Origin of the sequence: Kitasatospora sp. NPDC059646, assembly GCF_042734615.1 — a bacterium.
GTDB lineage: Bacteria > Actinomycetota > Actinomycetes > Streptomycetales > Streptomycetaceae > Kitasatospora.
In genome coordinates, this window is the sequence record NZ_JBHWDS010000003.1 from 1 (window position 1) to 54,269 (window position 54,269).

A 54,269-nucleotide genomic window follows, 5' to 3' on the forward strand; every position below is an offset into this window, starting at 1 on the left:
GGCTCCCAGTAGACGACTGGGTTGATAGGCCGGATATGGAAGCCCTGTGAGGGGTGGAGTTGACCGGTACTAATAGGCCGAGGGCTTGTCCTCAGTCGCTCGCGTCCACTGTGTTGTTCTGAAACAACGACCCACTCCGGTGGATAGTTTCATAGTGTTTCGGTGGTCATAGCGTGAGGGAAACGCCCGGTTACATTCCGAACCCGGAAGCTAAGCCTCACAGCGCCGATGGTACTGCAGGGGGGACCCTGTGGGAGAGTAGGACGCCGCCGAACAATTATTCTGGGAAAGCCCTCCGCCTCACGGCGGGGGGCTTTCTCGCGTTCACGGGCAGGAATTCGCCGGCGAGCCCCGCATGCAGTGCACACGGGGCTCCGGCGGCTCAGTTCTCCTCGTCGTTCCCGCGCCGGCGAAGCACCCGCCCGGCGAGGCCGTTCGACAGTTTGCCGGTCACCGCCTTGGCCCGGTCGAAGGTCTCGGTGCCGAGTCGCTTGGCGGCGTCGACGCCCTCGGCCCCCGTTTCGAGCACCTTGTTCCGGGCCTCCGTGGCCGCGTCCACCCAGCGGCGGGCGTCCAATGACTGCTGGTCGTGCTCGATGCCGAGCCGGCCGCGGAAGGCGACGACGGCGGTGGCGACCTGGTTGCCCGAACTCACCACGGCGGGGGAGGCGGTCGGGTGGAGCAGGACCTTGGTGTTGGCGGTACCGACGGCCGCGTCGACGCGGGCCAGCAGGCGTTCGGTGCAGCGGGCGATGAGCTCGGTGCGGTTCTGCCGGGCAGTGCGGATGGCGAGGCGGTGCAGGTCCAGCTCGTCCGGCGAGGTGTCCAGGACGCGGTCGAGCTCCAGGACGGCGATGGCGTCCTGGAGTTGGAAGCAGCGGGCCAGGACGGCGAGCCACTCCCGGACGGTGGACTCGGCATCCTTGGAGGCTTTGGCGAGGTCGCCGATCCTGGTCTTCTGCTCCATCTTCTCGGCGAGCGCGTCGAGTTGGCGCAGTGCGTAGGCCTGGGTGCGGGCGATGGTGACGGAGGTGAGCGAGACCTTGGCCCAGGTGACCTCGGAGACCCGGCCGACCTGTTCCCGGACGGCCAGACCCTCCTCGATGACGAAGCCGGCACCGATCATGTCGGCCACCACCGCGTCCTTCTGGGCGCGGAGCACGTCGTCGACCTTCTCGTCGATGGTGGCGAGGTAGTCGGTGATCTCGTCCATGGTCTGCTGCATGGCGAGTTGCGCCATGAGCCCGGCGGCGCCGGCCAGGACGGCGGGGTTGGAGAGCAACGAGCCCGGTGTCCGCACCAGTTCGAGGATTCCCTTGGTCCTGCCGTTCTCCATCAGCACCGCTCGGCTGCTGCCCGGGCTCGAACCCTTCATCAGTTTGTGCTTCTGGAGGGCCTTCGCGGACTTCTCGGTGAGCTTCACCCAGCGGCCGGAGTTGGCGGCGATCTCGGAGGCCGCCTGGGCGGCTCCGGAGGCCGCTCCGAAGGCCGAGCCGAGGCGCGGCAGGCCGAGGTCCTGGGAGGGGAGGCCCTCGGAGAGGAGGAAGCGTTCGACTGCGGCCGGGTCGCCGATGACCGCCAACCCGTCGCCGTCGCTGATCAGTTGAAGGTCGTTCATCGTCGGCTCCCGTGGTGGCTGTGCGAGGTCAGAGGCGGCCGGCGGCCTTGAGCGTGAGGTAGGTGTCGGCGAGCGCCGGGGCGATGGCCTCGGGCGGGGCGTCGAGGACGGTGACGCCGCGGCGGGTGAGGAGCTCGGCGGTGCGGCGGCGGTCGGCGCGGGTCTGTTCGGCGGCGGCGGCGCCGTAGACGTCGCGGACGGTGGTGCGGGGGGTGTTGACGAGTTCGTCGAGGCGCGGGTCGGCGACGGAGGCGAGGACGACTTCGTGGCGCTTGGTGAGCAGGGGGAGTTGGGGGAGCAGGCCGTCCTCGATCTGGTGGGCGTCGAGGCCGGTGAGGAGGACGATCAGGGAGCGGTGGGGGGCCATCCGGAGGGCGGTGGAGACCAGGGCGCGCAGGTCGGTCTCGATCAGGGCGGGTTCCAGGAGGGCCATCGCCTCGGTGAAGGCGGGGAGGATCTCGGAGGGGGAGCGTCCGGCGACGGCGGTGCGGCGGTGGCGGTCGTGGGCGAGCAGGTCGACGCGGTCGCCGGCCTTGGTGGCGAGGGCGGTGAGCAGCAGGGCGGCGTCGAGGGCGGCGTCGAGCCGGGGGGCGTCGCCGACGCGGCCGGCGGAGGTGCGGCCGGTGTCGAGGACGACGAGGACGTGCCGGTCGCGTTCGGGGCGCCAGGTGCGGACGGCGACGACGCTGCGGCGGGCGCTGGCGCGCCAGTCGATGGAGCGGACGTCGTCGCCGGGCAGGTATTCGCGCAGGGAGTCGAATTCGGTGCCCTGACTGCGGGTCAGGACGGAGGTGCGGCCGTCGAGTTCGCGCAGGCGGGCGAGGCGGGACGGGAGGTGCTTGCGGCTGGCGAACGGCGGCAGGGCGCGGATCCGCCAGGGGGCGTCGAGGTTGGCCTGGCGGCCGGCGAGGCCGAGCGGGCCGAGGGAGCGGACGGTCACGCGGCCGCTGTGGTGGTCGCCGCGCCGGGTGGGGGCGAGCCGGGTGGTGAGGCGGCGGCGTTCGCCGGCGGGGACGGTGACGGAGTGCCGGGAGGCGGTGAGGGAGGTGCCGGCGGCCCAGGCGGAGGGGTACCAGGCGTCGCGGATCCGGGCGCGCAGCGGGCGGCGGGACGGGTTGGCGACGAGCAGGTGGACGTCGACGGTTTCGCCGAGGCGGACGCTGGGGTTGCCGGAGCGTTCCAGGGTGAGGCGGCGGACGGGGGCGGCGAGCACCAGGTCGGCGACGATCGCGGCGAGCAGCGGCAGCATGACCACGCCGATGCCGGTCCAGGAGGGGAGCACGAGGCCGACCAGGAGGGCGCCGAGGGCGGCGATGAGGGCCGTGCGGCCGGTCAGGGCCATGGGGTGCTGGGCTCGCTTTCTGGGGCGGTGGGCGCGTCGGTGCCGGGCTGCGGGCCGGGGGAGGGGTCGCTCCCCCGGCGTGGCGGCTAGCGCGGCGCGGGCGTCTGGGCGAGGACGGCCTGGATGACGCTGTCGGCGGTGGTGCCTTCCATCTCGGCCTCGGGGCGGAGCTGGATGCGGTGCCGGAGGGTGGGCAGGGCGAGCGCCTTGACGTCGTCGGGGGTGACGTAGTCGCGGCCGGCCAGCCAGGCCCAGGCGCGGGAGGTGTTGAGCAGGGCGGTGGCGCCGCGCGGGGAGACGCCCATGGCGAGCGAGGGCGAGTTCCGGGTGGCGCGGACCAGGTCGACGATGTAGGCGAGGATCTCGGGGGAGACGGTGAGGGCCCCGATCTCGGCGCGGGCGGTGGCCAGGTCGGCGGGGCCGGCGACGGGGCGGACGCCGGCCGAGGCGAGGTCGCGCGGGTCGAAGCCGGTGGCGTGCCGGGAGAGGACCTGGAACTCCTGGTCGCGGGTGGGCAGCGGCAGGATCAGCTTGAGCAGGAAGCGGTCGAGCTGGGCTTCGGGCAGCGGGTAGGTGCCCTCGTACTCGACGGGGTTCTGGGTGGCGGCGACGAGGAACGGCTCGGGGAGCTTGCGGGGTTCGCCGTCGACGGTGACCTGCTTCTCCTCCATGGCCTCCAGGAGGGCGGCCTGGGTCTTGGGCGGGGTGCGGTTGATCTCGTCGGCGAGCAGCAGGTTGGTGAAGACGGGGCCGGGCTGGAAGGAGAACTCGGCGGTGCGGGTGTCGTAGACGAGGGAGCCGGTGACGTCGCCGGGCATCAGGTCGGGGGTGAACTGGATGCGCTTGGTCTCGACGTCCAGGGCGGTGGCGAGGGTGCGGACCAGCAGGGTCTTGGCGACGCCGGGGACGCCTTCGAGCAGGACGTGGCCGCCGCAGAGCAGCGCGACGACCAGGCCGGTGACGGCGGCGTCCTGGCCGACGACGGCCTTGGCGATCTCGTCGCGCAGGCCGGTGAGGGCGGCGCGGGCGTCGCGGGTGCGGCCGGGGTCGGTCTTGGTGAGCTGGTCGGTCACGGCTGTCGTACCTGCCATTCGATGTCGTCGAGTTCGTCGGCGAGCCGCAGCAGGGCGGCGTCGTCGGTGGGGGCCGGGCCGTACAGCAGGTGCTGGAGGTCGGCGGCGGGGCGTCCGAGCCGGGCGGCGGCGGCCTCGGTGAGGACGGTGCGGTCGGGGTCCCCGGAGGTGTGCGGGAGGCCGAGGGCGGTGGCGGCCCGGCGGCGGGTGGCGCGGCGCAGGGTTTCGGCGGCGTGGCCGCGGGCGTTCGCGCGGTGGTAGAGCCGGGCGCGCCCTTCGGTGGTCTCGGAGGCGCGGACCACGGCGGGCAGTCGTTCGCTGAGGACGGGGCCGAGCCGGCGGGCGCGCCAGACGACGGCGAGCAGGGCGGCGATGGCGAGTTGCAGGGTGGCCCAGTGCCAGCCGGCCGGGATGAGCTGGTCGATGGTCTTGTGCCCGCCGGCGGTGGTGCCGGTGGTGACGCCGTGGTCGGGGGTCTGCCAGACGAGTTGGCGGTGGGCGCCGAACAGGCCGAGGGCGAGTGCGGCGTTGCCTTCGCGGTCGAGGCGTTCGTTGGTGAACGGGCGGGCGCTGCCGACGACGATCAGCTGCTGGGTGCCGGTGGTGCGGCTGACCAGGGAGCGGCGGGTGCCGCCGTGCGGGTAGCAGCCGGTGTCGGCGGGGCCGGGGTCGTAGCTCTGGCCGCCGAGTTGGGCGGCGCCGGCGTTGACGGCCTCGGGGAGTTTGCAGGACGGGGCGACGGCGTTGTTGCCGTCGGCGTCGGAGTAGTAGGTGGAGATTCCCGGGCCGAAGGCGTTCAGGACGGGCTGGTCGGGGGCGACCAGCACCAGGCGGCTGCGGGCGCCGCGGTGCAGTGCGGCGAGTCGGGCGAGTTCCTGGTAGGGCAGCTCGTCGGGGTAGCTGAGGACGACGGTGGTGTCGTCGGCGCGCAGGGCGGCGGCGAGTTCGCTCTCGGTGGTGGCGGTGCGGCTGGTGACGCCGCGCTGCTGGAGGAGCTGGTCGGCGGCGCGGGTGCCGCCGGGGGCGCCGGAGCGGGGGTCGAGCGGGGCGTAGGAGTCGGAGCCGGGGATGCCGGCGACCATGGTGCCGACCAGCAGCAGGGCGAGGCCGGAGAGCAGCCACCAGCGCCAGCGCCGCCACAGGGTGCGCAGGGTGGTGCGGGGTGCGGTGGCGGGTGCGGTGCCGGGTTCGGCGGGCGGTTCCGCGGCCTCGTCGGCGGTGGCGGGCGGGGGTGCGGTGGTGGTCATGCGGTTCCTCCGCCGGCGGCCACGGGGGTGGGGCGGGTGCGTTCGAGGGCGCGGTCGAGGTCGGCGAGGAGCCGGTAGGCGGTCTCGTCGGCGGTCCGTTCGCCGAATGCGATGTCGTCGAACAGCCGGGCGGCGGAGGCGAGTTCGCGGGCGCGTTCGGGCAGGGCGCGGCCGGCTTCGGCGGCGGCCTCGTCGGCGGTGCGGCCGGGGCGCGGGTCGAGGACGGTGCGCTCCTCCAGGCCGCGGACGAGGGCGCGCATCTGTTCGCGGACGGCGTCGGCCCAGTCGCCGCGGGCGGCGTGGTCGGCGGCGGCCCGGCGGTGCTGGTCGGCGCTGCGGGGGCCGTCGGCGGCGAACAGGGTGCCGGTGGAGCGGGCTTCGCGGCGGGGCGCGCCGTAGCGTCGCCAGAGCAGGACGGCGACGATCGCGACGATGACGAGCAGCACCGCGAGGGCGGCGCCGTCGCCGCCGCCGAGCGGGGTGCCGGCGCCGCCGTTGAACAGGTCGTCGAGCCGGTCCTGGAGCCAGGTCAGGAAGCGGTCGACGAGGCCGGGTTCGTGCTGGTGATAGACGGCCTTGCGGAGTTCTTCGTGCGCGGCGTCGCGGGCGGCGTCGCGCGGCACGGTGACGGGGACGCCGTCCGCGAGCAGCGTCCCTCCCCCCCGGAGTCCCATGGTCGTCAGGCTCCCGGCGGGGTGTACTGGCCCGGGACGGGCGGGGCGGGTGCGGGGGTGTAGTGGCCGGGCAGGCCGGCGGCGCGGGCCAGTTCGAGGTCGAGTGCCTCGCGGCGGATCCGCTGGTCGACGTAGAGCAGGCCGAGCAGGGCGCCGGTGAGCGGGACGGTGAGGGTGTTGGCGAGGGCACCGCAGACCGCCATGATGCCGATGCTGATCGCGGCGGCGCCGTCGGAGGCGTCGGGGGTGCCCGGGGTGCCGCCGATCAGCATGGCGACGATCTCGCCGGGGACGGTGAGCACGGCGGAGAGCAGGCCGACGGCGAGCCCGAACAGGGTCGTGGTGCCGAAGATCCGCCACCAGGAGCCGCGGACCAGGTGCCAGGACCGCTTGATCGCGCCGAGGACGCCCTGCCGTTCCAGGACCAGTGCGGGGGCGGCGAAGGACAGCTTGATCCAGATCCAGAGCGCGGGGACCAGGGCGGGCAGGACGAGCAGCAGCAGGCCGGGCGCGTCGCCGGCGGCGGCCAGCAGGAACAGCGGGACGATCGGCACGGCGAGCGAGCCGAGCAGGATCAGGGTGAGCAGCAGGGCCAGGCCGAGGAGGCGCCCGAGGTGCGGGCGGGCCTGCGCCCAGGCCTCCTTGGGGCCGGTGTCGCGGCCGAGCAGGCTGTTGCCGATGACGGGGGTGAGCAGGCCGGTGGCGACCACGCCGGCGAGCATGGCGAGCGGCAGCGTGTAGTAGGAGGAGAACGTCGCCTGCAGTTGCGTGCCGTCGACGTGGATCCACCAGGAGACGCCGGCCTGGACGAGTTCGAGGGTGCAGGCGAGGACCAGGCTGAGCCCGAACGCGGTCTTCCAGTACCGGCGGACGAGCGCGAACGCGCCGTCCATCAGTTCGGCGAAGCCGAGCGGCCGGAGCGGGACGATGCCGGGCTTCGGGCCGGTCGGCGGGGCCGGCGCGGAGTACGGCGGCAGGGGTGCGGCGGTGGCCGGTGGTGCCGGGGGAGCCGGGTGGCCGGATTCGGGCGTTCCGGGCGCGGGCTCGGGAGAGCCGGGTGAGGTCCAACCCGGGGTCTCGGTCATCGACGCTCCTCGTCGGGGCACCCTGGGACGGGTGCTTCGGGGTGCTTATCGTGCCATGGTGCGCACGCGTACCCCAGGGGTATCCCGTTGCTGATCGACAACGGTCCGGGCATGGCCGCCGAGCCGATACCTTTGCGATGGTATGACTGGTTCGGCCGGCGGCCGGGGGGCCGTCGACGGGACGGCTGTGCGTCAGGTCACATTCGCGTGATGAGAAGATGGAGTCATGAAGGGACGTGTCCTCGTCGTCGATGACGACACCGCACTGGCCGAGATGCTCGGCATCGTGCTGCGTGGTGAGGGTTTTGAGCCGTTTTTCGTCGCGGACGGGGACAAGGCGCTGGCCGCCTTCCGGGAGACCAAGCCGGACCTCGTACTGCTCGACCTGATGCTGCCCGGGCGGGACGGCATCGACGTGTGCCGCCAGATCCGGGCCGAGTCGGGCATTCCGATCGTCATGCTGACCGCGAAGACCGACACGGTCGACATCGTGGTCGGCCTGGAGTCGGGCGCCGACGACTACGTCACGAAGCCGTTCAAGCCCAAGGAACTGGTCGCCCGGGTCCGCGCCCGGCTGCGCCGGGCCGAGGAGCCCACGCCCGAGCAGTTGACCATCGGCGACCTGGTGATCGACGTCGCCGGGCACTCGGTCAAGCGCGAGGGCCGCGGCATCCCGCTGACCCCGCTGGAGTTCGACCTGCTGGTCGCGCTCGCCCGCAAGCCCTGGCAGGTGTTCACCCGCGAGGTGCTGCTGGAGCAGGTGTGGGGCTACCGGCACGCGGCCGACACCCGCCTGGTCAACGTGCACGTGCAGCGCCTGCGCTCCAAGATCGAGAAGGATCCGGAGCGCCCCGAGATCGTGGTCACCGTCCGCGGCGTCGGCTACAAGGCCGGGCCCAGCTGAGGATGAGCGAAGTGCAGGCTGACGCCTCCCCGTCGGACGAGTTCTCCGACGGGGAGGCCGCTGTGCGCGGCGATGTGCTGAGCTCCACCACCGGCCGGCCGCGCCGGCGGCGGTGGTGGACGGCGCTGCTCGCGCCGGTGACCCGCCAGTTCCGCCGCCCGGTCGGCCGGGCGCTGGCGCTGTACCGCCGGTCGATCCAGCTGCGGGTGGTCGCGGCGACGCTGCTGCTGTCGTTCGTGCTGGTGCTGGTGCTCGGCGTGGTGGTGGTCGCCCAGGTCCGCAACGGTCTGCTGGAGGCCAAGCAGAAGGCCGCCCACGGGCAGGCCATCGGCGGCTTCCAGATCGAGCAGGACAAGATCAACGAGGCGATCAACCTGCAGGCCAAGGCCGGCGCGACCGCCGACCCGACCCGCGACCAGATCAACGCCTGGCTGACCAAGCAGGTCTCCGACATGGCGTCCGGCGGCGCCGGCGTCTACTCGGTGATCGCCATCGCCCCCGGCGTCCAGGAGGAGAGCGCCCCCAGCGCCGGCCTGCGCGGCGCCCGCTACTCGGGCTCGATCCTGCCCGACTCGATCACCCCCGAGCTGCGCGCCCTGGTCGCCGCCGAGCCGTCCGTCCCGCACGAGCAGCCGGTCAAGCTGCACCGCGCCCCCGACAGCCAGGCCAAGCCCGACGACAACAAGGGCTTGGCGATCGGCAAGCAGTTCACCGGCCCCGACGGCAACCCGTACCAGCTGTACTACGTGTTCTCCTTCTACCAGGAGACCAGCACCCTGAACCTGGTGATGGGGACGCTGGCCACCGCCGGGCTGTTCCTGGTCATCCTGCTGGGCTGCATCGCCTGGCTGGTGGTCCGCCAGGTCGTCACCCCGGTCCGGATGGCGGCCGGGATCTCCGAGCGGCTGGCCGACGGGCACTTCGACGAGCGGATGAAGGTCACCGGCACCGACGACATCGCCCGCCTCGGCGACTCGTTCAACCGGATGGCCAACGGCCTCCAGGCGCAGATCCGCAAACTGGAGGAACTCTCCCGCGTGCAGCGGCGGTTCGTCTCCGACGTCTCGCACGAACTGCGCACCCCGCTGACCACCGTGCGGATGGCCGCCGACCTGATCTACGACAGCCGCGAGGACCTGGACCCGATGGCGGCCCGCTCCGCCGAGCTGCTCCAGGACCAGCTGGACCGCTTCGAGTCGCTGCTCGCCGACCTGCTGGAGATCAGCCGCTTCGACGCCGGCGCGGCCATCCTGGACGCCGAACCGGTCGACCTGCGCGACATCGTCACCCGCGTCGTCGAGGCCGCCGACCCGCTGGCCCGCGCCAAGGGCAGCGCGGTGCTGATCCGCGGCGGCGAGAACCCGGTGATCGCCGAGGTCGACAGCCGCCGGATCGAGCGCATCCTGCGCAACCTGGTGGTCAACGCGCTCGAACACGGCGAGGGCCGGGACGTGGTGATCCGGCTCGGGGCGGGCGACGGCGCGGTCGCCGTCGGCGTGCGCGACTACGGCATCGGCCTCAAGCCCGGCGAGGCCTCCCGGGTCTTCCACCGCTTCTGGCGCGCCGACCCGTCCCGGGTCCGCACCACCGGCGGCACCGGCCTGGGCCTGTCCATCGCGGTCGAGGACGCCCACCTGCACGGCGGCTGGCTGCAGGCCTGGGGCGAGCCCGGCGGCGGCTCGCACTTCCGGCTCACCCTGCCGCGCACCCGCGGCGGCGAGATCTCCCGGGCCCCGTTCCGGCTGGAGCCGGAGGACTCCCGGCACAACCGCGGCATGTCCTCGGTCGGCGCGCCCTACCGGCGCGCGGTGCGCGGCGAGTCCACCACCGTCCCGGAGACCCCGGACGCCGAGCGGCACACCTTCGGCTCCGGCCTCGGCGGGGTGCTCAGCATCGGCCCCGGCCTCGGCCGGCCGAGCGCCGCCCCGGTGGCCGACCCGTCCGACGTCCGCGCCGGAGCCGCCGGCTACGGCGCCACCGGCGCGCAGATCGTGGTGGACCGCAGCGGCCGCCCGACCCACCCGGCCCCGCCCGCACCGGACGGCGCCGAGACCGACCAGGAGGGGACCACCGGTGCACAGGAACGACAGGACGGCTGAGCGGCGGACCCGCGCGCTGGGCGGCGCCGCCCTGCTCGCGGCCACCGCCACCGGGTGCGTCGCCATGCCCTCCGGCGGTGCGCCGCAGGGCCTCGGCGTGCCGCAGGGCGCCGCCGACGGCGTCCAGGTGCACGTCTACCCGGTCGCCCCGCACAAGGGCGAGAGCCCCGGCGACCTGCTGGCCGGCTTCCTCGACTCCTCCAACGCCGACCAGGCCGACTACGACACCGCCAAGCAGTACCTGACCGCGGACGCCGCCAAGCGCTGGCGCCCCGACGCGCAGGTGGTGGTGCTGACCGAGGCCCCGCACCTGAGCCGCCCCGACCTGGCGCAGGACGCGACCACCGCCCAGATCAGCGTCAGCGGCAAGCAGGTCGCCGAACTCGACGGCCGGCACACCTACGAGGCCCGCTCCGGCGTCGCCTACCAGCAGGACTTCACCTTCGTGAAGATCACCGACGGCCCCGACGCCGGCCAGTGGCGGATCGACGCGCTGCCCGACGGGCTGATCGTCGACCAGACCAACTTCAAGAACACCTACAAGCCGGTCCACCGGTACTTCTTCGCCGCCCCCGACCCGACCAGCGAACGCGCCCAGGCCAACCCGGTGCTGGTCGCCGACCCGATCTACCTGCGCCGCCGAATAGACCCGCTCACCGAGGCCGCCCAGGCCACCGCCGACGGCCCCTCCCAGTGGCTGCGCCCGGTGGTCACCTCCAAGCTCGACGGCGTCAAGGTGCTCGGCGTCACCGCCGGCGACAACCGGGTCGCCACCGTCAAGGTGGACGGCGCCGACCTCGGCAGGAACCAGACCGGCTGCCGGCAGATGGCGCAGCAGCTCTTCCAGACCCTGGTCGACCAGCAGGGCAAGCTGGACCGGCTCGACCTGTCCACGCCCAAGAGCGGCGGCTGCACGATCACCGCCGCCGAGGCCGCGCCGGTCGCCCCGGGCGTGCTGGCGGGCGGCGAGAACGGCACCCAGGCCTACATCCAGCTCTCCGACGGCCGTCTCACCCGCTACCTGGACGGCATGGAGCCGGCCCCGGTCCTCGGCGTGCTCGGCCAGGTCTCGCAGGGCGGCCAGCCCAGGGTCGGCGAACTCGCCGTCCGCCGGGACGGCAACGCCGTCGCGGTGATCGCCAACGACGGCCGCAACCTGTTCCGCACCGGCCTGACCGAGACCGACAAGTACGGCGAGTCGGTCACCTCCAGCCGCGCCCCGCAGCCCGGCCAGGGCCTGGCCTCGCCCAGCTGGGACGGCCGCCAGGACCTGTGGCTGGTCGACCGCGACCCGGCCGCGCCCAAGGTGCTGATGGTCCGCGACCGCACCGTCGTCCCGGTGACGGTCGACGACCTCGACGGGCGCTCCGTGCAGTCGCTGCGGATCTCCTCCGACGGCACCCGGATCGCGCTGCTGCTGCGCCGCGGCAACGGCCCGACCACGCTGGCCCTCGGACTGGTGACGCACAGCGGCACCCCGGCCGCGCCGGCCGCCCGGATCACCGCGCTGCGCGACATCGCCCCGCAGCTCACCGAGGTCGCCGCCGTCTCCTGGAGCGACGCCGACCAGCTGGTGGTGCTCGGCAAGGAGGCCGACCGGCTGCAGCAGCTGCACTTCCTCGGCACCGACGGCTCGCAGTCCACCGACTCCCCGCTGCAGGGCGGCGAGTCGATGACGGCGCTGTCCGCGACCGAGGCCCGCGGGCAGAGCGACCAGGTCAGCCCGGCCGTGCTGACCGCCTCCGGGCGCGGCCTGTACCGGCTGAAGGACAACCAGTGGCACGAGGTGCCCAGCAAGGCCCCGGCCGGCGCGTTCATCTACCCGGGCTGATCCCGGCCTCCCCGGCCGGCGCACCCCGCCGGCCGGGCCCGGGGCCGCGCCGGGCGACCGCCGCGACGGTGGCCGCCGCCCTCGGCGGGCAGCCGGCCGCGCGCAGGGCCCGGGCCGCCTCGGCGAGGCTCGCCCCGGTGGTGACCAGGTCGTCCACCAGCACCAGGCGGTGGCCGGCCAGCGGGACGGCCAGCCGGGCCGGCACGGTCAGCGCCCCGTGCAGGTTGCGGTGCCGCTCGGCCGCGCCCAGCCCCGCCTGGTCGGCCACCGGCCGGGCCTGCCGCAGCACCGGGGCGACCAGCGTGGCCACCCCGCCGCGGCGCAGTTCGCGGGCCGCGGCCCGGGCCAGGCGCAGCATCGGGTCGTGGCCGCGGGCCCGGGTGGCGGCCCGGGCGGACGGCACCGGGACCAGCAGCAGCGGGGCGGCGCCCGCGCCGGTGGCGGAGCGGACCGCGGCGGCCAGCGCCCGGCCGAGCGGGCCGGCCAGCCGGAGCGCGCCGCGTTCCTTGTGGGCGATCAGCAGTTGGCGCACCGGCCCGGCGTAGGGGGCGGCGGCGTGCACCGGCGGCAGGCCGGGCGGCGGGCGCACCGGTCCGGCCGGCCCGGCGGCGGTGCCGTCGATCAGCGCGCGGCAGGGCGGGCACAGGCCCGCTGCGCCGTCGCCGCAGCCGGCGCAGCGGGCGGGGATCAGCAGGTCGAGCAGGGCGGCGAGGATCGGTGCGGGTCCGGATCCGGGCCGGTTGGCGGTGCTGCGGCTCGTCACGGAACCCCTCCGGAACGCTCGCCGGGCGGCGACTTCAGCCATACGGTGGGCGGTGTCAGGCGTGTTGTCCAGTCGTTCACCACTGTTTCACCCGTAGGAGGGTAAACAGGGGGGAACAGCCGGACCGCCGACCGCTCGTCGGTACGTTCGTTCGACTGGGGAGGCGAGATCCCCGGGCGAGGTGTTGCATGAGGCTCCAGGGGTTTCGAACGCTCCTGGTGGGGAGGAAGTGAGGTAAGGGGCCGGCGGTTCTCGCGGGTCTCCCGGGCGGTGTTCCGGGGGCGGGCGGTGACCGGCTGGTCCGGCTGGGTCTCACGCCGGTCCGGGACGCACTCCGGGCCGGTCAGCACAAGGGATCGGAGTTCTGCGTGGACATCGTCGTCAAGGGCCGCAAGACCGAGGTGCCCCAGAGGTTCCGCGAGCACGTGGCCGAGAAGCTGGAGAAGGTCCAGAAGTTCGACGCCAAGGCGATCAGCCTCGACGTCGAGGTGTCCAAGGAGCACAACCCGCGGCAGGCCGACCGCTCCGACCGGGTGGAGATCACCCTCCGCAGCCGGGGCCCGGTGATCCGGGCCGAGGCGTCCGCCAACGACCCGTGGGCCGCGCTCGACCTGGCCTCGGCGAAGCTGGAGGCGCAGCTGCGCAAGTCCGCCGACCGCCGCCGGGTGCACAAGGGCGGCACCAACGGGCGCGGCCCGGTGAGCGTCGCCGCCGCGACCGCCGCGTTGGCCGAGCTGCCCGCGACGGAGGCCACCGAGGGCGTCAACGGCGCGGTCCGCAAGACGCTGGCGGGCAGCCTGGAGGTCGAGGGGGACGGGCCGCTGGTGGTCCGCGAGAAGACCCACTCCGCCGCGCCGATGTCGCTGGACCAGGCGCTGTACGCGATGGAGCTGGTGGGCCACGACTTCTACCTGTTCCAGGAGAAGGACAGCGGCCTGCCGAGCGTGGTCTACCGCCGGCACGGCTACCACTACGGCGTGATTCACCTGAAGGAGGACGGGGCCGCGGCGGTGGACTACGCCGGGGCCGGGGGCGCGATCAACGGGCCCGAGGAGGACTGACCGGCGGGCGCGGTGACCCCGGCGGCCGTGAACGGCCGCCGGGGTCACCGGTGTTCGGGAGTCACCCAGCCGGGCGGTTCGGCGGCGCAGGGTGATCGCACGCCGTCCGGGGCGTGGAATGATGGGCGCGTCACGTGACCGGAGGCGGGGGAGGAGCGGATGGGGGAGCTTTCGCGCGAGGGCCTGGGCCCGGAGGACGCCGACTGGTCGTCGCGTCGCGCGGAGCCGATCCGGGTGCTGGTGGTGGACGACCACGCGCTGTTCCGCCGCGGCCTGGAGATCGTGCTCGCCGAGGAGGACGACATCCGGGTCATCGGCGAGGCCGGCGACGGCGCGGAGGCCGTGCTGAAGGCCGCCGACCTGCTGCCCGACATCATCCTGATGGACGTCCGGATGCCCCGGCGCAGCGGCATCGAGGCGTGCACCGCGATCAAGGACGTGGTGCCCAGCGCCAAGATCATCATGCTGACGATCAGCGACGAGGAGGCCGACCTCTACGAGGCGATCAAGGCGGGGGCGACCGGCTACCTGCTGAAGGAGATCTCCACCGACGAGGTGGCCACCGCGATCCGCGCGGTGGCCGACGGCCAGTCGCAGATCAGCCCGTCGATGGCGGCCAAGCTGCTGACCGAGTTCAAGTCGATGATCCAGCGCCGCTCCGACGACCGGGAGCTGGTGCCCGCGCCCCGGCTGACCGACCGGGAGCTGGAGGTGCTCAAGCTGGTGGCCACCGGGATGAACAACCGGGAGATCGCCAAGGAGCTGTTCATCAGCGAGAACACCGTGAAGAACCACGTGCGCAACATCCTGGAGAAACTCCAGCTGCACTCCAGGATGGAGGCCGTGGTCTACGCGATGCGTGAAAAGATCCTCGAAATAGGCTGAGCGGAACCCGATGGCCCGTCAGGCCAGCAGCTTCTCCAGCTCCGGGCGGAGCGCCTCGTCGTCCAGCCGCTCCACCCGCACGTCCGAGCAGCCCACCCAGGAGGCGGCCTCGCGCAGAGCCTCGGCCAGCGCGGGCACCGAGCGCGGGCCGTCCAGCGAGACCTGGCGGGCGACCAGGGTGGCGCCCTCGCGGGCCGGGTCGACCCGGCCGACCAGGCGGCCGCCGGCCAGCAGCGGCATCGCGAAGTAGCCGTGCACCCGCTTGTGCTTGGGGGTGTACGCCTCCAGCCGGTGGCTCATGCCGAAGATCCGCTCGGTGCGCGGGCGGTCCCAGATCAGCGAGTCGAACGGGGACAGCAGGGTGGTGCGGTGCCGGCCGCGCGGCTCCGACTCCAGCGCCGCCGGGTCCGCCCAGGCCGGCGCGGACCAGCCCTCCACCGCGACCGGGACCAGCCCGGAGGCCGGCAGCGCCGCGTCCACCTGGGCGCCCTTGAGGCGGTGGTAGTCCATCAGGTCGGCCCGGGTGGCCACCCCGAGGGCGGCGCCGGCCTGGGCGACCAGCCGCTCCAGGCACTCGGCGTCGGTCGGGTCCTGCTCGAACAACTCGCCGGGGACGGCCCGTTCGGCCAGGTCGTAGACGCGCTTCCAGCCCCGCCGCCGGGTGACCACCACGTCCCCGAAGGCCAGCGCCCGCTCGACGGCGATCTTGGTGTCGGACCAGTCCCACCACTCGGCGGTCCGCTTCGCCCCGCCGAGGCCGGTCGAGGTCAGCGGGCCCTCGGCGCGCAGCTGGTCGATGACCTGCGCGTACACCTCCTCGGAGACCTGGTGGCCCCAGACCCGGCCCTTGGCCCGGTTGGCGCGGCGGCGGAACGCGAACAGCGGCCACTCCTCGATCGGCAGGATGCAGGCGGCGTGCGACCAGTACTCGAAGGCCGCCCCGTGCCCCCAGTACGCCTGCTCGACCGGCCGCCGGCCGACCGCGCCGAGCCGGGCGTACGGCACCAGCTCGTGCGAGCGGGCGAGCACCGAGATGGTGTCCAGCTGGACGGCGCCGAGGCGGCGCAGCACGCCGCGGGCGCCCGCGCGGCGGTCGGGCGAGCCGAGCAGGCCCTGGGCGCGCAGGGCGAGCCGGCGGGCGTGGTCGGCGGAGATCCGGACGGTCGGGGCAGGGGTCGCAGCCATGGGGCGAGGCTAGGACAGGGCACTGACAGACCGGCCACGCCCGAGCGCTTTGACCGTTTGGACCCTGCTTCGGCCGATGTGCTCCCACGGGTGACACAGGAATAGCGTGCTGACGGACCTCCCGGCCGCTCGGCCTCCTCGCATACGATGGCCCGTACGGTGGGGTGGACTCCCCGCCGTCAGTCATCCAGAGCCGATCCAGGCAAGGAGCCCGCTCACGTGTCCGTCTTCGACAAGATCCTGCGCGCAGGCGAGGGTAAGATCCTCCGCAAGCTGCAGCGGATTGCCGCCCAGGTCAACTCGATCGAAGAGGACTTCGTCAACCTCACCGACGACGAGCTGCGCGCACTGACCGACGAGTACAAGGCCCGGTTGGCCGACGGTGAGAGCTTGGACGACCTCCTCCCCGAGGCGTTCGCCACCGTCCGCGAGGCCGCGAAGCGCGTGCTGGGCCAGCGCCACTACGACGTGCAGATCATGGGCGGCGCCGCGCTGCACTACGGTCACGTCGCCGAGATGCGCACCGGCGAGGGCAAGACCCTGGTCGGCACCCTGCCCGCGTACCTGAACGCGCTGACCGGCAAGGGCGTGCACCTGATCACCGTCAACGACTACCTCGCCGAGCGCGACTCGGAGTGGATGGGCCGGGTGCACCGCTTCCTGGGCCTCGAGGTCGGCGTGATCCTGGCGAACATGACGCCGGCCGAGCGCAAGCGCCAGTACGCGATGGACATCACGTACGGCACCAACAACGAGTTCGGCTTCGACTACCTGCGCGACAACATGGCCTGGTCGCAGGACGAACTGGTCCAGCGCGGCCACAACTTCGCGATCGTCGACGAGGTCGACTCGATCCTGATCGACGAGGCCCGCACCCCGCTGATCATCTCCGGCCCGGCCGACCAGGCCACCAAGTGGTACAGCGACTTCGCCAAGCTGGTGCAGCGACTGAAGATCGAGCGCGACTACGAGGTCGACGAGAAGAAGCGCACCGTCGGCATCCTGGAGGAGGGCGTCACCCGGGTCGAGGACTACCTGGGCATCGACAACCTCTACGAGTCGGTGAACACCCCGCTGGTCGGCTTCCTGAACAACGCCATCAAGGCGAAGGAGCTGTACAAGCGGGACAAGGACTACGTCGTGATCAACGGCGAGGTCATGATCGTCGACGAGCACACCGGCCGCATCCTGGCCGGCCGCCGCTACAACGAGGGCATGCACCAGGCGATCGAGGCCAAGGAAGGCGTCGAGGTCCAGAACGAGAACCAGACGCTGGCCACCATCACCCTGCAGAACTTCTTCCGCCTGTACGACAAGCTGTCCGGCATGACCGGTACCGGCACCACCGAGGCGGCCGAGTTCCACCAGATCTACAAGCTCGGCGTGGTCCCGATCCCGACCAACAAGACCCCCAAGCGGATCGACCAGCCCGACCTGATCTACAAGTCCGAGCCGGCCAAGTTCGCCGCCGTGGTCGAGGACATCGCCGAGCGCCACGAGAAGGGCCAGCCGGTGCTGGTCGGCACCGTGTCGGTCGAGAAGTCCGAGTACCTGTCCCAGGAGCTGCGCAAGCGCGGCATCCCGCACGAGGTGCTGAACGCCAAGCACCACGAGCGCGAGGCGCAGATCGTCGCCCAGGCCGGCCGCAAGGGCGCCGTCACCGTCGCCACCAACATGGCCGGCCGCGGCACCGACATCATGCTCGGCGGCAACTCCGAGCACCTGGCCGCCGCCGAGCTCGCCCAGCGCGGCATCACTCCCGAGGACACCCCGGAGGAGTACGAGGCCAACTTCCCGGCCGCCCTGGAGAAGGCCAAGGCCGCGGTCAAGGCCGAGCAGGAGGAGGTGCAGGAGATCGGCGGCCTGTACGTCCTGGGCACCGAGCGCCACGAGTCCCGCCGGATCGACAACCAGCTGCGCGGCCGCTCCGGCCGCCAGGGCGACCCGGGCGAGTCCCGGTTCTACCTCTCGCTGGGCGACGACCTGATGCGCCTGTTCAAGGCCGGCATGGTCGAGCGCGTGCTCTCCATGGCGAACGTCCCCGAGGACGTGCCGATCGAGTCGAAGATGGTCACCCGCGCCATCGCCTCCGCGCAGACCCAGGTCGAGCAGCAGAACTTCGAGATCCGCAAGAACGTCCTCAAGTACGACGAGGTCCTCAACCGCCAGCGCGAGGTCATCTACGGCGAGCGCCGCCGCGTCCTGGAGGGCGAGGACCTGCAGGAGCAGGTCGGCCACTTCATGGACGACACCGTCGCCGCGTACGTCGAGGCCGCCACCGGCGAGGGCTTCGAGGACGACTGGGACCTCGAGAAGCTGTGGACCGCCCTCAAGCAGCTCTACCCGATCTCCCTCGACCTCGACGAGCTGGAGGAGGACGCCGCGGAGAACGGCGGCCTCACCTCCGAGTACCTCACCAAGGTCATCCAGGAGGACATCGCCGCCGCCTACGGCCGGCGCGAGGACCAGCTCGGCGACCAGATCATGCGCGAGCTGGAGCGCCGCGTCGTCCTCTCGGTGCTGGACCGCCGCTGGCGCGAGCACCTCTACGAGATGGACTACCTGCAGGAGGGCATCGCGCTGCGCGCCTACGCCCAGCGCGACCCGCTGGTCGAGTACCAGCGCGAGGGCTTCGACCTGTTCTCCGCGATGATGGAGGGCATCAAGGAGGAGTCCGTCGGCTACCTGTTCAACCTGGAGGTCCAGGTCGAGCAGCAGGTCGAGGAGGTCCCGGTGCCGGACGACGAGCAGGTGCTGCTCGACAAGCTGGAGAAGGACGCCACCGTCCCCGCCGCCCGCCCGGAGATCCGCGCGAAGGGCCTGGAGGCCCCCGAGCGCAAGAAGCTCCACTACACCGCCCCGTCCGACGAGGTCGGCGGCGGCGTGGTCGAGGGCGAGTTCGACGAGGACGGCGTGGTCGCCGACGGCGACGGCCTGACCCGCGCCGAGCGCCGCAAGGCCGCCAAGGCCGCGAAGGGCCGCCGCCGCAAGGCCTGACCGGGCAACGGCTCCTGACGGGGCGTCACCCCTCTTCCGGGGGGTGGCGCCCCGTCTGCTGTGTGCACCGGCGGCGAGGCGGGACGGTGCCGGCCGGGGAGCGCGCCCCGGGGCCGGTCGCGGGTCAGCGGGCCTCGACGGCGGCGCACTGCCACTGGCCGGTGCGGGTGTGCAGTTCCAGACGGAACGCCAGCATGTGGTGGCGGGGGCCGAGTTCGACCCGGACGCAGGCCTCGACCGCACCCGGGACCGGGGCCGAGTCGTGGACGTGGCCGAGGCGGGGCTGCCAGGACCGGCCGCGCGGGCGGAGCGGGCCGCTGCGGGTGAGGGCGGCCAACTGGTGGAAGCCCGGCAGCGTGGTGTGCCGCTGCAACTGGTGCACCGGGCGGACTCCGCAGAGCACCTCGACCAGGCGGCGCGCGAACCGGGTGGCCAGGTCGCTGTGGCCGGTCCGGGACGGGGCGACGCTGCGCGGGCGGGCCGGCCGCCCGCCCTCGCACGCCGCCCGCGGGCTGCGGACGGTCCGGGCGGCCTCGCCGACCGGGTGCGGGTGCCGGACGGGCCGGCGGGCGGCGTGCACCGGGTGGACCAGCGGACGGATGCGGGGGCCGGGCGTCCGGGTGAGCTGCTCGGTCATCGGGTCCTTCTCGGTGGTCGGGGCGGTGTGCCTCCTTGCTACCGGGCGGGGCACGCCGGGCCCAAGCCCTGCCCGGCAGGCGCGGGACGGCCGGGAATTCCACCCGTGCGGGTGAGGTCCGCAGCGGCGGCAGGGATCCGGCGGGCCCGTCAGGTCGCCGAGTTGACGCACGGTCGGCCGCCGAGCGGCACCAAGGGGGACACCGAGCGTCCCCTGACCGGCCCAGCGGACGAGGGCGGCCGGCGGGCTGCGTATTCTTGGTCCGTCGCACTGTGACCGAGAAGGGTGCCCCCATGCGCGTGTACGTGCCCACCACGTTGAACGACCTGGCGGCGGCGCACCCCGAGGGAGTCCTGGAGCAGAGCGTGGCCTACGCGGTGACTCCGGCGCTGCGCGAGTGGTACGTCAGCGACGACCTGGAGGAGCTGGAGTACGCGGCGCTCAACCGGGCCGCGCTGTCCTCCGTCCGGCTGCTGGCCGCCGACCCGAAGGCCCCGCGCCGGCGCGTCGTGGTGGCCGTCGAGGTCGCCGACTCCGCGGTGTCGCCGTTCCCCGGCGACGAGTACCAGGACCAGGCGTCGCTGGGCCGCGTGGTGCTGGCCGGCCCGGTCCGGCTCGCGAAGGCCGCCGCCGTGCACGCCGACGCCGCCGACCCGGACGTCGAGGCCGACGTGGCCGCCGCGGCCGAGGCCGTCGCCGCCGCCGACCGGGGCGACCAGGACGCGCAGTTCACCGTCGACGGCGCCGAGGACCACGAGCTGCTCTGGTTCGCCACCCAGGAGATCCCCGGCCTGATCGCCTGACCGCCGTACCCTTCCGCGTCCCGAGGACCCCGCCGCGGCGGGGTCCTCGTGTTCGCCGGCCCATGACATCCGTCATGTCGAGCCGGTGAGCGCAGACCCTGGGAGCGGCGCCCGCCCGACCGGCACAGTGGAGTCACCGCCGGCGAGGGGCCGGGGAGGACGCAGCGGAGTACGGGGGACGTCATGAGCAGCATCGTGATCGGCGCGGAGACCGTGCAGGTGGGGGACGCCGTCACGGTCGGGGACTCCGGGGCTGGGCGCGCCGGGGTGCCGAGCGCCGCGGAGATGCGGCTGCCGGTGTGGTTCTTCGGCTTCGAGGGCGTGCTCGCCGGGGCGTTCGACCTGCTCCGGGCGTTCCCCTCGGCCTGGCCGGCGCTGGTGGCGCTGGCGGCCGTGAACCTGGCGGTGTCGCTGACGATGCTCCGCACCCGGCTGAAGCTGGCGAAGCTGCTCTGGCGCGGCAAGGGCACCCGGAAGGTCGCGTTCGCACTCGTGGGGCTGCGGCTCGGCAGCCATCTGCTGCTCGGCGCGCTGGGAACGGCGGTGGCGTCGACGGCCGGACACGTGCTGTTCGCACTGGTGATGGGGGCGGTGACGGTCGCGCTGCTGGCCTGCGTGCAGCGCACCGCACTGGCCGCCCTGGTCGCGGCGGGCAAGGCCACGGCCTGAACCCGTGCCGGGGCCCGCAGGTGGCGCGCTCCGGCGCAGCGGAACGGCCCGCCGGGAGACCGGCGGGCCGTTCGCGTCCGTGCGGAAGGGCGGTCAGGAACCGGGGACCGCTGTCACCCGGAGGTGCAGTCGGTCGGCGGGCACGTGCGGTCGTCGTCGCCGCGGCCGCCGACGGCGGTGTCGTCGCCGGGGTGACCGGGCCGGTGCGGATGCTTGGACGTCCCGGACGGAGTCGAGAAGACGAGCGTGGTGCTGGTGGTGATGACGGCCGGGGCGTCGGTGAGCGCGGCCGGTCGGGTGGTGGTGGTCACGCCGGTCGCGCGGTCGGTCGCCCAGAGCACCGGGGCGCCGGTGTCGTCGAGGGCGGCGGCGCGCAGGGTCAGGGTCCTGCCGGTGTTCCAGGCGGATGCGGCGAGGGTGTAGGCGCCGGTGGTGGTGAGGGTGGTGCCGTCGGCGGAGAGCTTGAGGCCGGTCCACAGGTGGAGGGCGCCGGTGGCGGGGTTCCACAGGTAGGCGGCGGTGCCGTCGGCGCGCTGGGCGGTGGCCACCGTCCAGCTGCTCCAGTCCTGGGTTCCGTCCGGGGAGTTGAGGCCGGTCAGGACGTTGCAGCTGGCCAGGCAGAGGCCCCAGCCGAAGTCGGCGTCGGTGGTGTAGCCGTTGGGGGTGCTGGAGTGGAGCAGGACCAGTTGGTTGCCGAAGGCGGCCAGCAGGTCGGGGTGGCCGGTTGCCAGGTTGCTGGTGTTGCCCGCATTGACGACCTGGGCGGCGGCGGTGCCGTTCGTGTCGGTGAGCGCGCCGACGAGCAGCGGGGCGGTGGTGGTGCCGAGCGGGCCGGTGCTGCCGTCGCCGCACAGGATGACGCCGTGGCCGCTGCCCGGGGTGGTCCCGGTCGGGTAGTAGGCGAGGACGTCCTGGGTGCCGTTGCCGCAGAAGGCGCCGGTGACGGTCTGGGCGCCGTTCCAGTCGCTCGGGCTGCCCGTGGTGCCGACGCCGAGGCCGTTGATGCCGATGTTGATCGGGGTGGGCGACACCGTCCCGTCGGGTCGTCCCGTGGAGAGCCACAGGCCGGGCGGGACGACGCCGGTGCCGCCGGGGACGATCAGGTCCGGCGTGCCGTCGAGGTCGAGGTCGCCGTCCCGGGCGGGCAAGGAGGTGCTGTGCGAGGCCGCGGCGGCCGGTGCCGCGTACGCCGGGGCTCCGGGCAGTGCGGCGGCGGCCAGCAGGCCGACGAGAAGGGCGGTGGTGCCCCCGCCGTGCCCGATCAAGCGCTTGCGAATTCCCATTTTCCCTTTTCTGTCACGGATTCGGAGGCCGAGTCTTCGGGGTCCGGGCGGTGAATATCACGGAATGCCGATGCGGGGCGAGTGCTTCGGCTAATGGGCCGGCAAAATTATCGACCGAACGGCGAGGTCTGCGACGGCACGCCCGCCGTGCCGGGGCGGGGGCGAGGCGCTGCCGAAAGGTGGGCGAAATTGTCCGTCATGCGAATTGCGTCGCCTTTTCCGGAATTCGCGCACCGGCCCGTGGCAGGTCGGGTGGGCGGTGCGGCGGTCGGCGGACGGGCGGAATGCGGTGGGAGGAGTCCTCGCCGGGGCCCTACCCTTGGCGGGTGCGTACACACATAGTCTGGGACTGGAACGGGACCCTGCTGTCGGACATGCCGGCGGTGCTGGGGGCCAGCAATGCGGCGTTGGGGTTGATGGGGATCGCGCCGATGACGCTGGAGGAGTACCGGGCGCAGTACGAGATCCCGATCCCGCGGTTCTACGAGCGGTTGCTGGGGCGGGCGCCGAGCCAGGCGGAGTGGCTGGCGGCGGACGACGCGTTCCACGTCAAGTACCTGGAGCTGTTTCCGAGTTGCGGGCTGACGCCCGGGGCGGAGGAGTTGCTGGGCGGCTGGGTGGCGGCCGGGCGGAGCCAGTCGCTGCTGTCGATGTACGCGCACGAGCAGCTGGTGCCGGTGGTGGACGGGTTCGGCCTGACACCGCACTTCGTGCGGGTGGACGGGCGGCGCGGGGCGGCCGGCGGGCGCAAGGCGGCGGAGCTGGCGGTGCACCTGGGGGCGCTGGGCGCCGGGATCGACCGCGGCCGGACGGTGCTGATCGGGGACGCCGCGGACGACGCGCTCGCGGCGTTGGAGCACGGGATCAAGGCGGTGCTGTACACCGGCGGTTCGCACACCCGGGAGAAGCTGGTGCACGTCGGGGTGCCGGTGGTGGATTCGCTGGCGGAGGCCGTCGCGGTGGCGGAGGAACTGTCGCGGTAGGCGTGTCACGGCACGTCAACACGGGCGCACGCGTTCACCCTGGTAGGGGAAGCACCCGCACCACCGTACGGAGCAGTTGAGCACCATGCCGATCGACGCGGTCACCACCGTCCCCACCCCGGTCAACGAGCCGCCGCTGGCGTACGCGCCGGGCAGCCCCGAGCGGGCCCGGCTGCTGCGCCTCGTGGACCACCTGGCGGGGCAGCACACCGCGCTGCCGATGACCGTCGGCGGTGGGCAGCGGCTCGGCGGCGGTGAGCGGATCGAGGTGGTGCAGCCGCACCACCACGCGGCGAAGCTCGGCGTGCAGGGCAACGCGACGGCGGCCGACGTGCGGGACGCGGTGGACGCGGCGCTGGCGGCGGCGCCGGAGTGGCGGGGCCTGTCGTTCGACGACCGGGCGGCGGTGTTCCTGCGCGCCGCGGACCTGCTGGCGGGGCCGTGGCGCGCCACGCTGGTCGCGGCCACCCTGCTGGGGCAGTCGAAGACCGTGCAGCAGGCCGAGCTGGACGTCTGCGAGCTGGTCGACTTCTGGCGGTTCAACGTGCACTTCGCCCGGCAGATCCTGGCGGAGCAGCCGTTCTCCGGCCCGGGGGTGTGGAACCGGGCCGACCACCGCCCGCTGGAGGGCTTCGTCTGCGCGATCACCCCCTTCAACTTCACGGCGATCGCCGGGAACCTGCCGACCGCGCCCGCGCTGATGGGCAACACGGTGGTGTGGAAGCCCGCACCGGCGCAGATGCTGTCCGCGCACTTCCTGATGCGCCTGCTGGAGGAGGCCGGCCTGCCGCCCGGCACGGTCAACCTGGTCACCGGCGACGGGCAGGCGGTGACCGAGGTGGCGCTGCGGGACCCGGCGCTGGCCGGCCTGCACTTCACCGGCTCCACCGGCACCTTCCAGCACCTGTGGCGGGAGATCGGCCGCAACATCGGCCGCTACCGCGGCTACCCGCGGATCGTCGGCGAGACCGGCGGCAAGGACTTCCTGGTCGCCCACCCGTCCGCCGACCCGGCGGTGCTGCGCACGGCGATGCTGCGCGGCGCGTTCGAGTACCAGGGCCAGAAGTGCTCCGCGCTGTCCCGGGCGTACCTGCCGCGCAGCCTGTGGCGCAGGATCAAGGACGACTTCCTGGGCGAGGTGGACGCGCTGACCGTCGGCGACGTCACCGACCTGAGCAACTTCATGGGCGCGCTGATCGACGCCCGCGCCTTCGCCCGCGTCCGGGACGCCGTGGAGCGCGCCAAGGCCGACCCGCAGGTCGAGCTGCTGGCGGGCGGGCAGTACGACGACGCGATCGGCTGGTTCGTCCGGCCGACCGTGCTGCTCGGCGGCGACCGGCGCGGCGAGATCTTCTCGACCGAGTACTTCGGGCCGGTCCTGGCGGTCCAGGTGTACGAGGACGCCCGCTGGGAGGAGGCGCTCGACCGGGTCGACGAGGCCGCCCCGTACGGCCTGACCGGCTCGGTGATCGCGCAGGACCGGCGGGCCGTCGCGAGGGCGGTGGAGCGGCTGCGGTTCACCGCCGGAAACCTGTACGTCAACGACAAGCCGACCGGCGCGGTGGTCGGGCAGCAGCCGTTCGGCGGCGGGCGGGCGTCCGGCACCAACGACAAGGCGGGCGCGGCGCAGAACCTGCTGCGCTGGACGTCCACCAGGTCGATCAAGGAGACGTTCACGCCGCCGACGGACTACGTCCACCCGCACATGGAGTGGTCGCCCGAGTGACGTACAAGCCGTCCGGGCGGCTTTGGACAAGGTGTCCAGGAAGGAACGATCTTCCTGCGGGATTGTGCCTCCGTGTCCCCTGACACCTTGGTTTCCTCACGTTAGGCTGGCCGAGTCGCCGGTTTCGGTCAGGCAGGCCAAACGACTTGTCGTACCCGGGTGGAACGCGGCTCATGCGTGCCATGAGCGGTTTTCCGTCCCGGGCGGGCGGGAGGACTGCCAGCGGGGCCCGGCGGTGCACCCACAGTCATCACCGAGTCACGCAACGGCGCGCGACAGGAGCCAAACAGCTATGCAGACCAAGCTGGACGCAGCCAAGGCCGAACTGCTCAAGAAGGCAGCAGCAGCCGCTGAGAACAGCCAGGTGGGGGGCGCGGCGCCCGGCGAGGGGCTGAGCAACGGCGCTCTGGCCGCCTACCTGCACCACTACTACCTCCACACGGCGCCCGAGGACCTGATCGGCCGCGACCCGGTGGACGTCTACGGTGCGGCGGCCTCCCACTACCGACTGGGCCTCAAGCGGCCCCAGGGCACCGCCGAGGTCCGGGTGCACACCCCGACCGTCGAGGAGAACGGCTGGTCGTGCGGCCACACCGTGGTCGAGATCGTCACCGACGACATGCCGTTCCTGGTCGACTCGGTCACCAACGAGCTGACCCGCCTGAACCGCGCCATCCACCTGGTCGTGCACCCGCAGCTGGCGGTGCGCCGCGACCTGACCGGCAAGCTGCTGGAGATCCTCGACACCGACGCCTGCAACCGCGCTCAGGCCGCCGGCGCCGAGTGGCCCGCGGACGCCGTGGTCGAGTCGTGGATGCACATCGAGATCGACCGCGAGACCGACCGCGAGGACCTGCGCACCATCGAGGTCGGCCTGCGCCGCGTGCTGGGCGACGTCCGCGAGGTCGTCGAGGACTGGTCGAAGATGCGCGACTCCGCGCTCCGACTGGCCGACGAGCTCGCCGAGCAGCCCCCGGCGCACCTGCCCGAGCAGGAGGTCGGCGAGGCCTGGGAGCTGATGCGCTGGCTGGCCGACGACCACTTCACCTTCCTCGGCTACCGCGAGTACGACCTGGTCGAGCACGAGGGCGAGGAGGTGCTCAAGGCGGTCGCCGGCACCGGCCTGGGCATCCTGCGCGCCGACCCGCTGAGCCACGACACCGACCACCACCCGGTCTCCGAGGCCTTCGGCCGACTGTCCGCCCCGGTGCGCGCCAAGGCGCACGAGAAGAAGCTGCTGGTCCTCACCAAGGCCAACAGCCGGGCCACCGTGCACCGCCCCGCGTACCTCGACTACGTCGGCGTGAAGAAGTTCAACGCGGCCGGCGAGCCGGTCGGCGAGCGCCGCTTCCTCGGCCTGTTCTCCTCCGCCGCCTACACCGAGTCGGTCACCCGGATCCCCGTGGTGCGCCGCAAAGTGCAGGAGGTCATGGACGGCGCCGGCTTCTCCGGCGACAGCCACGACGGCCGCGACCTGCTCCAGATCATGGAGACCTTCCCGCGCGACGAGATGTTCCAGACCGCCGCCGCCGAGCTGCAGTCCGTCGCCACCAGCGTGCTGTACCTCCAGGAGCGCCGCCGGCTGCGGCTGTTCCTCCGCCAGGACGAGTACGGCCGCTACTTCTCCGCGTACGTCTACCTGCCGCGCGACCGCTACACCACCCGTATTCGGCTCGCCCTGATGAGCATCCTCAAGGAGGAGCTCGACGGCGACACCATCGACTACACGGTGTACGCCACCGAGTCGGTGCTCACCCGCCTGCACTTCGTGGTCCGGGTCGCCCCCGGCACCGAGCTGCCGCAGCTGTCCGACGCCGACATCGAGCGGATCGAGAACCGGCTCGCCGAGGCCGCCCGGTTCTGGATGGACGGCTTCAACGACCAGCTGCAGACCGAGTTCGGCGAGGAGAAGGCCGCCGAGCTGGGCCACAAGTACGCCACCGCCTTCCCCGACGGCTACCGCGCCGACTTCCCGCCGCGCACCGCCGTCGCCGACCTCAAGCAGATCGAATCGCTCACCGGCGAGGGCGACTTCCGCCTCAACCTGTACCAGCCGGTCGGCGCTGGCGACGACGAGCGCCGCTTCAAGATCTACCGGGTCGGCGGCCCGATCTCGCTCACCGAGGTCCTGCCGGTCCTCCAGCGGCTGGGCGTCGAGGTGCTCGACGAGCACCCGTACGCGCTGCGCCGCACCGACGGCACCACCGCGTGGGTGGTCGACTTCGGCCTGCGGCTCCGCGAGGGCACCGACCTCAACGACGAGGACCGCGAGCGCTTCCAGGACACCTTCTCGGCGACCTGGCGCGGCGAGGCCGAGAACGACGGCTTCAACGAGCTGGTCCTCACCGCCAAGCTGACCTGGCGTCAGGCCGTGGTGCTGCGCGCCTACGCCAAGTACCTCCGCCAGGCGGGCTCCACGTTCTCCCAGGACTACATGGAGGACGCGCTCCGCAACAACACCCACACCACCCGGCTGCTGGTCAACCTGTTCGAGGCCCGGCTCTCGCCGAGCCACCGCTCCGGCGGCGACGAGCTGACCGACGCCATCCTGGAAGAGCTGGCCGGCGCCCTCGACGAGGTCGTGTCGCTGGACGAGGACCGCATCCTGCGCTCCTTCCTGCACCTGATCAAGGCCACCCTGCGGACCAACTTCTTCCAGCACGACGCCAACGGCGACTGGCACTCGTACGTGTCGATGAAGTTCGACCCGAAGGCCATCCCGGACCTGCCCGCGCCGCGCCCCGCCTTCGAGATCTGGGTGTACTCGCCCCGGGTCGAGGGCGTCCACCTGCGCTTCGGCAAGGTCGCCCGCGGCGGTCTGCGCTGGTCCGACCGGCGCGAGGACTTCCGCACCGAGATCCTCGGCCTGGTCAAGGCCCAGATGGTGAAGAACACCGTCATCGTGCCGGTCGGCGCCAAGGGCGGCTTCGTCGCCAAGCAGCTGCCGGACCCGTCGGTCGACCGCGACGCGTGGCTGGCCGAGGGCATCGCCTCGTACAAGACCTTCATCTCGGCGCTGCTCGACATCACCGACAACCTGGTCGCCGGCGAGGTCGTGCACCCCGTCGACGTGGTCCGCCACGACGAGGACGACACCTACCTGGTGGTCGCCGCCGACAAGGGCACCGCGACGTTCTCCGACATCGCCAACGGCGTCGCCGAGCAGTACGGCTTCTGGCTGGGCGACGCGTTCGCCTCCGGCGGCTCGGCCGGCTACGACCACAAGGGCATGGGCATCACCGCCCGCGGCGCCTGGGAGTCCGTCAAGCGGAACTTCCGCGAGCTCGGCGTCGACACCCAGTCCGAGGACTTCACCGTCATCGGCATCGGCGACATGTCCGGCGACGTGTTCGGCAACGGCATGCTGCTGTCCGAGCACATCCGCCTGGTCGCCGCGTTCGACCACCGGCACATCTTCCTCGACCCGAACCCGGACGCGGCCGCCTCCCACGCCGAGCGCCGCCGCCTGTTCGACCTGCCGCGCAGCTCCTGGGACGACTACGACAAGTCGCTGATCTCGGCCGGCGGCGGCGTCTTCCCGCGCTCCGCCAAGTCGATCGCGCTGTCCCCCCAGGTCCGCGAGCGGCTCGGCATCGACGCTGCGAAGCTCACCCCCGCCGAGCTGATGAAGGCCATCCTGCAGGCCCCCGTGGACCTGTTCTGGAACGGCGGCATCGGCACCTACGTCAAGGCCTCCACCGAGACCAACGCGGAGGTCGGCGACAAGGCCAACGACGCGATCCGGGTCAACGGCGGCGACGTCCGCGCCCGCGTCATCGGCGAGGGCGGCAACCTCGGCTGCACCCAGCTCGGCCGCATCGAGTTCGCCTCCACCGGCGGCCCGCAGGGCACCGGCGGCTGGATCAACACCGACGCCATCGACAACTCGGCCGGCGTCGACACCTCGGACCACGAGGTGAACATCAAGATCCTGCTCAACCAGGTCGTCGCCGACGGCGACATGACGGTCAAGCAGCGCAACACCCTGCTCGCCGAGATGACCGACGAGGTCGGCCACCTCGTGCTGCGCAACAACTACGCGCAGAACGTGGTGCTCGCCAACGCCGTCGCGCAGGCCGCCAGCATGGTCAACGTGCACTCCCGCATGATCAACCGGCTGGAGTCCGCCGGGCAGCTCGACCGGGCGCTGGAGTACCTGCCCACCGAGAAGCAGATCCGGGAGCGCCAGCAGGCCGGCCGCGGGCTGTCCCAGCCCGAGCTGTCCGTGCTGCTCGCCTACACCAAGATCACCCTCGCGGACGAGCTGCTCGCCACCGACCTGCCCGACGACCCGTACTTCCGGGACGTCCTGCACGCCTACTTCCCGAGCGCGCTGCGGGCCCGGTTCGCCGAGCAGATCGACAACCACCCGCTGCGCCGCGAGATCATCACCACCCTGATCGTCAACGACACGATCAACCGCGGCGGCTGCACCTTCGCGTTCCGGCTCCGCGAGGAGACCGGCGCGACGATGGAGGAGATCGCCCGCACCCACGCCGCCGCCCGCGCGGTGTTCGGCCTGGAGCAGATCTGGGACAGCGTCGAGGCCCTGGACAACCGGGTCGCGGCCCGGATCCAGACCAAGATGCGGCTGCACGCCCGCCGCCTGGTCGAGCGCGCCACCCGCTGGATGCTCGGCCACCGCCGCCAGCCGCTCGACATCGCCGGCACCATCGCGTTCTTCCACGACCGGGTCAACCAGGTCTGGGACTCGCTGCCCAAGCCGCTCCGCGGCGAGGACCTCGCCTGGTACGAGTCGGTCCACCAGGAGCTGTCCGCGGCCGGCGTCCCCGACGAGCTGGCCACCCGGATCGCCGGACTGTCCTCCGCGTTCCCGACCCTCGACATCGTCGGCGTCGCGGACCGCTCGGACGCCGACGTGATGGAGGTCGCCGAGCTGTACTACGACCTCGGCGACCGCCTGCAGATCAGCCACCTGCTCGACCGGATCATCGAACTGCCGCGCACCGACCGGTGGTCCTCGATGGCCCGCGCCGCGATCCGCGAGGACCTGTTCGCCGCGCACGCCGCCCTCACCGCCGACGTGCTCACCGCAGGCCCCGCCGGCGCCAGCCCCGAGGAGCGCTACGGCGCCTGGGCGGACCTCAACGCCAACCTGCTCAGCCGGGCCCGCACCACGCTCGACGACATAAGGGGTTCGGACAACTACGAGCTGTCCAGCCTCTCGGTCGCCATGCGGGTCATCCGCACGCTGCTGCGCACCGACCGCTGACACCGCCCCGAAGGGGCCCCGGGCAACCCGCCCGGGGCCCCTTCGGGCGCTCCGGGCACAATGGCGGGCATGACGGAGCCTGCGCTCGACCGACTCGCCGCACTGCTCGGAGCACCCGACCGGCCGACGCCGCCCGGGAGTTGGGACGCCGCCGAGGCGTTCCTCGGGGTCCGCCTGCCGAGCGGCTACCGGACCTTCGTGGACCGCTGGGGCCCCGGCACCCTGGACGAGTTCCTCACCGTCTTCGGACCCGACGACGGCACGCCGGAGGAGGCCCGCGCACTGTGGGGCCCCTGGTACGGCTGGCGGCCCGGCCAGGAGCGGAACCCCGACTTCGACCCGTTCCCGTACCACCCCGAGCCCGGCGGCCTGATCGGCTGGGGCGCCGACAGGTACGGCGGCGCCTGGTTCTTCCTCGCCCAGGGCCCCGACCCGGACCGCTGGCCGATCGCCGTGTTCAGCGACACCGGCCAGTGGTACGCCACCCGCGGCACCTTCCCCGAATTCCTGGTGCGCTGCCTGGAACGCCGGGACTACCCGCTCTTCCTCGACATCACCTGGCCGCACCCGCAGCCCCGCTACCGCCCGTTCCGGGCAGACTGAGCACCGCCTCCAGCCCGCCGCCCGGACGGCCCGCCAACCGCAGCTCGCCGCCGTGCGCCTGCGCCACCGCCGCGACGATCGCCAGCCCCAGGCCGTGCCCGCGCCGCGCCCGGTCGCGCTGCGCGGTGCGGCCGCCGCCGCGCAGGAACGGCTCGGTGAGCGTGCCGACCAGCGAATCCTCCAGCACCGCACCGGAGTTGCGCACCGTCAGCCGCACCCGGCCCGGGCGCTGCGGGTCCGGTCCGGTGGCGAGCTCGACCCGGCCGCCGGACGGCAGGTTGTGACGGACGGCGTTCTGCAGCAGGTTCACCGCGGCCTGCCGCAGCAGCACCTCGTTGCCCACGGTCGGCGCGGACGCCAGGTCCCGGGTGACCACCACGCCCCGCTCGTCGGCCTCGGCGGACACCGCCGCCAGCGCCTCGCGGACCGCCCGCGACAGCTCCAGCGGCGCCGACTCCGGTGTCCGGTGCGACAGTTCGGCGAGTTGCAGGAGCGCCTCGGTGACCTCGATGCCGCGCTGGTTGGTGTCCAGCAGCCGGCCCACCAGCCGCGGCCAGTCCTGCCCCGCCGGGTCCGCCGCCGCGACCTGGAGCATCGTCCGGTTGATCGCCAGCGGCGTGCGCAACTCGTGCGAGGCGTTCGCCGCGAAACGCTGCTGCGCGTCGAACGAACGCTCCAGCCGGGCCAGCATCTCGTCGAACGCGTCCGCCAGATCGGTGAACTCGTCACGCGGCCCCGCCAACGCGATCCGGTGCCCCAGATCCCCGCCGGACGCCCGCCGGGCCGCCGCCGTCACCTCCTGCAACGGCCGCAGCACCCGGCCCGCCACCAGCCAGCCGCCCGCCATCCCCACCGCCGTCAGCAGCGCCAGCGCGTACCCCGACGCGGCGAGCAGCGACTCCAGGATCTCCTGCCGCGACGGCGCGTCCGACCGGTAGCGCGGATTCGCCGACGTCAGCGGATAGTTGGGGACGTACTTCATCCCGACGTACACCACCGCCAGGCAGAGCACCCCGGTGGTCACGGTGAACAGCGTGTAGCTCAGCGTCAGCCGCATCCGGGCCGTCAGCCGGCGCGGGCGGCTCACGCCGCGTCCAGGCGGTAGCCGACACCCGGCACGGTGTGGATCACCCACGGCTCACCGAGACGCTTGCGCAGGCCCGAGATGGTGATCCGCACCGCGTTGGTGAACGGATCCGCGTGCTCGTCCCAGGCGCGCTCCAACAACTCCTCCGCGCTCACCACGCCGCCGCGCGCCGCCATCAGCACCTCCAGCACCGCGAACTGCTTGCGCGGCAACGCCACGTAGCGCCCGTCCCGGAACACCTCGCGCCGGAACGGATCGACCCGCAGCCCCGCGAACTCCAGCACCGGCGGCGCGGACTGCTCCGGGCGGCGCGCCAACGACCGCAGCCGCACCACGAGTTCGGCCAGGTCGAACGGCTTCGTCAGGTAGTCGTCCGCGCCCAGCTCGAACCCCGCCACCTTCTGGTCCAGCCGCGCCGCCGCCGTCAGCATCAGCACCCGGCAGCCCAGCCCCGCCGCGACGATCCGCCGGCACACCTCGTCCCCCGAGACGCCCGGCAGGTCCCGGTCCAGCACCACCACGTCGTACCGGTGCACCCCCAGCCGCTCCCACGCGGCCTCGCCGTCCCCCGCGACGTCGCACGCGATCGCCGCCAACCGCAACCCCGCCTGCACCGCCTCGGCGAGGTACACCTCGTCCTCCACCACCAGCACCCGCACGCGCAGCTCCGCTCCTCGACACCCGGACCTCCATTGGACCCGATCGGGCGTCTCGAAAACGTATGGGCCGGCAACGGCGGACCCGCCGCGGGGTCGGCGGGGGTGTCGAAAACGTATGGGGAAACGCAGACGCCCCCGCAACACGGGTGCGCCTGGAATGGGGCGCAGCAGGGAACGGACCGGGAGGCGGAGATGGCGAAGGTCGTGCGGCGCGGGGTGGTCGGGGTGGCGGCGGTGGCGGTGCTCGGGGCGGTGACGGCGTTCGCGGTCGGGGGGTCGGGCGGCGGGGTGCGGGCGGAGGACGGGGAGTTGGCGGCGGGGGCGTCGGTGAGCCCGCTGGACGGGGACTCGCCGGCCGTGCGGAACCTCGATCCGGCGCTGCTGGCCGCCCTGCGGTCCGCGGCCGCCGACGCGCGGGCGCAGGGCATCGAACTGCGCGTCACCTCCGGCTGGCGCAGCCGCGGCTACCAGCAGCGGCTGCTGGACGCGGCGGTCGCCCGGTACGGCAGCCTGGAGGCGGCCCGGCGGTACGTGAACACGCCGGAGAAGTCCGCCCACGTGTCGGGGAAGGCGGTCGACGTCGGCCCGACCGATGCCGACGACTGGCTGAACCGGCGGGGTGCGCGGTACGGGCTGTGCCAGGTGTACGCCAACGAGATGTGGCACTTCGAGCTGCTGACGACGCCGGGCGGCCACTGCCCGCCGCAGCTTCCGGACGCCGCCGGCTGAGCGGCGGCGCCCGGGCGGCGGGGTGTCAGCTCTCGGTGGCGCGGCGCAGCGCGGAGGCGAGCAGGGCGAGGTCGGTGGGGCCGTTGCCGAGTTCGCGGACCGGGCGGGCGGACGGGGCGGCGCCGTGGTCCTCCAGGCGCTGGGCGACGACCGTGGGGCGCAGTGTCGCGGTGCGCGGGATGCGGCCGCTGACCCGGGCGCCCTGGAAGGCGGTGACCGCGCCGTCGGGGCGGCGGAGGTAGCCGCGGCCGGGGGTGGTGCCGGGCAGGGCGGCGGCGTCGGGCAGGTCGATCAGCAGGTCGGAGTCGCCGGCCCGGTCGGTGCGCAGGGCGATCCGCAGCTGCGCGGCCTCGTCGAGTTCGGTGCCGGTGGTGGCCTCGGGGTCGCCGGTGGTGGCGATCACGTGCACGCCGAGGCGGCCGCCGCGGGTGGCGGCGGCGGCCAGGGCGCGGGCCAGCGGGCGTCCGCCGGGGGAGGCGGGGCCGAGCAGGGTGTCGTAGTCGTCGACGACGACGACCAGGCGGGCGGGTGCGGCGCCGGCGGCCGGGGCGTCGGGGGCGCGGCGGGGTTCGACCACCCGGACCCGGTCGGCGGTGTCGGCGGGGCCGCCGATCAGCGCGGGCGCCTTGTCGAAGATCCGCCGGGTGTGCCATTCGGTGAAGCCGAGGCCGTCGAACAGGGCTTCGCGGTGGGCGAGTTCGTCGAGCAGGCGCTCGGCGGCGAGCAGTGCGCCGCGCGGGTCGTCGGCGGCGTTGACGTGGTCGGTGACGTGCGGGAGGTCGGTGCAGCCGGCCAGGCCGCCGTCCTCGGCGCGGTCCCCGTCGATCATCAGCAGCGACAGTCGTTCGGGGCTCTCGGAGACCGCCAGCGAGGCGGCCAGGCTGCGCAGCAGTTCGGACTTGCCGGAGCCGGGGCCGCCGCCGATCAGCAGGTGGTCGCCGTCCTCGGCGAGGTCGACGGCGCAGGTCTCCTCGCCGGCCGCGCCGCGGGCGGTGCCGAGCAGCGCGGCGGCGCCGCCCGCGCCGGCGGGCAGGGCGCTCCAGCTCTCGGAGAGGCGGGCGGGGGAGAGCGATTCGGAGCGCAGCAGGTCGAGCAGGCGCAGTGCCTCGGGGAGCGGTCCGCGGGCGGTTTCGGCGTCGTCCGCGGCCTCGCACAGCGGGGCGAGGGTGCGGGCGAGGCGTTCGGCCCAGGCGGGGGAGACCGCGTCGAGGGCGATGTCGGTGAGGCGTTCGCGGGTGCCGCCGACCGGCCGGTCGAGGGTGAGCCGGGTGGCGACCTCGCCGGTGATCAGGCCGAACGCGCCGAGTCCGGTGGGGAGTTCGTCGGCGTTCTCGGCGAGGCACAGGGCGAACACGCCGGCTGCGGGGCCCTGCCGGAGCAGCAGGGCGAGGGCGCGCCGGCCGGCCTCGGTGCCCGGGTCGCCGTCGACCAGGACGACGGTGGCGGGCGCGGAGACGGTGGCGGAGGCGAGTTCGGTGAGCCGGGCCTCGGCCTGCGCGGGGCCGAGGCCGTACAGCAGCCGGCAGGCCTGGCCGTGGGCGGGCCGCAGGTGGGGCAGCCACTGGGCCCAGGCCCAGTCCTCGGCGTGGTGCTCGGGGGCGACGACGACCAGGGCGAGGCCGCTGGGCGGGTGCAGGGCGGCGAGTTGGGCGAGCGCGGCGCGGGCCAGGCCGGTGAGGCGGTGGCGCGGGCCGGCCAGGCCGAGGCTGCCGGCGGTCTGCAGGTCGACGGTGGCGGGGACGGCGGGCAGCAGGGTGCCGGGGACGGTGCCGGGGCCGCCGGGGAGGTCCGCGGTGCCGAGGCGCAGGGTGAGCGCGTCGGGGTGGTCGGGGCCGCGTTCCCACAGCCGGGGGCCGGTGCCGAGGGCGGCGAGCAGCAGGGTGGCCGGGTCGGGCCAGCGTTCGCGCTGGTTGGCGGCCTGCCGCAGGCGGGCGGTGGCGTGCTGGCGGTCGGTGTCGACGGCGGGCGGCTCGGGGCGGGTGCGGCGCAGCCAGCGGCCGCGGCCGCCGCCGGTGGCGGCGGGGGGTTCGGCGGCGGGTGCGGGGCCGGCCGGGCGGCCGGGGGCGGTGCGGGCGGTGGGGCGGGGGGCGAGCCGGAGCCGGCCCTCGCCGTCGGGGGTGGTGGTGCGGGGCGCTATGTCGGCGGGGTGGGCGAGTTGGAGGGTGGACTCGCCGATCCGCAGCAGCGCGCCGGGGGCGAGTTCGGCGCTCTCCTCGTGCAGGTAGCGCTCGTCCAGCAGGGTGCCGTTGGTGGAGCCGAGGTCCTGGACGGTGGCGTGGCCGTCGGCGGTCAGGTGCAGGGCGAGGTGCAGCCGGGAGACGTCGGGGTCGTCGAGGGGCACGTCGGCCTCGGTGGAGCGGCCGACCCGGATGCGTTCGCCGTGCAGGCGGTGCACGCCGCCGGCGTCGGGGCCGCCGACGACGCGGAGTTCGGCGGCGGGGTGGCCGGCGGTGTCCTCGGTGTCCGGGTCGGGTTCGCCGAGGGCGAGGACGGCGCCGTCGATCAGCGGGGGCCGGCCGAGCGGGGTCTGCTCGTCCAGCCGCTCTTCACCGGCGTACAGGTGGACGTGGGTGGCGGAGCGCGGGCCGCGGACGCCGACCGCGCCGGCCAGGGCGGTGGCGACGGCGCCGAGGGTGGTGCCGGCCGGGGCTGTGACCAGGACGTCGGCAGAGCTCCCGGGGCTGCTCGGGCCGCTGCGCGGTCGAAGGACGGTGAGCCGGATCTGCATCACGCCCGGGGTCCCTTCTGCACACGTGTGGTGCCTGCCATCCTGCCACTCGGGACGGACAGTCCGCGCACGGTACCGGATTTGACGATCTTGCGATCATCGCCATGGTGAATCCGACGCCGAGTCAGGTCAAGGACGCCCCGACACCCCAGGTGGCCGACAGTGCGCGCCCGGCCCGGGCAACACCTCGGAAACCCGCGCGGGCACCGTTAGAGTTGCCGAAAACCGGGAGCCCTCCGCGCGCGGGCGGCTCCCCAAGGCCCCGGCGCCGTTCACGGGAACGGGGGAGTGCCGGAACGCGGCCCCGGCAGCGGGCGCCGGGTGACCGAACGGAGTGCACAGGTGCGGCCTGTCGGCAGCAAGTACTTGCTCGAGGAGAGCCTCGGACGCGGAGCGACCGGCACGGTCTGGCGCGGCCGGGTGCGCGAGGACGCCGCCGTGCCGGGCCTGCAGCCCGGCCAGGCGGTCGCGGTGAAGGTCCTGCGCGAGGAGCTCGCCGCCGACCCGGACGTGGTGATGCGCTTCCTGCGCGAGCGCTCCGTCCTGCTGCGCCTCACCCACCCGAACATCGTGCGCACCCGCGACCTGGTCGTCGAGGGCGAGCTGCTCGCCCTGGTGATGGACCTGATCGACGGCCCCGACCTGTACCGCTACCTGCGCGAGTCCGGCCCGCTGTCGCCGATCGCCGGCTCGCTGCTGATGGCGCAGATCGCCGACGCGCTGGCCGCCAGCCACGCCGACGGCATCGTGCACCGCGACCTGAAGCCCGCCAACGTCCTGCTGGCCACCCTGGCCGTGGACGGCGGCGAGCGGATGCACCCGATGCTCACCGACTTCGGCATCGCCCGGCTCGCCGACTCCCCGGGCATCACCCGCACCCACGAGTTCGTCGGCACCCCCGCGTACGTCGCCCCGGAGTCCGCCGACGGCCGCCCGCAGACCGCCGCGGTGGACGTCTACGGCGCCGGCATCATGCTGTACGAACTGGTCACCGGCCGCCCGCCGTTCCAGGGCGACAACCCGATGGCGATCCTGCAGGCCCACCTCGCGCAGGAGCCGCAGCGCCCCCGCACCATGCCCGAACCGCTCTGGACGGTCGTCGAGCGCTGCCTGCGCAAGGACCCCGCCGAGCGGCCCACCGCCGTCTCGCTGGCCGAGGCGCTGCGGGTGGTCGCGGCCGGCGTCGGCGTGCACTCCTCCCCGGCCGCCGTGGACGCCGCCCTGTCGGTCGGCTCGCTGCTGGTGCCCGACCCGGCGCTCGCCCCCGTTGCGCCCGCCGGCCACGACGCCACCCTCGGCGGCGCCGGCTACGACCCCGCCGCCGCCACCCAGGTCATGACGCACCGTCAGGCCGTCCCGGGTGCCGAGGACCGCACCCAGCTGATGAGCGCGCAGCCGCCCGTGCCGCCGGTACCGCCCGTGCCGCCGGCGCCGCCCGCCGACCGCACCCGGGTGATGCCCTCGATGCCCGCCGCGGAGCCCGCCGCGCAGCCGGCCGGCCCGCACCCCTGGCAGACCCAGATGCAGGCCGCCCGGGACCGCAACGAGCAGACCCGGATCGGCTGGTTCGAGCCGGAGGACCTGGCCGACCCGCAGGTCGCGCCCCGCCCCTACCAGGCCGGCCAGTACCCGCCGCCCGGACACCGCCCGCCGGTCGCCCCGCCGCCGTACCAGGCCCAGCAGCCGCCCGGCGGCGGCCGGTACGCCCAGCCGCAGGGCCCGTACCAGCCGCAGCCCGGCCGGCACCCGCAGCAGGGCGGCGGCCGGCAGGGCCAGTACCCGCAGGACCGCGGCCGCCCGCCGGTCGCGCCGCCGCCGTACCAGGCGCAGCAGGCCGGCCCGCCGCCCGGCCACGACGGCCGGCCGCAGGGCTACGGGGCGCCGCAGCGCCGGGCCGAGCCGGCCCCGCCGCGCCGCCAGGAGCCGCCGTACCGGGAGCCGGAGCCGGCCCGCGAGCGGGAGCGCGAGCCGCGCCGGCGCGGCAGCCGCAACCGGATGTGGATCCCGGGCCTGGGCTGCGCGAAGGGCTGCCTGCTGGTGCTGGTGGTGCTGGCGCTGGGCTGCCTGGCGCTGTGGAACTTCACGCCGCTGCCGCACTACTGGGACAACGTGGTGGGCTGGTTCGACTCGGCGCGCGACTGGGTCACCGGCCTCACCGGCAACTCGAATTGACGCTTTGTCGACAATCCAGCGAAATTCCACCGGATCGGAACGCCTCCGGGGGCCCTCCGCGGCCCCCGGAGGCCCCTCGGCCGCGTAGGTTGTTCGTCGAGCACCGACCTCACGAGCCCACGGAGCAGCATTGGCACGCAAGATCGGCAGCCGGTACACGGTCCACCAGGTGATCGGCCGCGGCTCGGCCGGCACGGTGTGGCTCGGCGAGGGCCCGGACGGGCCGGTGGCGGTGAAGCTGCTGCGCGAGGACCTGGCCGCCGACCAGGTCCTGGTCGGCCGTTTCATCCAGGAGCGCACCGCGCTGACCTGCCTCGACCACCCGCACGTGGTCGGGGTGCACGACATGGTGGTCGACGGCAGCGACCTCGCCCTGGTGATGGACCTGGTCCAGGGCACCGACCTGCGCACCCGCCTGGAGCGCGACGGCGTGCTCGCCCCGCTGGTCGCCGCCTCGGTGATCGCCGACGTCGCCGACGGCCTGGCCGCCGCGCACGCCGCCGGCATCGTGCACCGCGACGTCAAGCCGGAGAACGTGCTGCTCGACCTCGCCGCCCCGGCCGGCCCCGGCGGCGCCCCGCGCGCCAAGCTCACCGACTTCGGCATCGCCCGCCTGGTCGACGCCCCCCGCCGCACCCGGGCCACCCGCATCATCGGCACCCCCGACTACCTCGCCCCCGAGATCATCGAGGGCCTGGAACCGCGCGCCGCCGTCGACATCTACGCCCTCGCCACCGTGCTGTACGAACTGCTCACCGGCGCCACCCCGTTCGGCGGCGGCCACACCGGCGCGGTGCTGCGCCGGCACGTCACCGAGAACGTCCCCCCGGTCGACGGCATGCCGGACGGCCTGTGGCGGATCATCTCCGAATGCCTGGCCAAGGCCCCCGCCTCCCGGCTGCGGGCCGCCGAACTCGCGTCCCGGCTGCGCGAGCTGCTGCCCGAGCTGGCCGGCGTCGGCCCGCTCGCGGTGCCCGCGCAGCGCACCGCCACCGAGGAGGCGCCCACCCCCGGCGAGGCCGTCTACGCCGAGGCCGACGCGGGCCGCGGCACCCACCGCCGCCGCCGCGGCCCCGCCGTCCCGCTGGTGCCCGGCCCCACCCCCGACTCCACCCGCGACACCCACACCAGCCTGCGCCGCCCCTCCGCCCAGGAGCTGGCCTCCTACGCGGAGGAGTCCCGCGCCCAGCGCACCCAGCCCGCCGCCGGCGCCCACCGCCGCACCCGGGCCCAGCTGATCCGGCGCCGCCGCACCCTGGCGGTGCTGATCGCCGTGATCCTGCTGCTCGCCGGTGCCGCCGCCGCCTGGACGGCGTTCGCCGCGGAAGCCCCCGCGGCCACCGCGACCGGCGTGCACACCGCCTGGCACCCCCGGTTGTAGCCGAGCCCCCCCGCCGAACCATTACCCTTGTGGCGTGGCAGCCGTCGATCCTTCCGAAGAGCTCAAGAACCTCGACTCGACCATGGCGTCGATCGAGGCCGTCCTCGACCTGGACAAGATCCGGGCCGACATCGCGACCCTGGAGGAGGAGGCAGCCGCCCCCACCCTGTGGGACGACGTCGCGAACGCGCAGAAGGTCACCAGCCGGCTCTCCTTCCTCCAGGGCGAGCTGCGCAAGGTGGAGACCCTGCGCGGCCGGGTCGAAGACCTGGGCGTCCTGTTCGAACTCGCCGAGGCCGAGGACGACGCGGACACCCGCGTCGAGGCCGAGGCCGAGCTCGAGTCCGTCAAGAAGGCCGTCGAGGAGCTGGAGGTGCGCACCCTGCTCTCCGGCGAGTACGACGCCCGCGAGGCCCTCGTCAACATCCGCGCCGAAGCGGGCGGCGTGGACGCCGCCGACTTCGCCGAGCAGCTGATGCGCATGTACCTGCGCTGGGCCGAGCGGCACGGCTACCCGACCGAGGTCTATGACACCTCGTACGCCGAAGAGGCCGGCATCAAGTCCGCGACCTTCACCGTCAAGGCCCCCTACGCCTACGGCACCCTCTCCGTCGAGCAGGGCACCCACCGCCTGGTCCGCATCTCCCCGTTCGACAACCAGGGCCGCCGGCAGACCTCCTTCGCCGGCGTCGAGGTCCTCCCCGTCGTCGAGCAGTCCGACCACGTCGACATCGACGAGAACGACCTGCGCATCGACGTCTACCGCGCCTCCGGCCCCGGCGGCCAGGGCGTCAACACCACCGACTCCGCGGTCCGCATCACCCACCTCCCCACCGGCGTGGTGGTCTCCTGCCAGAACGAGCGCTCGCAGATCCAGAACAAGGCCTCGGCGATGAACGTCCTCCAGGCCAAGCTGCTGGAGCGGCGCCGCCAGGAGGAGCGCGCGGCGATGGACGCGCTCAAGGACAGCGGCAGCTCCTGGGGCAACCAGATGCGCTCCTACGTCCTGCACCCGTACCAGATGGTCAAGGACCTGCGCACCGAGCACGAGGTCGGCAACCCGCAGTCGGTCCTGGACGGCGACATCGACGGCTTCATCGAGGCCGGCATCCGGTGGCGCAAGCAGCGCGAGAGCTGACGCTGCGAGGGAGGAGGCCGGCTTCGACGAACCACGGGCGCAGCATCGAGGCCGGCATCCGGTGGCGCAAGCAGCGCGAGAGCTGAGCCGCGGGCCCGGCAATGAGGAAGGGCCCCACCGCCGAGCGGTGGGGCCCTTCGTCGTTCGGTCTCGGGGTCAGCGCGCCAGCAGGGCGAGCGCGAGGACGGCGGCGCACAGGACGGCCAGCAGGACCGCCGGGCTGAGCGCGGCGAACGGCCCGTGCTGCTCCTGCTGGAGCCGGGCGCGGTTGGCGCGGCACACCGGGCAGCGGCCGTCGACGACGCGACCGTTGCAGTTGGCGCACACCAGTTGGTCGCAGGTCATGCGATCTCCTCCTTGCTGCAGAGCCAACGTGCCGGAGGCGGCTTCGGTTCCGACTCCCTACCACTCTGCCAGGTTCCGGACACCCGGGCCCCCGGAGGGGAAGGGTTACCGATCTGTGACGTACCTCGCAATTTCCGTTCCGAACCGGAACCGCACCTGACGAAACACCGGTCGGTAGGCGTTCGGTCACTGCGGGTGTCCATGGGCATCGCGTAAGGTCACTGGCTCCGATCCACCTAGGATGGCCCCCGTGATGCAGCCGTGATCAGATTCGACAACGTCTCCAAGACCTATCCCAAGCAGAACCGTCCGGCCCTGGACAACGTCTCGCTGGAGATCGAGAAGGGCGAGTTCGTCTTCCTGGTCGGCTCGTCCGGTTCGGGCAAGTCGACGTTCCTGCGCCTGTGCCTGCGCGAGGAGCGCCCGTCCACCGGCGCGGTGCACGTGCTCGGCAAGGACCTGGGCAAGCTGTCCAACTGGAAGGTGCCGCACATGCGCCGCCAGCTGGGCACCGTCTTCCAGGACTTCCGCCTGCTGCCGAACAAGACCGTCGGGCAGAACGTCGCGTTCGCCCTGGAGGTCATCGGCAAGCCGAAGAGCGCCATCAACAAGGTGGTGCCCGAGGTGCTCGACCTGGTCGGCCTCGGCGGCAAGGAGGACCGGATGCCCGGCGAGCTGTCGGGCGGTGAGCAGCAGCGCGTGGCGATCGCCCGGGCGTTCGTGAACCGGCCGATGCTGCTGATCGCCGACGAGCCCACCGGAAACCTCGACCCGCAGAACTCGGTCGGGATCATGAAGCTGCTGGACCGGATCAACCGGACCGGCACCACCGTGCTGATGGCCACCCACGACCAGGCGATCGTCGACCAGATGCGCAAGCGCGTCATCGAGCTCGACAAGGGCCTGCTGGTCCGCGACCAGGCCCGCGGCGTCTACGGATACCAGAGCTAGAAGAGAGAAGCATGCGCGCCCAGTTCGTTCTGTCGGAGATCGGCGTCGGTCTCCGCCGCAACCTGACCATGACGATCGCCGTCGTGGTCAGTGTCGCGCTCTCGCTCGCCCTCGCCGGTGCCTCGCTGCTCGTCCGCGACCAGGTCAACTCCATGAAGGACTACTGGTACGACAAGGTCGAGGTCAGCATCTACTTCTGCGCGAAGGCGGACCACAACTCGCCCCAGTGCGCGAGCGGAGCGGCCACCAACGACCAGATCCAGCAGGTGAAGTCCGAGCTGGACAAGCTGACCCCGCTGGTGCAGAGCTCCACCTTCGAGACCCCGACCGAGGCGTACCAGCACTTCAAGGAGTCCAACCCGGACAACCCGCTGCTCGCGGCGGTCGGTCCGGAGGCGATGCCGGCGTCCTGGCGGGTCAAGCTGAGCGACCCGACCAAGTACGACGTGATCCAGAGCCAGTTCGCGGGCAAGCCGGGCGTCAAGTCGGTCGAGGACCAGCGGAAGATCCTGGAGAACCTGTTCGGCCTGCTGCGCGGCCTGCAGACCGCCGCCTTCGTGATCATGACGCTGATGCTCTGCGTGGCACTGCTGCTGATCGTCAACACCGTCCGGGTGTCCGCGTTCAGCCGCCGCCGCGAGACCGGCATCATGCGGCTGGTCGGCGCGTCCAACTTCTACGTGCAGATGCCGTTCATCGCGGAGGCCGCGTTCGCCGCGCTGCTCGGCGCGGGCCTGGCCTCGCTGCTGCTGCTGGGCGGACACTTCTTCGTCCAGGGCTGGCTGGCGAAGAAGGTGGCGTTCATCCACTTCATCGGCCTGTCCTCGGTGTTGGCGGTCATTCCGCTGATGGTCGTGGTCGGCATGCTGATGGCCGGCATCGCGGCGTTCTTCACCCTCCGGAAGTACCTGAAGGTCTGACGGTCCGTCGCCGCCGAGGCCCTAGACTCGGCGGCATGCCGACTGCGCCGCGAGTACGCCAGGGGATGACGCTCGGGCTGGTGTTCGGCGCCGTGCTGTTCGCCGGCGCCGCATCCGGGGCCTGGGGCGAGCCGATCGGTTCGCCCCGGGCCCCGTCGTCGTCCGACGGGGCCCGCCGCGCCGACCTGACCGGGGCCGACCTGAGCCCGCAGGAGGCCCGGCAGCTGGTCGGCGCCAGCGGCGACCGGTGGGCGGCCTACCTCAGCCCGCAGCAGTACCGGGACTTCACCGGCGGCCGCTACCCGGGCGTCGGACTGACCGTGGGCCGCAGCGCCGACGGCCCCACCGAGGTGGCCGAGGTGCTGCCCGGCTCGCCCGCCGCCCGGGCCGGCATCACCGCCGGGGACCGGCTGGTCACCGTCGACGGCGTCCCCGCCGAGGAACTGCCGGTCACCGAGGTGGTGTCCCGGCTGCGCGGCGGGCCGGCCGGCAGCGCCGTCGCCCTCGGCGTGCAGGGCGAGGACGGGCCGGTGCGCGAACTCAGCCTGACCCGGGCCGAACTGGCCGCCCGTGAGGTCGAGACCGACCGCCCCCGCCCGGGGGTCGCGCGGATCGCCGTGCACGCCTTCACCGAGGGCGTCGCCGACCAGGTGCGCGCCGCCGCGGCCGGTGCCCGCGGCGTCGTGCTGGACCTGCGCGGGAACTCCGGCGGCCTGGTCGAGGAGGCCGTCGGCGTCGCCTCGGTGTTCCTCGACGGCGGCCCGGTCGCCAGCTACCAGGTGCACGGCGAGCAGCGCGAACTGACCGCCGCGGCCGGCGGCGACACCGCCGTGCCGCTGGTGGTGCTGGTCGACGGCGGCACCATGAGCGCCGCCGAACTCCTGGCCGGCGCCCTGCAGGACCGCTCGCGGGCGGTCCTGGTCGGCGGGCGCACCTTCGGCAAGGGCACCGTCCAGCAGCCCAGCCGGCTGGCCGACGGCTCGGTGCTCGAACTCACCGTCGGCCGCTACCGCACGCCCGCCGGCGGCTCCCCGGACGGCACCGGCGTCCAGCCCGACGTCCCCGCCCCCGCGGGCGACGACGCCGGCGCCGAGGCCCTGGCCCTGAAGGTGCTGGACGGGCTGAGCCCCGTCGACCCGGGGCCCGCCGCGCCGTAAAGGGGCTGCCGACGCCGCCCCCGAGGTGCGAGAATGACGGAGCTATGGCAAAGGAAACGGGCAAGAAGCTGGTCGCGCAGAACAAGAAGGCGCGGCACGAGTACACCATCCTCGACACCTACGAGTGCGGCATGGTGCTCACCGGAACCGAGGTCAAGTCGCTCCGCGAGGGCCGGGCCAACCTGGTCGACGGCTACGCGTACATCCAGGGCGGCGAGGCCTGGATCGACAACGTCTTCATCCCCGAGTACACCCAGGGCACCTGGACCAACCACTCGGCCCGCCGCAAGCGCAAGCTGCTGCTGCACAAGATGGAGATCCGCAAGCTCGAGTCCAAGGCCAAGGAGACCGGCCACACGCTGGTCCCGCTGTCGCTGTACTTCAAGGACGGCCGCGCCAAGCTCGAAATCGCCCTCGCCGTCGGCAAGAAGCTCTACGACAAGCGGCAGACCCTGCGCGAGCGCCAGGACCGCCGCGAGGCCGACCGGGCCGTGGCCGCGGCCCGCCGCCGGCAGGGCTGAGCCGGCGGCGTGAGCCCGCGTCAGGTCAAGGGCGTGCCACCCCGGTTGCGTGCGGTGACCGGACGTTTCCGTACGATCTCCGGGTGGACTCCTCACTGCTGAGCGGCTGGCTCCCCTGGACCTTGCGCATTCTGGCCCTCGCGGCGGTGGGTGCCGCGGTGGTCCGGGTCGGCCCGTTCTGGTTGCGCCGCCGACTGCCGTGGGTCGCCGGCGGGGCGCTCCTGGCCACCGGCCTGATCGCCGTCCTGGTGGCGCTGTTCGGCGACGTCCAGGACGAACTGCCGGTCGGGCTGTGGTTCTGGGTGTTCTGCGCCCTGCTGGCGCTCGGCACGTTCGCGTTCGGGCTGCAGCACGCCCGCTGGTGGAACATGGCCGCCGTGCCGGTGGCCGCCGCGCTGGCCCTGCTCTGCGGCGCCAACTCGCTGAACGCCGCCACCGGCTACTACCCGAGCGTGGACGTCGCGCTGGCCGACCTGGCGGGCGCGCCGGTGCCGCAGCAGATGAGCCTCGACCAGGCGCTCGTCACGGTCGGCAAGGCCACCGAGGGCCGGGTCGTCGCGGTCGACATCCCGGCCGTGCCGAGCGGCTTCCAGCACCGCCAGGAACTGGTCTACCTGCCGCCGGCCTGGTTCAGGACCAAGGTCCGCCCGCAGCTGCCGGTGGTGGAGATGATCGGCGGCCAGTTCATGGCGCCCAGCAACTGGGTGCGGGTCGGCAACGCGGTGCAGACCGCCGACGCCTACGCCGCCGCGCACGACGGCTACGCCCCGGTGCTGGTCTTCGTGGACGCCACCGGCGGCTTCAACGCCGACACCGAGTGCGTCAACGGCCCGGCCGGCAAGGCCCAGGACCACCTGGTCAAGGACATCCCGCCGTACATCGTGAAGACCTTCGGCACCGCCTCCGGGCCGCACGCCTGGGCGGCGGCCGGCTGGTCGATGGGCGGCACCTGCGCCCTCGACCTGGGCGTCGTCCACCCCGACGTGTTCGGCCACTTCGTCGACATGGCCGGCGACCTCGGGCCGAACACCGGCAGCAAGCAGAACACCATCTCCCAGCTGTACGGCGGCGACGCCGCGGCCTGGGCCGCCAACGACCCGCTGACGGTGCTGCGCGGCAAGCACGGCGACTACAGCGCCTCCTCCGGCCTCTTCATGGTCGGCGACACCGAGGCCGGCCACATCGCCAACGCCAAGGAACTCGACCGGGCCACCAACGCGGCCGGCCTGAAGACCCGGGTCGAGATCCACCCCGGCAAGCACGACTGGCAGTTCGGCGCCTTCGCCTTCAAGCAGTCGCTGCCCTGGCTGGCCCGGGAGCTCGGCCTGCCGGGCGCCACCGGCTGACCGCGGGCCGGTCCCGGCCCCGTCGCCGCCCGCCCCGCCGGACGCCGCTCGTTAATGCGCTGGACCCTTGACGCGCCGCCCGAGTACTATGGCAGCGCATCACCCGGAGGGCCCCGCCCTCCGGAGCTGTTTGTCAAATCAACATGGGGATGATCGGTTTCGACAGTGGCAGTCGAAACAGGAGAAGCGAGCCGAGGAATGCGGCAATGATCTCGTTAACCACGTGTCGCAAAAAAATAATCGCCAACTCTAAGCGCGATTCCCAGCAGTTCGCTCTCGCTGCCTGATCAGCGAAAGTGAATGGGTGTCAGCCCGGGGCGTTCCCGACCCGGATCCTGGCATAATCTAGGGAACTCAACCTTCCACCCCGGCCGCGGGGGTGGCGGGGAAACCAAACAGCGGCTGGGCCTGTTGGCGGCTTGTCCGCGTGACCGCCAGGGCCGAGAAAATCACAGCGGACTGCGCTCGGAGAAGTCCTGAATCCTCTCCACTGGACCCGGGTTCGATTCCCGGCATCTCCACCACCCCATGTGCATCGCAGAGCCGTCCTCCACGCGGAGGGCGGCTCTTCGTGCGTTCCGGCCCTCACAGCCCGGCCCGGCGCCGGGTGAACAGACGGTCAACAACCCTTCACAGCGGACCACGGATCCGAAACGGTGGACTCCTAACGTCAGTGGCACAGGCCTACGGCACTCGGAGGAGCAGCCCATGAACGGCACCACCACGAACGGCAGGACGGGCGGGAGATGGATCCAGCACTGGGATCCGGAGGACCCGGCGTTCTGGGAGAGCACAGGACGGCGCACCGCCCGCCGCAATCTGGTCTTCTCGGTGCTCTCCGAACACATCGGCTTCTCGATCTGGAGCCTGTGGTCGGTGATGGTGCTGTTCATGGGCCCCGAGTACGGAATCGACCCGGCCGGTAAATTCTTCCTGGTCGCCGTGCCGACCCTGGTCGGCTCCTTCGTCCGGATTCCCTACACCGTGGCGGTGGCCCGGTTCGGCGGCCGGAACTGGACGGTGGTCTCCGCGCTGCTGCTGCTCGCGCCCACGCTGGCCGCCGCGTACGTGATGCACCCCGGCACCTCGTACGGGACGTTCCTGCTGGTCGCCGCGCTCACCGGGGTCGGCGGCGGCAACTTCGCGTCCTCGATGACCAACATCAACGCCTTCTACCCGGCCCGGCACAAGGGCTGGGCGCTCGGCGTGAACGCCGGCGGCGGCAACGTCGGCGTGCCGGTGATCCAGCTGGTCGCGCTCGCCGTGATCGCCCTGGCGGGGGCCGGTCACCCGCGGCTGGTGCTCGGCGTCTACCTGCCGCTGATCGTGCTGGCCGCGGTGTCCGCCGCCCTGTTCATGGACAACCTGGCGCCGGTGAAGGCCGACACGGGGGCGCTCGCCGCGGTCGTCCGGGAGAAGCACACCTGGCTGATGTCGGCGCTGTACATCGGCACCTTCGGCTCGTTCATCGGGTTCTCGTTCGCGTTCGGCCTGGTGCTGCAGAACCAGTTCGGCCGCACCGCCCTGCAGGCCGCCCAACTCACCTTCCTGGGACCGCTGCTGGGCTCGCTGGCCCGCCCGCTCGGCGGCAAGCTCGCCGACCGGTTCGGCGGCGCCCGGATCACGCTGTGGAACTTCGCCGCGATGGCCGCCGCCGCCGGCACCGTCACCTGGGCGTCCGCGATCCGCTCGCTGCCGCTGTTCCTGACCGGGTTCGTCGCCCTGTTCGCGCTCGCCGGCCTCGGCAACGGCTCGACCTACAAGATGATCCCCGGCATCTTCGACGCCAAGGCGCAGGACCTGATCGCCGCCGGCACCGCCGCCGCCGACGCCGCCGCCTGGTCGCGCCGGATGTCCGGTGCCGCGATCGGCGTGATCGGCGCCGTCGGCGCGCTCGGCGGACTGTTCATCAACCTCGCCTTCCGCGAGTCCTTCCGCACCGTGCACACCGGCACCCCGGCGTTCGTCGCCTTCCTCGCCGCCTACGCCGGCTGCTCCCTGCTGACCTGGGCGGTCTACCTGCGCCGCCCCGCCGCGGCCCCGCACGGCGCCGACGCGCCCGCGCCCGTCCGGGTCTGACGTGCCGTCACGCCCCCGGGCCGCCGCGAAACACGCCGGACACCCGCCCGACCCGGGGGCGTCACCCCCGACGACGACGATGGACCACCCACCCGCCACCCACCGCGCCGCCGCGCCCCCCGGCCCAGGACCGGCCGGGCCCCCGCACGGCGCACCGAAGGACTGCCGCCGCCATGGCCGACCCCGTCGACCCCGCCCCCGCCAACCCCGACGCCGGACCGCTGGCCGGCTGGACCGTCGGCATCACCGCCGCCCGCCGCGCCGACGAACTCGCCGCCCTGCTGGAACGCCGCGGCGCCGCCGTGCTGCGCGCCCCCGCGCTGCGGATCGTCCCGCTCGCCGACGACGGCGACCTGCTGGCCGCCACCCGCGCGCTGATCGCCGACCCGCCCGACCTCGCCGTCGCCACCACCGGCATCGGCTTCCGCGGCTGGCTGGAGGCCGCCGACGGCTGGGACCTCGGCGAGGACCTGCGCGCGGCCCTCGGCCGGGCCTCGGTGCTCGCCCGCGGCCCCAAGGCCAAGGGCGCGATCCGGGCGGCCGGCCTGCGCGAGTCGTTCTCCGCCGCCACCGAGTCCTCCGCCGAGGTGCTCTCGCAGCTGCTCGCCGACGGCGTCGAGGGCCGCCGGATCGCCGTCCAACTGCACGGCGCCCCGCTCGCGGGCTTCGTCGAGTCGCTGCGCACCGCCGGCGCGGAGGTGGTCGAGGTGCCGGTCTACCGCTGGCTGCCGCCGGCCGACACCGGCCCGCTGGACCGGCTGATCGACGCGGTCTGCGCGGGCGCCCTGGACGCCGTCACCTTCACCTCCGCGCCCGCCGCGATCGGCCTGCTGGAGCGCGCCGCCGCCCGCGGCCGCACCGCGGAGCTGCTGACCGCGCTGCGCCGCGAGGTGCTCGCCGTGTGCGTCGGCCCGGTCACCGCCGCCCCGCTGGAGGCGCACGACGTCCCCGTCGTGCGGCCGGAGCGGATGCGGCTGGGCGCCATGGTGCAGACCCTCGGCGCCGCGCTGCCGGAACGGGCCCGCAGCCTCCCGGTGGCCGGCCACACCCTCGAACTGCGCGGCCGGGCCGCCGTCGTCGACGGCCGGCTGCGCCCCGTCCCGCCCGCCGGCATGGCGCTGCTGCGGGCGCTCGCCCGGCACCCCGGCTGGGTGGTGGCCCGTGCGGACCTGCTGCGGGCGCTGCCCGGCAGCGGCGGCGACGAGCACGCCGTGGAGAGCGCGATGACCCGGCTGCGGCAGGCGCTCGGGGTGCCCGGGCTGATCACCACGGTCGTGAAACGGGGCTACCGGCTGACCCTCGACCGCTGACCGGCCCCCGGCCGGTGCGCCCCGGGCGGGGCGGCCCTCGTCTGCGGAACAGTTCATCCCGTAAGATCGTCCGTCCGCCTTTTTCTCCGCACCTCTGGGGGCTCCTTGGGCGCGCACGGCTCTGCCGAGCACCACACCGACACTGTCCGCGACCGCGAGATCGCGGGGGAGCAGCAGCATCTCGACACCGTCTACCGGCGGTTGGAGGAGAAGCTCGCCGAGGCGGAGTACATCCTGGAGGACGCCGCGAAGCGCGTGCACGTCGGCACCCCCGGCGCGCTCGCCGAGCGCGACGCCCAGGTGTACCGCGCCGGCGCCCACCTGCAGCGGCTGAACAACGAGTTCGAGGACTTCCTGTTCGGGCGCATCGACCTCCAGCAGGCCGATGCCCCCGAGGAGCACGGGATCCCCTCGCAGACGCCGATGGACCCGGCCGACCCGGCGGTCGCCGAGAGCCTGCACATCGGCCGGCTCGGCGTGCTCGACGCCGAGTTCGGCCCGCTGGTCATCGACTGGCGCGCCCCGGCGGCGGCCCCGTTCTACCGGGCGACGCCGCTGGAGCCGGGCCGGGTGATCCGCCGCCGGGTGATCCGCTCCAAGGGCCGCAAGGTCATCGGCGTCGAGGACGACCTGCTGCGCCCCGACCTGACCCCGACCCTGGACGGCGAGGAACTCGCCGTGGTCGGCGACGGCGCGCTGATGGCGACCCTGGGCCGGGCCCGCGGCCACACGATGCGCGACATCGTCTCGTCCATCCAGAAGGAGCAGGACGAGGTGATCCGGGCCGCCGCGGCGGGAGCCACCCTGGTCACCGGCGGGCCCGGCACCGGCAAGACCGCCGTCGCCCTGCACCGCGCCGCGTTCCTGCTCTACCAGGACCGCCGCCGGTACGCGGGCGGCATCCTGGTGGTCAGCCCGACGCCGCTGCTGGTCTCCTACACCGAGGGCGTGCTGCCCTCGCTCGGCGAGGAGGGCCAGGTCGCGATCCGCGCGGTCGGCAGCCTGGTCGACGGCGTCGAGGCGACCCGCTACGACAGCCCCGAGGTGGCCCGGATCAAGGGCTCCTCGCGGATGGTGCAGCTGCTGCGCAGGGCCGCCCGGGCGGCCCTGGAGCTGGGCGCGCCGACCGAGCTGAAGGTGTTCGCCCGCGGCCGGGCGCTGCGGCTGGACGCCGGACGGCTGAAGGCGGTGCGCGGCAACGTGGTGGGCGGCGGCGGCACCCCGCTGAACCTGCTGCGCCCGCGCGCCCGCCGCCTGCTGCTGGACGCGCTCTGGTCGGAGGCGGTCCGCGACCTGCCGAAGCCGGTCAGCCACGCGGAGCGCGAGCAGCGCCAGGAGGAGCGCGAGTCCTTCGACGAGTACGTCTCCGACGAGGCGCCGTTCCTGGCCTTCCTGGACGCCTGGTGGCCGGCCGTCACCCCGCGCCGGGTGCTGGCCACGCTGCGCCAGCACCGGCACACCAACCGGATCGCCCGCCGAGCCGTCACGCCGGAGGAGGCCCGCCTGCTGGCGGCGTCCTGGCGGCACCTGGACGACCGCGGCGCCGGCGAGCTGTCCGCGCACGACGTGGCGCTGGTCGACGAACTGCAGGTGCTGCTCGGCGAGCCGGCCCGCCCGAAGGTCCGCGAGGTCGACGCGATCGACCTGCTGACCGGCCTGGACGAGGTCACCACGTACGGCGAGCGGGCCTACGGCCGGCGCGAGCGCGAGCGCGTCCCGGAGGAGCGCCGGGAGTACGCGCACGTGATCGTCGACGAGGCGCAGGACCTCACCCCGATGCAGTGGCGGATGATCGGCCGCCGCTCCCGGTCGGCGACCTGGACGATCGTCGGTGACCCGGCGCAGTCGTCCTGGCCGTTCCCGGAGGAGGCGCAGGCGGCGATGGACGAGGTGCTGGCGGGCAAGCCGCGCCGCCGGCACACGCTGACGGTGAACTACCGCAACCCGGCGGAGATCGCCGAGGTGGCGGCGAAGGTGCTGGCGCTGGCCGCGCCGGGCACCCCGTCGCCGAGCGCGGTCCGGGCGACCGGCGTCCAGCCGCGGTTCGCGGCGGTCCGGGAGGCCGACGCGGAGTCCTTCGGCAAGGCCGCCCGGGCCGAGCTGGAGCGGCTGCTGGCCGAGGTCGACGGCACCGTCGCGGTGGTCGTCCCGATGGACCGCCGGGCGGAGGCCGCGTCCTGGGCCGACGGCCTGGGCGAGCGGGTGGTGGCGCTGGGCAGCCTGGAGGCGAAGGGCCTGGAGTACGACGCCACGGTGGTCGCCGACCCGACCGGCATCGCCGGCGAGTCCGAGGCGGGCCTGCGGGTGCTGTACGTGGCGCTGACCCGCGCCACCCAGCGGCTGACGGTGCTGTCCGGCCCGGACGACCTGCCGGACGCGGCCGGCGTGCCCGCGCTGCTGAAGTAGCGACCGCCGGAGCGGCACGGACGCGAAAGGCCCCCCACCCGGAGGTGGGGGGCCTTTCGTGAAGCTGAACACCGACCCGCCATGCTCGCCTCGCGGCAAGTGGTCCCTCGAAGGGACGAAGGTTGGGCCCGGGGGCTTGGATCGAGCCGGTGCCGTTCCAATGTAACGCATCCGCGCCGACGGGCAAGGAGGCCGTCGGACCGGGGCCCGGTGCGGTTTGTCGGATCCGCACACTCAATGAACGTTATTTCTGACAAGCCCCCGGTTGGTGCGACGATCGAGACCTAGCATGCTGCGCGATTACCGGGCCGGTCACGGCCTGCTGATTCTAGGAAGAAGGACGTCGATGGCGACGGTGCCCAGTGTCTCGAACTCGATCACGGTCCGGTTGGAGGTGCCGGCCACCGGCAACGCGGTGAGCTCCATCACCACCGCGGTCGAGTCCTCCGGCGGCTCGGTCACCGGCCTGGACGTCACCGCGTCCGGCCTGGAGGCGCTGCGCATCGACGTCACCGTGGCCGCCTCCTCGGTGGCGCACGGCCAGGAGATCGTCGAGAAGCTCCGGGCGATCGACGGCGTCAGCATCGGCAAGGTGTCCGACCGCACGTTCCTGATGCACCTCGGCGGCAAGATCGAGATGTCCTCGAAGCTGCCGATCCGCAACCGCGACGACCTCAGCATGATCTACACCCCCGGTGTGGCCCGGGTGTGCATGGCGATCGCCGAGAACCCGGAGGACGCCCGCCGCCTGACCATCAAGCGCAACTCGGTCGCGGTGGTCACCGACGGCTCCGCGGTGCTGGGCCTGGGCAACATCGGCCCGAAGGCCGCGCTGCCGGTGATGGAGGGCAAGGCGGCGCTGTTCAAGCGCTTCGCCGGCATCGACGCGTGGCCGATCTGCCTGGACACCCAGGACGCCGACGAGATCGTGGCGATCGTCAAGGCCATCGCCCCGGGCTTCGCCGGCATCAACCTGGAGGACATCTCCGCCCCGCGCTGCTTCGAGATCGAGGCCCGGCTGCGCGAGGCCCTGGACATCCCGGTCTTCCACGACGACCAGCACGGCACCGCGATCGTGGTGCTGGCGGCGCTGACCAACGCGCTGAAGGTGGTCGGCAAGGAGATCGGCGAGATCCGCGTGGTGATGAGCGGCGCCGGCGCCGCGGGCACCGCGATCCTCAAGCTGCTGATGGCCGCGGGCGTCGCGCACGCCACCGTGGCGGACGTGCAGGGCGTGGTCCACCTGGGCCGCGAGGACCTGAACGAGAACCTGCGCTGGATCGCCGAGAACACCAACCGCTCCGGCCGCACCGGCACCCTCAAGGAGGCCGTGGCCGGCGCCGACGTGTTCATCGGCGTCTCCGCCCCGAACGTGCTGGACGGCGACGACCTGGCCACCATGGCCGAGGACGCGATCGTCTTCGCGCTGGCCAACCCCGACCCGGAGGTCGACCCGGCGGTGGCCCGGCAGACCGCCGCGGTGGTCGCCACCGGCCGCAGCGACTTCCCGAACCAGATCAACAACGTGCTGGTCTTCCCCGGCGTCTTCCGCGGCCTGCTGGACGCCCAGTCCAGCAGCGTCGACACCGAGATGATGCTGGCCGCCGCCCGGGCGCTGGCCACCACCGTCGCCGACGACGAGCTGAACCCGAACTACATCATTCCCAGCGTGTTCCACCCGGGCGTCGCCAAGACCGTCGCCGCGGCCGTCCGGGACGCCGCCGTGGCGGCCCGTGGCGACGCGGAGGCGGCCCCCGCGAGGCCCACCCCGGGCATCGTCGGAACGCTCGACACCGCCGCGTTCCCGGCCGTTCAGCTCTGAGCCGGTGAGCGACCGGCACGCTCGCCGCGCCCGGATTGCGGCGAACGTGCCGGATCCCTTGCGACACAAGGGCAAGGGGCGTGTTTGGGCTTGTCGGTGCCAAGGCGTACCGTAGCCCTGCGACGGGGTGGCGTGTCCGACAAGTACGGAACGTCCCCGGTTGTGCCACGGCGTGTCGTCCCGGCCGCCGCCCGCCCCGGACACCCCGGAGCCGACGGAGCGTCATACCTCTGTCCGGCGGGCGCTGTTCGGGTCAACCACGCCGGTGCCCGATTGGCTTTCTCAGTGCCGGTCGGGGCAGGATTCGTACCCAGGCGGGCAGTTTGCGGCGCTTCGCGGTGCGAGCCCGGCCCCTGACCACCCCTCGCCTGAACGAGCACCGTTCGCGGACCGGCCATGCCTCCGCGCACGGCAGAGCAACAGACCACAGGAGTACACATGAACCGCAGTGAGCTGGTGGCCGCGCTGGCCGAGCGCGCCGAGGTGACCCGCAAGGACGCCGACGCCGTGCTGGCCGCCTTCGCCGAGATCACCGGCGAGGTCGTCGCCAAGGGCGACGAGAAGGTCACCATCCCCGGTTTCCTGACCTTCGAGCGCACCCTGCGTGCTGCCCGCACCGCCCGCAACCCGCAGACCGGCGAGCCGATCCAGATCGCCGAGGGCTACAGCGTCAAGGTGAGCGCCGGCTCGAAGCTGAAGGAAGCCGCGAAGGGCAAGTGACCCTCCGCTGAACGCACCGGTGGCCGGCCGCCCCTCGGGGGGGCCGGCCCCCCGCGGTTTCGCAGGCCGTCAGGCGGGGAGGCCCACCACGACCGGG

40 protein-coding genes, 2 rRNA genes and 1 other RNA gene are annotated in these 54,269 nt (G+C 73.4%); 29 read left to right on the forward strand and 14 right to left on the reverse strand.

All coding sequences use genetic code 11. The annotated features are described in order from the left end of the window. Both ACFV1L_RS02540 and rrf read left to right on the forward strand, forming a co-directional pair. Window positions 1-93 (forward strand): 23S ribosomal RNA (locus ACFV1L_RS02540); the annotation flags it as partial. Window positions 94-158: 65 nt separating this feature from the next. Next, window positions 159-275, forward strand: a 5S ribosomal RNA gene (gene rrf / locus ACFV1L_RS02545). Window positions 276-382: 107 nt separating this feature from the next. Here the strand turns inward: rrf and ACFV1L_RS02550 are convergent. The 6 genes from ACFV1L_RS02550 to ACFV1L_RS02575 all read right to left on the reverse strand — a co-directional run bounded on the left by ACFV1L_RS02550 (window position 383) and on the right by ACFV1L_RS02575 (window position 7,039). After that, complete coding sequence (locus ACFV1L_RS02550) at window positions 383-1,618, reverse strand: hypothetical protein (RefSeq protein WP_380362198.1); 1,236 nt, start codon at window positions 1,616-1,618, stop codon at window positions 383-385. A gap of 28 nt (window positions 1,619-1,646) precedes the next feature. Next, complete coding sequence (locus ACFV1L_RS02555) at window positions 1,647-2,960, reverse strand: DUF58 domain-containing protein (RefSeq protein WP_380362199.1); 1,314 nt, start codon at window positions 2,958-2,960, stop codon at window positions 1,647-1,649. An 86-nt stretch (window positions 2,961-3,046) separates the two neighbouring features. Continuing rightward, the gene (locus ACFV1L_RS02560; RefSeq protein ID WP_380362201.1) at window positions 3,047-4,051 is read right to left on the reverse strand and encodes an AAA family ATPase; all 1,005 of its coding nucleotides are present in this window, start codon (window positions 4,049-4,051) and stop codon (window positions 3,047-3,049) included. Beyond that, the gene (locus ACFV1L_RS02565) at window positions 4,030-5,280 is read right to left on the reverse strand and encodes a DUF4350 domain-containing protein (protein WP_380362202.1); all 1,251 of its coding nucleotides are present in this window, start codon (window positions 5,278-5,280) and stop codon (window positions 4,030-4,032) included. The genes ACFV1L_RS02560 and ACFV1L_RS02565 overlap by 22 nt, the downstream gene beginning before the upstream one ends. Further along, on the reverse strand, window positions 5,277-5,954 hold the full coding sequence (locus tag ACFV1L_RS02570) for a DUF4129 domain-containing protein (protein ID WP_380362204.1): 678 nt from the start codon (window positions 5,952-5,954) through the stop codon (window positions 5,277-5,279). Before ACFV1L_RS02570 ends, ACFV1L_RS02565 begins: the two co-directional genes overlap by 4 nt. 5 nt (window positions 5,955-5,959) lie before the next feature. Beyond that, window positions 5,960-7,039: a glycerophosphoryl diester phosphodiesterase membrane domain-containing protein gene (locus ACFV1L_RS02575; RefSeq protein WP_380362205.1), complete on the reverse strand. Its 1,080-nt coding sequence runs from the start codon at window positions 7,037-7,039 to the stop codon at window positions 5,960-5,962. 226 nt (window positions 7,040-7,265) lie between these two features. Between ACFV1L_RS02575 and mtrA the strand changes: the two genes are divergently transcribed. The 3 genes from mtrA to ACFV1L_RS02590 are packed head-to-tail and all read left to right on the forward strand — an operon-like array spanning window position 7,266 to window position 11,873. Next, window positions 7,266-7,943: an MtrAB system response regulator MtrA gene (mtrA, locus tag ACFV1L_RS02580; RefSeq protein WP_030459579.1), complete on the forward strand. Its 678-nt coding sequence runs from the start codon at window positions 7,266-7,268 to the stop codon at window positions 7,941-7,943. A gap of 2 nt (window positions 7,944-7,945) precedes the next feature. Beyond that, window positions 7,946-10,042, forward strand: a complete 2,097-nt coding sequence (gene mtrB, locus ACFV1L_RS02585; protein ID WP_380362208.1) for an MtrAB system histidine kinase MtrB — start codon at window positions 7,946-7,948, stop codon at window positions 10,040-10,042. After that, the gene (locus ACFV1L_RS02590; RefSeq protein ID WP_380362210.1) at window positions 10,017-11,873 is read left to right on the forward strand and encodes an LpqB family beta-propeller domain-containing protein; all 1,857 of its coding nucleotides are present in this window, start codon (window positions 10,017-10,019) and stop codon (window positions 11,871-11,873) included. Before mtrB ends, ACFV1L_RS02590 begins: the two co-directional genes overlap by 26 nt. Here ACFV1L_RS02590 and ACFV1L_RS02595 read toward each other — a convergent pair. Further along, window positions 11,857-12,636 carry a ComF family protein gene (locus ACFV1L_RS02595; protein WP_380362211.1) on the reverse strand — a complete coding sequence of 260 codons (780 nt, stop codon included), beginning with the start codon at window positions 12,634-12,636 and terminating at the stop codon, window positions 11,857-11,859. The two genes, ACFV1L_RS02590 and ACFV1L_RS02595, sit on opposite strands and share 17 nt — an antisense overlap. A gap of 368 nt (window positions 12,637-13,004) precedes the next feature. On the opposite strand from ACFV1L_RS02595, the gene hpf reads away from it, so the two are divergent. After that, window positions 13,005-13,697 (forward strand): ribosome hibernation-promoting factor, HPF/YfiA family, encoded by a 693-nt coding sequence (hpf, locus tag ACFV1L_RS02600; RefSeq protein WP_380362213.1) that lies wholly within the window; start codon window positions 13,005-13,007, stop codon window positions 13,695-13,697. A 159-nt stretch (window positions 13,698-13,856) separates the two neighbouring features. Next, window positions 13,857-14,582, forward strand: coding sequence for a response regulator (locus ACFV1L_RS02605; RefSeq protein WP_380362215.1), 726 nt, complete (start codon window positions 13,857-13,859; stop codon window positions 14,580-14,582). 18 nt (window positions 14,583-14,600) lie between these two features. Here ACFV1L_RS02605 and ACFV1L_RS02610 read toward each other — a convergent pair whose 3' ends face one another. Next, complete coding sequence (locus ACFV1L_RS02610) at window positions 14,601-15,767, reverse strand: winged helix-turn-helix domain-containing protein (protein ID WP_380362216.1); 1,167 nt, start codon at window positions 15,765-15,767, stop codon at window positions 14,601-14,603. Between the two features lie 219 nt (window positions 15,768-15,986). On the opposite strand from ACFV1L_RS02610, the gene secA reads away from it, so the two are divergent. Beyond that, complete coding sequence (gene secA / locus ACFV1L_RS02615) at window positions 15,987-18,764, forward strand: preprotein translocase subunit SecA (protein WP_380362218.1); 2,778 nt, start codon at window positions 15,987-15,989, stop codon at window positions 18,762-18,764. Window positions 18,765-18,888: 124 nt separating this feature from the next. Here secA and ACFV1L_RS02620 read toward each other — a convergent pair whose 3' ends face one another. Continuing rightward, window positions 18,889-19,401 carry an Rv3235 family protein gene (locus tag ACFV1L_RS02620; RefSeq protein WP_380362220.1) on the reverse strand — a complete coding sequence of 171 codons (513 nt, stop codon included), beginning with the start codon at window positions 19,399-19,401 and terminating at the stop codon, window positions 18,889-18,891. 293 nt (window positions 19,402-19,694) lie between these two features. Here ACFV1L_RS02620 and ACFV1L_RS02625 point away from each other — a divergent pair, with 293 nt between their 5' ends. Together ACFV1L_RS02625 and ACFV1L_RS02630 are read left to right on the forward strand one after the other, a co-directional pair. Then, window positions 19,695-20,204 carry a DUF6912 family protein gene (locus ACFV1L_RS02625; protein WP_380362222.1) on the forward strand — a complete coding sequence of 170 codons (510 nt, stop codon included), beginning with the start codon at window positions 19,695-19,697 and terminating at the stop codon, window positions 20,202-20,204. A 183-nt stretch (window positions 20,205-20,387) separates the two neighbouring features. Continuing rightward, window positions 20,388-20,873, forward strand: a complete 486-nt coding sequence (locus ACFV1L_RS02630) for a hypothetical protein (protein WP_380362223.1) — start codon at window positions 20,388-20,390, stop codon at window positions 20,871-20,873. A gap of 113 nt (window positions 20,874-20,986) precedes the next feature. On the opposite strand, the gene ACFV1L_RS02635 is transcribed toward ACFV1L_RS02630, so the two are convergent. Further along, window positions 20,987-22,156: a hypothetical protein gene (locus ACFV1L_RS02635; protein WP_380362225.1), complete on the reverse strand. Its 1,170-nt coding sequence runs from the start codon at window positions 22,154-22,156 to the stop codon at window positions 20,987-20,989. A 284-nt stretch (window positions 22,157-22,440) separates the two neighbouring features. Between ACFV1L_RS02635 and ACFV1L_RS02640 the strand changes: the two genes are divergently transcribed. From ACFV1L_RS02640 to ACFV1L_RS02655, 4 genes are all read left to right on the forward strand, one after another. Continuing rightward, entirely contained in the window at window positions 22,441-23,139 is a 699-nt protein-coding gene (locus ACFV1L_RS02640; protein WP_380362227.1) for an HAD family hydrolase, read from the forward strand. 91 nt (window positions 23,140-23,230) lie between these two features. Then, a complete protein-coding gene (gene pruA / locus ACFV1L_RS02645) occupies window positions 23,231-24,865 on the forward strand; it encodes an L-glutamate gamma-semialdehyde dehydrogenase (protein ID WP_380362502.1) in 1,635 nt (544 codons plus the stop codon). 292 nt (window positions 24,866-25,157) lie between these two features. Further along, complete coding sequence (locus ACFV1L_RS02650; protein WP_380362229.1) at window positions 25,158-30,098, forward strand: NAD-glutamate dehydrogenase; 4,941 nt, start codon at window positions 25,158-25,160, stop codon at window positions 30,096-30,098. Between the two features lie 69 nt (window positions 30,099-30,167). Beyond that, window positions 30,168-30,701 (forward strand): hypothetical protein, encoded by a 534-nt coding sequence (locus ACFV1L_RS02655; RefSeq protein ID WP_380362230.1) that lies wholly within the window; start codon window positions 30,168-30,170, stop codon window positions 30,699-30,701. Here ACFV1L_RS02655 and ACFV1L_RS02660 read toward each other — a convergent pair. Both ACFV1L_RS02660 and ACFV1L_RS02665 read right to left on the reverse strand, forming a co-directional pair. Then, on the reverse strand, window positions 30,652-31,788 hold the full coding sequence (locus ACFV1L_RS02660; protein WP_380362231.1) for a sensor histidine kinase: 1,137 nt from the start codon (window positions 31,786-31,788) through the stop codon (window positions 30,652-30,654). The two genes, ACFV1L_RS02655 and ACFV1L_RS02660, sit on opposite strands and share 50 nt — an antisense overlap. Then, window positions 31,785-32,447: a response regulator transcription factor gene (locus ACFV1L_RS02665; RefSeq protein WP_380362233.1), complete on the reverse strand. Its 663-nt coding sequence runs from the start codon at window positions 32,445-32,447 to the stop codon at window positions 31,785-31,787. The genes ACFV1L_RS02660 and ACFV1L_RS02665 overlap by 4 nt, the downstream gene beginning before the upstream one ends. Window positions 32,448-32,639: 192 nt before the next feature. On the opposite strand from ACFV1L_RS02665, the gene ACFV1L_RS02670 reads away from it, so the two are divergent. Beyond that, window positions 32,640-33,176, forward strand: coding sequence for a M15 family metallopeptidase (locus tag ACFV1L_RS02670; RefSeq protein ID WP_380362235.1), 537 nt, complete (start codon window positions 32,640-32,642; stop codon window positions 33,174-33,176). 25 nt (window positions 33,177-33,201) lie between these two features. Here ACFV1L_RS02670 and ACFV1L_RS02675 read toward each other — a convergent pair whose 3' ends face one another. Beyond that, window positions 33,202-35,904, reverse strand: coding sequence for an FtsK/SpoIIIE domain-containing protein (locus ACFV1L_RS02675; protein WP_380362504.1), 2,703 nt, complete (start codon window positions 35,902-35,904; stop codon window positions 33,202-33,204). Window positions 35,905-36,246: 342 nt separating this feature from the next. On the opposite strand from ACFV1L_RS02675, the gene ACFV1L_RS02680 reads away from it, so the two are divergent. The 3 genes from ACFV1L_RS02680 to prfB all read left to right on the forward strand — a co-directional run bounded on the left by ACFV1L_RS02680 (window position 36,247) and on the right by prfB (window position 40,595). Next, a complete protein-coding gene (locus ACFV1L_RS02680) occupies window positions 36,247-38,076 on the forward strand; it encodes a serine/threonine-protein kinase (RefSeq protein ID WP_380362237.1) in 1,830 nt (609 codons plus the stop codon). Window positions 38,077-38,206: 130 nt separating this feature from the next. After that, on the forward strand, window positions 38,207-39,457 hold the full coding sequence (locus ACFV1L_RS02685) for a serine/threonine-protein kinase (RefSeq protein ID WP_380362238.1): 1,251 nt from the start codon (window positions 38,207-38,209) through the stop codon (window positions 39,455-39,457). Window positions 39,458-39,491: 34 nt separating this feature from the next. Then, window positions 39,492-40,595, forward strand: coding sequence for a peptide chain release factor 2 (gene prfB / locus ACFV1L_RS02690; RefSeq protein WP_380362240.1), 1,104 nt, complete (start codon window positions 39,492-39,494; stop codon window positions 40,593-40,595). Between the two features lie 156 nt (window positions 40,596-40,751). Here prfB and ACFV1L_RS02695 read toward each other — a convergent pair whose 3' ends face one another. After that, the gene (locus ACFV1L_RS02695) at window positions 40,752-40,940 is read right to left on the reverse strand and encodes a hypothetical protein (protein WP_380362242.1); all 189 of its coding nucleotides are present in this window, start codon (window positions 40,938-40,940) and stop codon (window positions 40,752-40,754) included. 261 nt (window positions 40,941-41,201) lie between these two features. On the opposite strand from ACFV1L_RS02695, the gene ftsE reads away from it, so the two are divergent. The 11 genes from ftsE (at window position 41,202) to ACFV1L_RS02750 (ending at window position 54,172) form a co-directional block, all read left to right on the forward strand. Continuing rightward, window positions 41,202-41,891 carry a cell division ATP-binding protein FtsE gene (gene ftsE, locus ACFV1L_RS02700; protein ID WP_035863161.1) on the forward strand — a complete coding sequence of 230 codons (690 nt, stop codon included), beginning with the start codon at window positions 41,202-41,204 and terminating at the stop codon, window positions 41,889-41,891. A gap of 11 nt (window positions 41,892-41,902) precedes the next feature. Then, entirely contained in the window at window positions 41,903-42,811 is a 909-nt protein-coding gene (ftsX, locus tag ACFV1L_RS02705) for a permease-like cell division protein FtsX (protein ID WP_380362243.1), read from the forward strand. A 35-nt stretch (window positions 42,812-42,846) separates the two neighbouring features. Further along, window positions 42,847-43,968, forward strand: a complete 1,122-nt coding sequence (locus ACFV1L_RS02710) for a S41 family peptidase (protein WP_380362245.1) — start codon at window positions 42,847-42,849, stop codon at window positions 43,966-43,968. A gap of 44 nt (window positions 43,969-44,012) precedes the next feature. After that, on the forward strand, window positions 44,013-44,489 hold the full coding sequence (gene smpB, locus ACFV1L_RS02715) for an SsrA-binding protein SmpB (protein ID WP_380362246.1): 477 nt from the start codon (window positions 44,013-44,015) through the stop codon (window positions 44,487-44,489). An 83-nt stretch (window positions 44,490-44,572) separates the two neighbouring features. Continuing rightward, window positions 44,573-45,835 carry an alpha/beta hydrolase gene (locus ACFV1L_RS02720; protein ID WP_380362247.1) on the forward strand — a complete coding sequence of 421 codons (1,263 nt, stop codon included), beginning with the start codon at window positions 44,573-44,575 and terminating at the stop codon, window positions 45,833-45,835. A 145-nt stretch (window positions 45,836-45,980) separates the two neighbouring features. Next, window positions 45,981-46,359, forward strand: a transfer-messenger RNA (tmRNA) gene (gene ssrA / locus ACFV1L_RS02725). Between the two features lie 184 nt (window positions 46,360-46,543). After that, entirely contained in the window at window positions 46,544-47,914 is a 1,371-nt protein-coding gene (locus tag ACFV1L_RS02730) for a nitrate/nitrite transporter (protein ID WP_380362248.1), read from the forward strand. Between the two features lie 173 nt (window positions 47,915-48,087). Then, a complete protein-coding gene (locus ACFV1L_RS02735; protein ID WP_380362250.1) occupies window positions 48,088-49,224 on the forward strand; it encodes a uroporphyrinogen-III synthase in 1,137 nt (378 codons plus the stop codon). Between the two features lie 105 nt (window positions 49,225-49,329). After that, a complete protein-coding gene (locus ACFV1L_RS02740) occupies window positions 49,330-51,630 on the forward strand; it encodes a HelD family protein (RefSeq protein ID WP_380362251.1) in 2,301 nt (766 codons plus the stop codon). Window positions 51,631-51,976: 346 nt separating this feature from the next. Further along, window positions 51,977-53,452 carry an NAD-dependent malic enzyme gene (locus ACFV1L_RS02745; RefSeq protein WP_380362253.1) on the forward strand — a complete coding sequence of 492 codons (1,476 nt, stop codon included), beginning with the start codon at window positions 51,977-51,979 and terminating at the stop codon, window positions 53,450-53,452. Window positions 53,453-53,890: 438 nt separating this feature from the next. Further along, window positions 53,891-54,172, forward strand: coding sequence for an HU family DNA-binding protein (locus ACFV1L_RS02750; protein WP_030459611.1), 282 nt, complete (start codon window positions 53,891-53,893; stop codon window positions 54,170-54,172). Window positions 54,173-54,269: the final 97 nt, after the last annotated feature.

Coding starts and splice junctions, on each gene's coding strand:
- ACFV1L_RS02750 (WP_030459611.1), top strand. CDS start 53,891: ATGAACCGCAGTGAGCTGGTGGCCGCGCTGGCCGAGCGCGCCGAGGTG.
- ACFV1L_RS02550 (WP_380362198.1), bottom strand. CDS start 1,618: ATGAACGACCTTCAACTGATCAGCGACGGCGACGGGTTGGCGGTCATC.
- ACFV1L_RS02570 (WP_380362204.1), bottom strand. CDS start 5,954: ATGGGACTCCGGGGGGGAGGGACGCTGCTCGCGGACGGCGTCCCCGTC.
- ftsX (WP_380362243.1), top strand. CDS start 41,903: ATGCGCGCCCAGTTCGTTCTGTCGGAGATCGGCGTCGGTCTCCGCCGC.
- mtrB (WP_380362208.1), top strand. CDS start 7,946: ATGAGCGAAGTGCAGGCTGACGCCTCCCCGTCGGACGAGTTCTCCGAC.
- ACFV1L_RS02735 (WP_380362250.1), top strand. CDS start 48,088: ATGGCCGACCCCGTCGACCCCGCCCCCGCCAACCCCGACGCCGGACCG.
- ACFV1L_RS02560 (WP_380362201.1), bottom strand. CDS start 4,051: ATGGCAGGTACGACAGCCGTGACCGACCAGCTCACCAAGACCGACCCC.
- ACFV1L_RS02675 (WP_380362504.1), bottom strand. CDS start 35,904: ATGCAGATCCGGCTCACCGTCCTTCGACCGCGCAGCGGCCCGAGCAGC.
- ACFV1L_RS02555 (WP_380362199.1), bottom strand. CDS start 2,960: ATGGCCCTGACCGGCCGCACGGCCCTCATCGCCGCCCTCGGCGCCCTC.
- ACFV1L_RS02620 (WP_380362220.1), bottom strand. CDS start 19,401: ATGACCGAGCAGCTCACCCGGACGCCCGGCCCCCGCATCCGTCCGCTG.
- smpB (WP_380362246.1), top strand. CDS start 44,013: ATGGCAAAGGAAACGGGCAAGAAGCTGGTCGCGCAGAACAAGAAGGCG.
- ACFV1L_RS02650 (WP_380362229.1), top strand. CDS start 25,158: ATGCAGACCAAGCTGGACGCAGCCAAGGCCGAACTGCTCAAGAAGGCA.
- ACFV1L_RS02730 (WP_380362248.1), top strand. CDS start 46,544: ATGAACGGCACCACCACGAACGGCAGGACGGGCGGGAGATGGATCCAG.
- ACFV1L_RS02635 (WP_380362225.1), bottom strand. CDS start 22,156: ATGGGAATTCGCAAGCGCTTGATCGGGCACGGCGGGGGCACCACCGCC.
- ACFV1L_RS02575 (WP_380362205.1), bottom strand. CDS start 7,039: ATGACCGAGACCCCGGGTTGGACCTCACCCGGCTCTCCCGAGCCCGCG.
- ACFV1L_RS02630 (WP_380362223.1), top strand. CDS start 20,388: ATGAGCAGCATCGTGATCGGCGCGGAGACCGTGCAGGTGGGGGACGCC.
- mtrA (WP_030459579.1), top strand. CDS start 7,266: ATGAAGGGACGTGTCCTCGTCGTCGATGACGACACCGCACTGGCCGAG.
- ACFV1L_RS02670 (WP_380362235.1), top strand. CDS start 32,640: ATGGCGAAGGTCGTGCGGCGCGGGGTGGTCGGGGTGGCGGCGGTGGCG.
- ACFV1L_RS02605 (WP_380362215.1), top strand. CDS start 13,857: ATGGGGGAGCTTTCGCGCGAGGGCCTGGGCCCGGAGGACGCCGACTGG.
- ACFV1L_RS02655 (WP_380362230.1), top strand. CDS start 30,168: ATGACGGAGCCTGCGCTCGACCGACTCGCCGCACTGCTCGGAGCACCC.
- ACFV1L_RS02710 (WP_380362245.1), top strand. CDS start 42,847: ATGCCGACTGCGCCGCGAGTACGCCAGGGGATGACGCTCGGGCTGGTG.
- ACFV1L_RS02625 (WP_380362222.1), top strand. CDS start 19,695: ATGCGCGTGTACGTGCCCACCACGTTGAACGACCTGGCGGCGGCGCAC.
- ACFV1L_RS02640 (WP_380362227.1), top strand. CDS start 22,441: ATGCGGTGGGAGGAGTCCTCGCCGGGGCCCTACCCTTGGCGGGTGCGT.
- ACFV1L_RS02695 (WP_380362242.1), bottom strand. CDS start 40,940: ATGACCTGCGACCAACTGGTGTGCGCCAACTGCAACGGTCGCGTCGTC.
- ACFV1L_RS02565 (WP_380362202.1), bottom strand. CDS start 5,280: ATGACCACCACCGCACCCCCGCCCGCCACCGCCGACGAGGCCGCGGAA.
- ACFV1L_RS02610 (WP_380362216.1), bottom strand. CDS start 15,767: ATGGCTGCGACCCCTGCCCCGACCGTCCGGATCTCCGCCGACCACGCC.
- ACFV1L_RS02745 (WP_380362253.1), top strand. CDS start 51,977: ATGGCGACGGTGCCCAGTGTCTCGAACTCGATCACGGTCCGGTTGGAG.